The organism is Nonomuraea sp. NPDC049378 (assembly GCF_055586745.1).
Map to the genome: position 1 here is coordinate 132,881 of NZ_JBVJHP010000007.1, position 49,101 is coordinate 181,981.

The following is a 49,101-nucleotide window of genomic DNA, read 5'->3' on the forward strand; positions in this document are numbered from 1 at the left end:
ACCACTCCTCCTCGCAGTATATCCGCATGAACAACAGAGATCTCTCTCCCCCTCTGCTGGGTGGGGTGGTTGAGGCCCCTCTCTTCCCCCCCCCCCCCCCCCCCGGCGGCGCGGCTCACTTCAGCGCGTACGCCCGCTCGATGGTCTGCGTGACCGTGGCTCCCTCCTTGTTGGACGCGGTGACCCGCAGCGAGACGTACCCGCTGGTGGCGGAGAGCGGCGGGTGCACCACGAGCGCCTGGTAGCGGTCCTGGCCCCGCTTCCCGGTGAGCGCCGGCAGCCAGGTGGCGCCGTCGTCGACCGAGTACTCGGCCTCGAGCCGCTTGACCGCGTGCTTCTTCGGGACCGACCCGTGCGGGCCCGCCCCGATCTCGAACGTGAACGGCTGGCCGGCCCGCGCCCGGTTCAGCAGGTCGAGCGGGAGGTCGTAGCTGAGCAGGATCGCCGGCTGGACGGCGCACGACGGCCCGTACGAGCAGGACTGCCCGTCCGGAGTGCCGGACGGCGGCGAGGAGGCGAACGACCACTCGGTGCTCACCTTCGGCGACAGTGTCCGCTTGGTGGTGTCGACGCTCTCCAGCCGGTACGCCGCGCTCCCCCCGGGGACGGTGAACGAGCGGGGCGCGCGCCCCTGCACCGGGATCTCCCGGTCGCCCGCGAAAAGCCGTGGCGCGGACTTGACCTCGGCCGTGCTCAGGTCGGTGAGGTGGCGCGGGTCGGAGTCCGACCACCGGTCGAGCGGCACGAACCGGTCGCCGTCGCGGCACATCACGCACGGCACGCCGGCGGGGTAACCCTTGGGCTGCTCGGCGGCGCCCGGCGCCAGGGGCGCCTTGAACCAGTGCTCGCTCTGCCGGCGGTCGTGCCGGGTGAAGCGGTCGCTGGAGTGCAGGCGCAGGCTCTGGTTGGTGATCTCGCGGCTCCAGGTGACCTTGTCGTCGACCGGGCCGAAGTACTCGGTGCGGGCCAGCGGCATGGTCAGGGGCTGCCCGTACGTGATCTCGCCGGGCTCCTCGTCCGTGGTGGACGACCCGAACTCCCGGCCGGCGGTGCCCGGCTGGTCGGCGTGGTACTGGGCGTCGATGCGCACGAGGTCCCGGGTGTCCACCGTGGGGGCCTTGCGGGGGATCCGGTCGCGCTCGTCGTAGCGCAGGCGGTACACCGGTCCCTGGTCATCCGCCGCGTCGTCCGGCACCAGGCGCATGGAGACCGGCCGCGCGTCCACGGCGGCGCGCAGCGCGCGACCCTGTTCGGCGCTCAGCCCCAGCCCGAGGAACTGCCCGGTGGAGTAGGGCGCCCTGGCCCTGCCACCGTCGGCGTCGAGGTAGCCGGCGAAGCCGGCGGCGCCGCGCGCGGCGGCGAGCTTGGCCGCCTGGTCCATCGCCCCTGCCGCGCCCCGGTACGAGCCGTCCGGGACCGGCACTCCGGCCAGGACCAGCTTGCCCGCCACGTCGACGTCCTGGAAGTCCGCCTCCCTGCCCTGCCCCACGGACACGACGGGGAGGGTGCGCTCCTCGGTCAGGGCGGCGTGCATGCCGGCGACGTCGTAGACGGGGTCGAGCCGGAGCCGGCCCGCGGTCGCGGAGGTCAGCGCGGCCGGGTCGAGCCGCCACCCGTGGGAGAGCCGCATCTCGCCGACCGGGACCTCGCCGACGGGCGTGACGTGGAGGTCCTGGCCGGGAGCGGTGCCCGCGTACACGGAGACGGGGTTGTTGCGGTCGGTGAACGTGCGGACGTACCAGGCCCTTCCGTCGCCTTCCGTCTTCTCCTTGGTGACCGGCCTGATCGGCACGGTGTCGCGGGCGTCCAGGGTGACGGTCCTGTCGCCGTCGAGCGTGACGGTCGCGATGACCATGCTGGTACGGTTCGCGGTCGTCGCGTCGTGGATCACCGTGACGACCTCGTACTCGCCCGCGGGCAGCGGCACCTGCCTGTTGCCCTGGGCGTCGGTGCGCGCGGTGTAGTAACCGGCCGGGTGGAACGGGTCCTCGGGGCTGACCTTCCGTTTCGTCGGGATGTAGTAGACGAGCGGCTCGGTGCCCGCGCGTCCGCTGCCGAACTCCTTGAAGCCGTAGGAGTTGACCAGCGAGACGGTCAGCTGGTGGGTGGGCAGGCCGGTGTAGTAGCTGAACGGCGTGACCAGTTCGGCGCCGCCGCCGCTCGCGGTGATCCAGCCGCCGTACGCGCCGGCCTCCCCCTTGGCGGGATCGACGGTGACGTCGACGGTGGCGGAGCCGTTCGCGGGCACGGTGACGCTCCCGGTGCTGAGGCGCACCGCCCCTTCGGGCGCGGGCCTGCCGCTCCAGCCGCGGGTCGCGGGCGCGACGGACAGGGTGACGTCCTCGTTCCCGGTGTTGCGGTAGGTGACCTGCCGCGTGACCGGCTCGCCGGCGAGCACGCGGAAGTCGACGGCCCACGTCGCGAACACCTGCTGGGTGACCGCGCGGGCCACGTCGACGCGGCCGCTGCCCTGCTCGAACCAGCTGTGGCCGCCGTCGCGCGCGGCGGTGGAGGTCAGCGCGTCGCGCAGCTCGCCGGCGTCCCAGCCGGGGTGCTGCTGGGCCAGGATCGCCGCGGCGCCGGCCACGTGCGGGGTGGCCATGGAGGTGCCCGAGCCGGCGGTGTAGCGCTCGTTGCCCGGGTACGGTTTGCCGGACGAGGCGGAGGAGAGGGCGGCCACGATGCCGTCGCCGGGGGCGACGATGTTCGGCTTGACGGCCGCGTCGTACAACCGGGGTCCCTTGCTGGAGAAGCCGCTCAGCGACGTGCCGGTGTCCTTGTCGACCGACCCGACGGCGACGGCCTCGCCGGCGGCGGCGGGGGTGTCCACCGTGAGCGTCTGCCCGGCGTTGCCCGCGGCGGCCACGAACAGCGTGCCGTGCTTCCTGGTGAGCTCGTCCACGGCCTGGCTCATCGGGTCGGTGCCGTCGCCGCAGCAACTGCCCAGGCTCAGGTTGACCACGTCGGCGCCCTGCTCGGCTGCCCATTCCATGCCGGCGATGGCCCACGACCACTCGCCTCTGCCGTTGTCGCCGAGCACCTTGCCGATCAGCAGGGAGGCGCCGGGCGCGACGCCCTTGTACGTCCCTCCCGACGCGCTGCCGGAGCCGGCGATGGTGGAGGCGACGTGGGTGCCGTGGCCCTGCTTGTCGGTGATGCTCGGCGAGGTGGAGAAGTTCTCGCTGGCGGCGATCTTGCCCGCGAGGTCGGGGTGCTCGGCGTCGATGCCCGTGTCGAGCACGGCGACCTTGGTCCCGGTGCCGTCGAAGCCCTTCTCCCAGCCGGCGGGCGCGCCGATGAGCGGCACGCTCTTGTCGAGCGAGGCGGTGACCTGCCGGTCCAGCCAGAGCTTGGCGATGCCGCCCGCCGTTCTCTCGAGCGCGGGCCGCTCGCCGAGGAAGCCGTTCCAGAACCGGCCCGCGTCGGCCGGCTTCACGGTGAGCGCGGCCCCGTCGATGCTGGGCAGCGGGCGCACGTCCGCGGCGCCGGCCAGGGCTCTCGCGGTCGCGGGCAGCGCGGACGCGGCGGGCTCGCCCCGGTAGGTGACCAGCAACGGGATGCGGTCGGTACGCCCTTCGCGGGCCAGCGTGTCGACGTCGAACAGCGTCTCGTCCAGGGTCCCCGAGCTGACCAGGGGGGCGGCGTCGGACGGCAGGACCAGCCGGCCGCCGCTCCCGGCCGGGAGGGTCGCGAAGCTGACCGGCGTGCCGCCGGGGCGCGGGGCCTCCTGGATGGAGATCTTGGGCACGCCGTCCTTGACCGGCGTGTACGTGACGACGTCGCCGGTGATCAGCGTGATGGTCAGGGGTTCGCCGGCTTCGGCGGCGACCTGGCCGGCCGTGGCGGGGACCCCGGTGGTGGTCTGGCCGGGAGGGGCGGCGTGGCCGGGGCTGGCGCCGAGGGCGAGGACGAGGGCGGCGCCGGCTAAGAGCGCCGGGAGCCTGAGGTGCTGGTGGTGCACAGGGTTCTCTCTTCAACTACCGGTGGGAACGCTCCCACACTGGAAGATCGGTTCGCCTCCCTTGTACCAGCGCCACCACTGCCCTCAGCCTGCACGGGCCATTTTTCGGTATACCGAATCGCGCGCCGGCGCAGCCGTCCCGCGAAGGGTCAGAGCTTCCTGTGGGGGCCCAGCGTCTCGTCGAGGGCGTCGCGCATCGCGTCGGCGAGGGCCCCCTCGCCGGTCAGCGCCCAGAGGATGAGCACGCCGTTGTAGGTCACCTGCACCGCGCGGGCCAGCCGCGCGACGTCCGTCTCGCCCGCGAGCTCCCCCGCCGCCACCGCCTCGGCCAGCAGCGCGGCCATCTCCTCGCGCGTACGCCGGGCGTGCTCGGCGGCGTGCGCGCGGAACTCGGGGTCGGTCAGGTCGAGTTGCAGGAAGCCGAGGCTGTGGGCCAGCTCTTCGGGGGTGGCCACGCTCTCCGACAGGCCTGCCACGGCGGCCCGCAGCGCCTCCAGCGGCGACCCGTGCTCCTGCCTGGCCCGCAGGAACGGCCGCGCCACGCTCTCCCCGGCCTGCCCGGCCACCGCGAGGAGCAGGCCGCGCTTGGAGCCGAACCGCTGCACCAGGGTGGCCGGGGACAGCCCGGCCTCCTGGGCGACCGCGGCCAGGGTGAGGCTCTGCGGCCCGTGCCGGCCGATCGCGCGGGCGGCGGCCTGGATGATCGCCTCGTCGCTGGTCGTCCGGGGCCTGCCCATGATGCCTCCGCTGGTCAACGAACGGTCATCCATGTTAGCCGCCGGGGTCGGCAGGTGGCGGCGGGCGAGCGCGGTGCGCCGAGTAGGCTCAAAGCTCACATGATGTCAGAGGCAGGTCTTGTGCCGGAGATCACACGGGGAGGACGACGTGCGCATCGGTGAGCTCGCGTCACACACGGGAGCCAGCGTCCGGTCGCTGCGCTACTACGAGGAGCAGGGGCTGCTCGCCAGCACCCGCAGCGCGAGCGGGCAGCGGCACTACACGGACGACGTGGTCGAACGGGTCACGCTCATCCAGCGCCTGTACGCCGCGGGCCTGTCCAGCCGCACCATCGCCGAAGTGCTCCCGTGCGTCGATTCGCCCAGCGAGGAAACCTCCGACGCCGCCCTGGAACGGATGGCGCAGGAGCGCGACCGGCTCTCCGCGCACATCGCCGACCTCGTCCGCACCCGCGACGCGCTCGACGAGCTGATGGCGGTGAACCGCGCATATCGCGAGAAGCTGCGGGCGGCGCCGGTCGGCTGAGCCGGGTTCGCGCCGCCGGCACCGCCGGTCACAAGGCCTTGGGACGCTCTCACCGGCCTGACGATGCCGCGGTCCGCACCGGCCTTCAGGACGTGACGGTGACGCCCGTCACCGCGAAGCGCTCGACCGTCGCCACGTGACCGCCCGTGGAGACCACGACCGTGAGGGTCTTGCCCGGCCGGGCCGTGAAGTCGACCGTGGCCGACCAGGGTGCCTTCCGCCCGCCGGCGGGCACGCAGCACCGCTCGCCCAGCGGGGCGTCCGAGCCCGGCCGGCGCACGTGGACGGTGATGCTCTCGTCCACGCCCGAGATGCGCCCGCCCACGGTGAGCGGCGAGGTCACGGCGGTGCCGTACGCCGGCTTCGTCAGCGTGAACGAGGTGTCGTCGGTGCCGACGACCTCCCACGGGGCGTCCTCGCCCGGCCCGTACCGCATGAGGTGCACGACGGCCGCGACCGCCGGCCGGTCGCCCTCCTGGCTGCGGTAGCCGACGTGCACGCGCGCGTGCACGCCTTCCTGCTCGGTCTTGACGGCCCGGTCGATCTCGGTGAAGCCGAGGTAGTCGCGGGTGAAGGCGAGCGCGGTGCGGGCGGCGTCGAGGTGCCATGCCTGGTCGCCGTCCTCGCCCCGGGCCTCCCGCCAGCGCGCCGCCTCCTCCTGGGTGGAGAACGGCCACAGCGGCTGGTAGCGGCCGGCGACGAGCGACTCGCCCGGCGCGGGCGTGCCGGCGTCCGGGGCGGTCGAGGGCGAGCCGGACGGGCTGGGCGGGCCGGTGGGCGCGGTCGAGGGCGGCCCGATCGAGGAAGGCACGGTCGAGGGAGGCGCGGTGGCCGTCGCCTCCTGGTCCGTCCCGCCCCCGCAGCCGGCGACGGTGACCACGACGGTGACCGCGACGGCGACCGGGAGCGCCGCCAGCGGGAGCGGCACGCGGAACACCTTCATGCGGACCTCCTGCGACAGCGCTCACGGTGGCGAACCCAACGTACCCCCGATGGCCCAGGACCGCGGGAAGCCCGCGTGGTCGCCGTCCCGGCCGTCCCGTCCGGTAGCCGGGTCGCACGGTCAGGGCTGGCGGCCCCGTACGCGGGTAGCGTCCTGACATGTCCACCTTCGACCTGAGCAGACTCCGCGCGGTGGTCTTCGACACCGACGGGGTGGTCACCGACACGGCGCGGGTGCACGCGGCCGCGTGGAAGCACGTGTTCGACGCCTTCCTGCGGGGCCGGGGGGCGGCGCCGTTCGACATCCGCGCCGACTACCTTGCGTACGTGGACGGCCGGCCGCGGCTCGACGGGGTACGGACGTTCCTGGCCTCGCGCGGCGTCTCGCTGCCGGAAGGCGGCCCTCGCGACGAGCCGGGGGCGCCGACCGTTCACGGGCTCGGGCTGGCCAAGGACGCGCTGTTCCAGGAGCAGATCGACAAGCACGGTGTGGCCGCGTTCCCCTCGACCGTCGCGCTGCTGCACGAGTTGCGGCGCCGCGGGGCCCGTACGGCGGTGGTCTCGGCCAGCAGGCACTGCCGCGCGGTGGTGGCGTCCGCCGGACTGATGCACCTGTTCGACGCGGTGGTCGACGGCGACGACGCGGCCGGGCTGGGGCTGCCGGGCAAGCCGGATCCCGCGCTGTTCCTGGAGGCGTCCCACCGCCTGCAGGTGTCCGCGACCGAGGTGGCGATCGTCGAGGACGCGTTGCCCGGGGTCGAGGCCGGCCGCAGGGGCGGGTTCGGGCTGATCGTCGCGGTGGACAGGAGCGGCTCGCAGGAGGCGCCGATGCGCGCGGCCGGCGCCGACGCGGTGGTGGCCGACCTGGCCGACGCGAGCGTGACCGGGCGGGTGCCCGTGGGGCGGCGATGAACGCCTGGACGCTCGTCTACGAGGGATTCGACGCCGCCGGCGAAGGACTGCGCGAGGCGCTGTGCACGCTCGGCAACGGCCGGTTCGCGACGCGGGGGGCCACCCCCGACGGGCGGCCGCGCACCCCGGGCACGTACCTGGCGGGCTGCTACGACCGGCTCGACTCGGTGGTGGCCGGCCGTACGGTGACGAACGAGGACATCGTCAACCTGCCCGACTGGCTGCCGCTGACGTTCGCCACTCCGGAGTGCGGCTGGTTCCGGCCCGAGGAGGCCGGACTGCTGCGTTACCGGCACGAGCTGGACCTGCGGCACGGCGTGCTGACGCGGGAGCTGCGCTGGCGCGACGGCGCGGGCCGGGTCACGCGCGTACGCCAGCGCCGTCTGGTGTCCATGGCCGACCCCACGCTGGCCGCGCTGGAGACCACGTTCACCGCGGAGAACTGGTCGGGGCCGATGCGGGTGCGCTGCACGCTGGAGGGCCGGGTGACGAACTGCGGCGTCGCCCGCTACCGCGACCTGCGCGGCGACCATCTCACCGGGCACGAGACGGGCGCGGACAACGGCATGGCCTGGCTGACGGCGACCACGCGCAACGCGCGCGTCATGGTGGCGCTGGCCTCCAGGATCGACGGGGACACGCCGTCCGCGCGGCCCGCGCTGGGCGGCGACCACATCACCTCCGACCACGTGCTCGACCTGGCCGAGGGTGAGGCGGCCCGGATCACCAAGACCGTGGCGCTGACGAGTTCGCGCGACCCCGCCGGCCACGACCCGCGCTCGTCGGCCCTGCGTCACGTACGCCGCGCGCCGCGCTTCGACGAGCTGCTGGCCCGCCACGCGTCGGCGTGGGAGTGCCTGTGGCGGCGGGCCCGGCTCGACGTGGACGGCCCCGAGCTGTCGCAGCTCGTCCACCTGTACGTCTTCCACCTGCTCCAGACGCTCTCCCCGCACACCGCCGACCTCGACGCCGGGGTGCCCGCCCGGGGTCTGCACGGCGAGGCGTACCGGGGGCACGTGTTCTGGGACGAGCTGTTCGTGGAGCCGTGGCTGAACCTGCGCTTTCCCGAGATCTCGCTCGGCCTGCTGCGCTACCGCTGGCGGCGCCTGCCCGAGGCCAGGGACGCGGCCGCGGAGGCCGGGTACGAAGGCGCGATGTTCCCGTGGCAGAGCGGCAGCGACGGGCGCGAGGAGACGCAGAGGCTGCACCTCAATCCCGTCTCCGGCCGCTGGCTGCCGGACAACTCCCACCGCCAGCGCCACGTCGGCCTGGCCATCGCCTACAACGTGTGGCACCACTACCTGGCCACCGGCTCGATGCCGCCGTGGTGCGCGGAGCTGGTGCTCGACATCGCCAGGTTCTTCGCCTCGCTGGCCGAGCTGCGCGACGGCCGCTACGAGATCCGCGGCGTCATGGGCCCCGACGAGTATCACGACGCCTACCCGGGCTCCGACGAACCCGGCGTGGCGAACAACGCCTACACCAACGTCATGACCGTGTGGCTGATGACGCTCGCCCGCGAGACCGCCGTGCTGGCGCCGCAGCTGGCGCCGCCGGCCGCCGAGCTGGCCCGCTGGGACGACGTCAGCCGCCGCATGAGGGTCGACTTCCACCGCGGCGTCATCAGCCAGTTCACGGGGTACGGCGATCTGCTGGAGCTCGACTGGGAGCGTTATCGCGGCGTGCGCCGCCTGGACCGGGCGCTGGAGGCCGACGGCGACGACGTCAACCGCTACCAGGCCTCCAAGCAGGCCGACACGCTCATGCTCTGCTACCTGCTGGGCGACGAGCAGCTGACCGCGATCCTGGAACGGCTCGGCTACGCGCCCGACCCCGGCCTGATCTCCAGGACGATCTCCTACTACCTGCGGCGCACCAGCCACGGCTCCACGCTCAGCGCCGTCGTGCACGCCTGGATCCTGGCCCGCCGCAACCGGGAGCGGTCCTGGGAGTTCTTCATCGAGGCCCTCACCGGTGACGTCAGTGACGTGCAGGGCGGCACGACCGCGGAGGGCATCCACCTGGGAGCCATGGGCGGCACGCTCGACCTGCTGCAGAGCTGCTACCTGGGCCTGGAGCTCGAACGGGGCGGGCGGCTGCGGCTGGACCCGCTGGTGCCCGAGCGGCTCGGCCTGGTGCGCATGCCGCTGCGCTACCACGGGCGCCAGATCTTCGTCGACGCCGACCATCGCGAGGCGCGCATCAACGGCACCGTGCGCCGCACCTATACGCGAGGAGATGTGATCATGACTGGTACCGGCGATTTCGGACGCCGCATCATTCATCACCGCGAACGTCTGGGTTTGACCCGGGAGCAGGTCGCCGACAAAGCCGACATGTCACCCGGTTACGTGAAATATCTGGAAGAGAACGCCGACACGCCCGACACCGGCGCCCTCTACCGCCTGGCGGACGCCCTGCAGACCACGGTCGAGGAGCTGCTCGGCGGCGGCCGGGACCGTCCGCCCGGACGCGGCCCCGCCATGGCCCATCCCACCCTGGAGGTGCTGGACCGGGAGGAGTGCCTGCGGCTGATCGAGTCCGGCGGGATCGGCCGGGTGGCCTTCAACGGCTCGCACGGGCCGACGGTGCTGCCCGTCAACTACAAGCTGCACGACGGCGACATCGTCTTCCGCACCGCGGCGGGCGGCGCCATGGACGAGGACCTGCGCAGCGGGGTGAAGGGGGTCGACATCGTGATCGCCTTCGAGATCGACCGGATCGACGAGGTCAACCGCGAGGGCTGGAGCGTCCTGGTGCAGGGTCCCGCCCATCACGTGCCGGCCGAGGAGGTGGCGGACGCGGCAGGCTCCGGTGTCACCCCCTGGGCGGGCGGCGAGCGGCTCCTCTACGTCCGCATCTCCCCGCGGCAGATCACGGGCCGCCGCATCCACGGCGTGTGAGCACACCTCACGGGGCCCGCCGGACGGTGTTCATGAAGCTCAGGTCATGGTGACGGCCGAAAGGGGGCGCGTACCACGGCGACCGGGCAGTGGGCCCGCTGGAGCACGCCGTGGCTCACCGTGCCGAGCACCGTCGCGGTGAGCCTGCTCAGCCCGCGCGACCCGACCGCCGCCAGGTCGGCGGCGCTGGACGCGCGTACCAGCGCGGGAACCGGGTGCCGGTCGACGAAGGAGTCCTCGATCGGCACGTCCGGGTACATCTCCCGCCACGGCTCCATCGCCGCCTCCAGTTCCTGGCCGAACCCGGCCCCCGGCAGCGGCCCGTACCCCACGGGGTGGGGCGCCAGCACGGACACCTGGCGGCCGTACACGACCCGGACCCGCGCTCTGCGCGCGTTCGCCTGCTCCAGCGCGTACGCCAGGGCCGCGTCGGCGTCGGCGGACCCGTCGTACCCCACCACGACCTCGCCGCGTTCCGGCCCGGGCGGCTCGTGCACGATGACCGCGGGGCAGCGTACGTGCCCGGCCAGCGCGAACCCGGTGGAGCCCAGCATCAGGCCGGCGATCGCGCCCCGTCCCCTGCTGCCCAGCACCAGGCTGTCGGCGTCGGCGCCCTCGGTCCGCAGCCGCTCGACCACCGCGCCGGTGATCAGCACGGCCGTCGTCTCCACCTCGGGCGCCATGGCGCGTACCCTCTCGACGGCGTCCGACAGCAGCGCCTCGCAGCGCTCGCTCAGGGTCAGGCGCGTGCCCGCCAGCGGCCGCTCCGGCTGCCACGGCTCGCGTACGTGGACGATCCGCAGCGGCCGCCCGCGCCGCGCGGCGTCGTCCGCGGCCCACGTCAGCGCGGTCCAGGCCCGGTCCGTCCCGTCGATCCCGACCACGATCGGTCCGCTCATCGCCGCCCTCCCGTCCGGCCTGTCCCTGTCCCGCACAGCTACCCCGGAGCAGGGAGTCATCCACCTCGGCAACCTCCCGCGGCGGGCCCGCCACCGGCCTTGGCGCACGGCCGCGGGCCCCGGACGGCTCGAGCCGCCCTCCCCGCGCAGAGGGCGGCCCACCCGTGCGGACCCGGGCGGCCGGCGGGACGCGCCGGCACCGCGTGGGGTCAGCGGCAGCCTGTCGCGCCGAACACCAGGAAGTTGGTCGACTCGCGCTCGTCGAAGTTGTCGTCGGAGCCGATCACGAGCGTGCACTCGCCGCCGGCCAGGCGTGGCCCCCAGGCCAGGCTCTCCCAGTTCTGCACCGGGGGCCGGAAGGTGCCGAGGTCGAAGACCAGGCGCTTGGTCACCGCGCGGTACGGGCTCCCGCTCGCCAGTGCGGCCCTCTCCAGCACGTTGGTGGCGTCGCGCAGGTTGATCTCGTAGAGCTTCGCGCGGTAGCCGGTGCCCTCGACCCAGGAACGCTCCAGCGCCAGGTAGCGGGACTCGTCGATGGCCAGCAACTCGGACACGCCGGTGTCCGAGTGCCCCGTGGACGGGACGGGCGCGGCGGGCAGCGGGTCGAGCGGGTAGACGTACTGGCCTTCCAGGGTGCCCTGGCGGTTCCACACGGTCAGCCGCGCGGGCGCGCCGCGTTCGGCCGTCGGCGGCTGCCCGTCCTCGTAGCGCGGGCCCTCGGTCACGGCGGTGATCGTACGCCTGGACACGGCCAGGCCTTCGAACCCGAAATTGCGCCGCGGCCCGGTCTCGGCGGTCGTGAGCCGCAGGTTCTCCGGCAGGGGCAGAGCGCTCGTGTGGCGGCCGCGGTGGTCCATCGAGCGCACCGCCGGGGACGACACCGGAATATCCGGATTTCGGGTGTCCGGTCGATCTCCTTCGTCGCCCCAGAACAGCCGCCGGCTCCACCGGTCGTACCTGATGGACTCCGGATCGGCCGACCCCTGCTTGCCGTAGGCCGGGTACGGTGTCCCGTCGGCCCTGAGCATCGTCGTGACTCCCGTCAGGCGTATTCCGGAGAACGCCCCCGACCGGCGGTCGATGTCGAGCCGCCCGGTGTAGAAGCGGGCGGGGTTGTAGCGCCAGCGGTCGTCGGAGACGAAATACCACGTGTCGGTGCGGGGGTCGCGGTCGATTCCGGACAGACCGCCCACGGTGGTCCCCGCGAACTGCACCAGGTGCGGCACCCGCTGCTCGCCCAGGAAGCGCGTGATCCGGACGGACGCCGGCGGCGCGCTCCCTGCCGCCGCCGGCGGTGCGGCGCTCACCACCATCGCGAACGCGATGGTTATTTCCATTATTTTCCGCGAACGACCCATATGATCCCCCGTAATTTCACCGGCCGTCGAGCGAAATCGACGGAGGACATGAAATCGCGGATCACCAGGGAAGTCCACGGACGCCAAACTCGCACGTCACCACAGAAATCAGGGAAATTCCCCTTATCCCGGCGCCCGTGCCGCATATCTTCCTTGGATCAAGAAATGTCAGGAAGCGTGAGGAGGTGCAGGGTGCCGTCGCCGAGCACCCCGGCCGAGACGTGCAGGACGTCGGCGTCGCCGTCGGCCTTCACCGCCGCGCCGGCCCAGGCCCCGGCCGCGCTGCGCGACCGGTTCCACACCCCGGACCCGGGCACCACGGTCTGCACCTCCAGCCCGCCGTCCGGCAGAGCGGCGCTCGACAGGGCGGTCACCGACCCGTTGGCGTCGATCTTCACCGAACTGGCCCACGCCCCGGCCGTACTGCGCGAGCGGTTCCACACTCCCGCGCCCGGCACCGCGGTCTGCACCTGAAGCGTGCCGTCGGGCAGCCCGGCGGCCGAGAGCGCGTGCACGGCGCCGTTCTCGTCGATCTTGACGGAGCCCGCCCAGCGGCCGCCGGCGCTCCGCGTGCGGTCCCAGACCCCCGCCCCCGGCACCAGCGTCTGCACATGCAGGCTGCCGTCCGGCAGGGCCGCCGCCGACACGTCGGAAACGGAACCGTTGCCGTCGATCTTGACCGAGCTACCCCACTCCCCGCGGGCGCTCCGCGTGCGGTCCCAGACCCCCGCCCCCGGCACCAGCGTCTGCACATGCAGGGTCCCGTCCGGCAGAGCCGCCGCCGAGATGCGGGAGATCGAGCCGTTGTCGTCGATCCTGACGGCCCGCTCGTCCCACGTCCCGGACGGGCTGCGCCCGCGGTCCCAGACCCCGCTGCCCGGCACGAGGGTGAGCACGTGCAGGCTGCCGTCCGGCAACGCCGCCACGGCCACGTCGGAGATACCGCCGTTCGCGTCGATCTCGGTCGCGTCGGAAGCCCAGGAGCCCGAGGGGCTGCGGGTGCGCCCCCACACCGTGCCGCGCAGGCTCTGGTCGGCGACGCCGTAGTACGGGCTCCACACGCGCGCCTTGTAGAAGGCCGCGCCCGTGCGCCTGCGCGTCATGGCGGGCGCGAAGAAGTCGACGGTGTCGGTGCACCAGGTGCTGTCGGTGCACGCGCCCGGCGGCGTCTTGGTGGAGTCGGGCCTGGTCTGCACGATCTGCCCGGACGGCTGGTTGCCGATGGACTTCACCGCGGCCCGGTTGGCGCCGCCCGGCAGGTCTCCGTCGAAGGTCCTGGTGGCCTTGTCGTACAGGTAGGCGGCCGAGCCCGTGGTGAGCCAGAGCTTGCCGGGGTCGGTGGCGTGGCCGTACACGTCGTGCCCGCCGCCGGTCGGCAGGACCGCCCTGCGGTGGATGTCCTCGCGCAGCGTCGGCCGGGCGGGGGTGCCCTCCACGGCGAGCGCCGCCAGGATGTGCTGCCCGGACCCGGGGTCCTGGCCGATGACCCACAACCGCCTGATCGCCGGGTCCCACAGGGCGGCGTGCGCGTCGGTCAGCCTGAACTCGGCGTACGTGGCCGCGTTCGGCCCCTGCGAGGACGCGTACACCCTGACGTAGCCTCCGGTGGAGGCGGCGACCGCGATGTTGCCGTCGGGCAACAGCTCGGCGGCGTGCAGGTTGCCCGGCAGGATCCGTGCCCACTGGCGGACCCCCTCCGGATAGGACACGACGGCCGCGATGCCCCGGCCGCCGCCGGCCGCGACGACGACGCTCTGCGCGCCGGACGGCCTCGTACGCAGCTTGAAGTCGGCGATGAGCCCGAACGCCGACACCTCGTCGCCGGAGAAGCGGCCGGGCGTGACGCTCGGCTCCCACGACCACTTCACGGCCGCCGAGCTGTTCCAGTCGGTGACGGCGGGATCGAAGGCCAGCAGTCTCCTGCCCGTCTGGTCCCCTCCGGCGACCCAGTAGTCGCCGGGCGTCGCGGCGGCGCCCCCGGCGGGGACGGCCAGGCCGGCCAGCATCACGGCGACCATCGATAACTTCCGCACGCGCGTCCTCCTTCGACGATGACCCACCGATTATCCGTGGACCGGCCCCGGCGCCCAATGCCGTCGACGCCGCTTCACGCGCCTCCCGCACGTCGCCGGTCAGGTGTGCGGGGTCAGGGGCGGGTGCCGATGACGGCGGTGGCGTCCAGTTTCTCCGAACGCTCGACACGGGCGCGCAGCCCGGCGCCCGCCACGGCCGCGGCGGTGGCCTCCGCCTGGCGTTCGCTCGTCTCAATCAGCAGGTGGCCGCCCGGCGCCAGCCACCGCGGCGCCCCGGCGATCACCCGCCGGGCGACGTCGAGGCCGTCGCCTCCTCCGTCGAGCGCCGTCAGCGGCTCGTGCAGCCGGGCCTCGGACGGCAGCAGGCCGATCGACCCCGACGGCACGTACGGCGGGCTGGCGATGAGGAGGCCGACCCGGCCGCGCAACGACGAGGGCAGCGGCTCGAACAGGTCGCCCTCGTGGACGTGCGCGCCCGGGAGGTTGCGCCGCGCACAGCGCACGGCGGCCGGGTCGAGGTCGGCGGCGTGCACCTCGGCCCCGCCTCCCCCGGCGCCGGCGAGCTCGGCGATCACCGCTGCCCCCATCGCGCCCGTGCCGCAGCACAGGTCGAGGATCACGGGCGGGCCGGCGGCCGCGCGGGCCAGCGCGACGGCCCGGCGGACGAGGAACTCCGTGCGCGGCCGGGGCACGAACACCCCCGGCTCGACGACGACGCGCAGGCCGCAGAACTCCGCCCAGCCCAGCACGTGTTCGAGCGGCTCGCCGGCGACCCGCCTGGCGACCATGTCGGCCAGGACCTCGGGGGTCGACGCGGTGGAGAGGAGCAATGCCGCCTCGTCCTCGGCGAACACGCATCCTGCGGCGCGCAGCCTCGTGACGGTCTCAGCGGTCTGGACGGGTGACGAGAAAGCAGACATGGAAGCCTTCCGGGATGCCGATGGGCGCTCCCGCGGTCACCTGGTCCCGGTGGTCCGCCTGGCCGGGAAGGGGAGCACCCAGCCTGTCACAGCGGTAATGGGTCTCACCTCCCTGGCCGGTCCGTTCGGGGATGGTCACGCTAGCAGATCCCTGTCGCAAAGGTCCTGTCCGTCCCCTGATCACCGGCCTACAGTCGAGGTGGAGAGCGGAACGGGGGCACGGCATGGGTCCTGTGGTGATCACTGGCGGTTTCGGGCGGGTGGGCAGCCTGGTGCGGCCCGCGCTGCTGGCGGAGCACCGGCTGCGCGTCGTCGACCGGGTGGCCGGGGCGACCCTGCCCGGCGAGGAGTCCATGGTGGCCGACCTGGCCGAGCCGGGGGTGGCCGAGCGGGCGCTGGCCGGGGCGTCCGGGCTGGTCCACCTCGCGGGCGACCCCAGGCCGCACGCGACGTGGGAGGAGGTCTACCGCGCCAACGTGGCGCTCACCCGCCGCGTGCTCGACGCCGCCGCCGGACAGGGCGTGCCGCGGGTGGTGCTGGCCAGCACGGTGCACGCCATGGGCGAGTACAACCGGCCGGAGCACCGTCCGGTGGACCCGGCGTGGGAACCCCGGCCCTGCTGCGCGTACGGGCTCAGCAAGGTCGTCACGGAGAACCTCGGCCGGCTGCACGCGGAGCTGACCGGCGCTTCCGTGGTCTGCCTGCGGCTCGGCTCGACCGGCTACGCGCTGGACGAGGCGAGGTACCTGGGCATGTGGCTGTCCGGCCGGGACGCGGGCGCGCTGCTGCTGGCGGCGCTGACGGCCGGCCCGGGGTGGAGCGTGCACTTCGGCATGTCGGCCAACACCCGGCGGCACTGGGATCTCGCCTCGGTCAGGAAACTTGGCTACGAGCCGCGCGACGACAGCGAGCCGTACGCGGAGACCGCCGGGCCGCCGACGGTGATGATCTGCCGCATCTTCGACGGCGCGGACAACCCGCCCGCGCAGGCCTGAACAGGGGTCAGGCACCGCCTGGTGGCCGCCCGGCGCGGGGCTCAGGCGGACTTCTCGCGCGGTTCGCCGTCGTGGTGGCTGCGCGGCACGAGGGTCGGGTTGACGTTGGCGAGGACCGTGTCGCGGGTGACCACGACGCGGGCCACGTCGTCCCGGCCCGGCACCTCGTACATCACGTTGAGCAGCACCTCCTCGAGGATCGCCCGGGCGGCCCTGGCACCGGTGCGGCGCAGCAGCGCCTGCTCGGCGACGGCGGCCACGGCATCCTCCTCGAACTCGAGCTCGACCCCGTCGAGTTCGAACAGCCTGCGGTACTGCCTGATCAGCGCATTGCGCGGCTCGGTGAGCATCCGCGTCAGCGCCGCGCGGTCGAGCGGCCGCAGCGTCGTCACCACGGGGAGCCGGCCGACGAGCTCGGGGATCAGCCCGTACGCCACCAGGTCCTGCGGCATGAGCCGGGACAGGACGTCCTCGTCCGTGCCGGGTGGCGTGGCGCCGAACCCCGAACGCCGGCGGGCGACGCGCCGCTCGACGATCTCCTCCAGGCCGGGGAACGCGCCGCCGGCGATGAAGAGCACGCCGGCCGTGTCGAGCTGGAGGACGTCCTGGTGCGGGTGCTTCCTGCCGCCCTGCGGCGGGACGGACGCGACCGCGCCCTCGATGATCTTCAGCAGGGCCTGCTGGACGCCCTCGCCGGAGACGTCGCGCGTGATCGACGGGTTCTCGCCCTTGCGGGCGATCTTGTCGATCTCGTCGATGTAGACGATGCCGGTCTCGGCGCGGACGAGGTCGTCGCCGGCCGCCCGGATGAGCGAGAGCAGCACGTTCTCGACGTCTTCTCCGACGTATCCGGCCTCGGTGAGCGCGGTGGCGTCGACGATCGCGAAGGGCACGTCGAGCATTCGCGCGAGCGTGCGCACCAGGTGCGTCTTTCCGCTGCCGGTGGGGCCGGCCAGCAGCACGTTGGACTTGCCGAGTTCGACGGGCTCCGCCCCGGCGGGTGCGCTCAGGCGCTTGTAGTGGTTGTGCACCGCGACCGCGAGCGTCTTCTTGGCCGGTTCCTGGCCGATCACGTACTGATCCAGGAACGCGTGGATCTCCCGGGGCTTGGGGAAGTCCGTGGCGGTCTCGCCGCCGTCCGCGCGTTCCTCGGCGATCAGCTCGGTGCAGACGGCCACGCACGCCTCGCAGATGTACACGGACGGCGGGCCCGCGATGAGCTTGCGCACCTCGTCCTGCCGCTTGCCGCAGAACGAGCAGCCCAGCTGGTTCTCGCGCCTGCCTGTGCGGGTCATCGGGCTCCTCAGCCGTTCGGGCGCAGCGTCACGGGCAGGGAGGCCAGGCGCAGCGTGCCCGGGTCGGGGGTGTACGCGACGTCGCCGGCGAGCGCCAGGTCGGGGAAGCGGCGCAGCAGCGCGCCGAGCGCGGCGCCCGTCTGCACCCGGGCCAGCGAGGCGCCGGCGCAGAAGTGGGGGCCGTGCGCGAACCCGAGGTGACCGGACGCCTCCCGCCGGATGTCGAACGTGCCGGGATCGTCGAACGCGCGGGGGTCCCGGTTGGCGGCGGCGATCGCGGCGGTGACGGGCTCTCCTCTCGGGATGAGCACGCCGCCGATCTCGACGTCCTCGGCGGGGAAGCGCGGGATCGTCAGCAGTTGGGGGCCGCACCAGCGCGTCAGCTCCTCGACGGCGCGCGGCATGAGCTCCGGGCCGGCGCGCAGGGCGGCGAGTTGCTCGGGGTGGCCGAGCAGGGTGAGCACGGCGTTGGCGATGAGGTTGGCAGGCGTCTGGCCGGCCAGGACCAGCTGCCAGACCATGGTGACCAGCTCGACCTCGCTGAGCCGGTCGCCGCCCTCCTCCATGACGCGGGCAAGGTCGGAGACCAGGTCGTCGCCGGGCTCGGCGATGCCGCGGGCGACGGCCGCCGTGGCGCCCTCCATGATGGCCGGGACGGCCCCCCGCAGGCCCTGGCTGTGCCCGGCGGCGACGGCGGCGCCGTACTCGCGCCAGCGGGGGCGGTCGGCGGCGGGGATGCCGACCAGCTCGCAGATCACCTCGATCGGCAGGGGCCGCGCGAAGTGGGCCAGCAGGTCGACGGTGCCGTCCGCGGCGGCGTGCCCGGGCAGCTCGTCGAGGAGGCGGCCGGCGATCCGCTCCATGCGCGGCCCGGACGCGGCGGCCTTGCGCGGCGTGAACGCGGGAGCGACGAGCCGGCGCAGCCGGGAGTGCTCGGAGCCGTTCAGCACGGACATGGTGCGCATGTACCGCCGGCAGTGCTCGGGCACGTCGAACTGCGGGTAGCTGTCCACGCTGGTCTTCAGGCGCGGGTCGCTGAGCATGGCCCTGGCCTCCGCGTGCCGCGTCACGGCCCAGAACGGGCCGAACCCGGGCGCGGCCAGCCGCACCACGGGCGACAGCTCACGCACCTGGGAGAACGCGGTGAGCGGGTTTCCCAGCACCGCGGGGTCGCTCAGGTCCATCCGGGGCACCTCGGTCATCGCCGCTCCTCGACCATTCACATGATGACGACATCGGGATGGTGAGAGTATCTCGATACTGGGCGTGCGGCAACGTGAGGACCATTCGGATGCGAACCCGGAAAGTCGTTCGCCGAGGGAACCGGAAGGCACGGACGCGCGGTCCAAGCCATGGGCGACGTTCACGCCGGCGCCCCATCGCGCACCGCCCGCTCAGGTGGCGACGGTGGCCGCGACGGGAAGCCGGCCGAGGCCGCGGGCGGCCCTTCCCGTCCGCCGGCGAGAGCTGGACGCCGCCCCCGCCAACGTCACGACACGCTGCCGTCCAGCACCTTGGCGAGGAAGGCGTCCAGGTTGGCGACGGCGCCAGGCGCAGGGTGACGCCGACCAGGTCGCCGCCGCGCTCGGCGACCAGGTAGGCGCGACCCGGGTGATCGGTTTCATGCTTCTTCCCTTGCGTACGGAATGGCGCTAGGAGGACACGCGCCAGTGGGTGAGCGCGTTGTCGAGCGCGTCTAGGATCTTCTCCCACGAGGCCTGCAGGTCGCGCGGATGGCCGAACCCGCTGCTCGCCTCGATGGCGAAGAACCCCTGGTACGTGCTGCGCAACAGGCGGATGGCATCGGTCAGGTCGGGCTCCGGCAGCCCGTACGCGCCCAGGTGGGCGTACGTGATGGCCATGATCCGCTGGTGGCCGGAGGACCCGGCGACGGCCTCGGGGGCCAGGGCCATCTGGGTGGCCTGGTAGCGGCCGGGACAGTCGCGCGCGAAGTCGCGCCACGCGTTGGCGAACCCCGCCAGCGACTCCTTGCCCGCCCGGCCCGCCGTCGCCGTGGCGAGGCGGTCGGCGAGCTCGCCCGCGGCGCGCACCGCCACGCGGGTGCGCAGGTCGCGCATGTTCTTGACGTGGGAGTAGAGGCTCGCGTCGGCGACGCCGAAGCCGCGCGCCAGCGCGGACAGCGTGATGTTGTCGAACCCGACCACGTCGGCCAGGTCGGCCGCCGCCTCCGTCACCCGGTCGGCGGTCAGTCCGGCACGCGCCATGGGCCACCTCCACTCCGTCAACCTATGCCTCCTAGGTTTTAGCCTAGAGAGGGACGGTTACGCAAGCCGGAGGATCAGAGGGCGGCGGGCAGGACCGGGCGGCCGCGCACGCCCGGGTCGGCGGCGAAGAGCGCGCCCGCGGCGGGCTGCTCGCCCCTGTCGACGTCGAGCGCGGAGGTCGTGATGAACAGCCGGTCGAGGCCGTCGCCGCCGAACGCCACCGCCGTGACCTTGCGTACGGGCAGGGTGACGACCGCGTCGAGCCGGCCTCCCGCGTCGTACCTGTGCACGGCCCCGCCCTGCCAGAGCGCCACCCACACCCCGCCCTCGGCGTCCACGGTCAGCCCGTCGGGCGCCCCCTGGTCCGGGTCGACGACCGCGAAGGGCCGGCGCCCGCTCAGCCCGCCGTCAGGGGTGTAGTCGAGCACGTCCACGCGGCCGGTCTCGGTGTCGGCGTAGTAGGCCAGGCTCCCGTCGGGGCTGAAGTCGAACCCGTTGGAGATCGTCACTCCTGGCAGCACCACGCGCAGCTCCCCGTCCGGCCCGGCCACGTAGAACGAGCCGCGCCCCGGGGTGGCGTCGTAGGCCATGCTGCCGATGTAGAAGCGGCCGTCGGGGTCGCAGCCGCCCTCGTTCATCCGGATGGAGGGGTCGGTCCACGCCTCGCCCAGGGAACGCAGCGGGGCGTCGAGGTCGTCGGAGTCGGCCAGGAGCAGCTCGCGCTCGGCCGCGACCACGTAGCCGCCGGAGACGCGGGGCCGTACGACGGCGGCGAGCGCCCCCGCGTGCCGGCGGCGTACCCCTCCGCCGGCGTCCAGCGCGAGCACGTCACCGGCGAGCATGTCGACCCAGCGCAGCCCGCCCCAGCGGCTGGACCACACGGGCCCCTCGCCGTGCTCGGCGACGGGATCGGTCACGGTGTACGCGGCGACGGTCATGCGGCTCTCCTCAGCGGGATCACGGGGGCGTGGTTCACGACTCTAACGGCGGCCCGCCGCCGGGCCGCGGCGTCAGTACGCCACCGTGAACCTGCGCCGGCGATGCCGGGGGCGCTCGGCCTCGTCGAGGAGCGCCACGGCGAGGTCCTCCATGGAGATCACCGAGCGGCCGTCCGCGCCGACCAGCAACTCGTCGGCGCCGAGCCGGTAACGGCCGGTGCGCTCGCCCGGCTCCAGCAGCGCCGGCGGGCTCAGGTAGGTCCAGTCGGCGCGCGGCGCCGTGCGGCAGGCGGCGAGCTGGGCTTCGCAGGCCAGCGCGATGGGCCGCCAGGAGGGCGGGAAGTCCGGGGCGTCGACGACGGTGAGCCCGCCCGTGCCGGGCACGGTCAGCCCGGCCGCGCCGCCGACGAGCAGCAGCCGCACGCCGGTCACCGAGACCCCGGCCAGCAGGGACTCGGCGGCGGTCACCAGCTCGTGCTCGCGGCCGGGCCCGGGTCGGGTGGCGCTGATGACCAGATCCTGCCCGGCGCTGAGCGCGGCGACGTCGCCGATGTCCGACGCGTCGCCGCGGCGGATCTTCGCGCCGGAGTGCGGCAGCGGACGGCGGGCGGGGTCGCGGACGACGGCGGTGACGTCGTGGCCGCGCGACAGCGCCTCGGCCAGCGTCCTGGTGCCGACGGCTCCGGCTGCGCCGAAGAGGGTGATGCGCATGGCGGTCAGGATTCCTTACCTGCGAGCACGGCCTGCGCCGGCCGCGGCCGCGCGGGGCGGAGCTGGGCGGCGACGAGCGCGGCCAGGACGACGACCGCGCCGAACGCCTGGGCGGCGGTGAGAGCCTGGCCGAGCACCAGCCAGCCGAGCGCGGTGGCGACCACGGGGCTGAGCAGGCCGAGGAACGTCACCTGGGTCGCCGACAGCCGTCCCAGTCCCCAGAACCACAGGGCGTAGGCGAAGGCGGAGCCGATGACGGCGAGATAGGCGTACCCGGCGAGGTTGGCGGTCGTGAGGACGGCGGGCGGCGGCCCTTCGACGAGCAGGGCCACGGGAAGCAGCAGCAGGCCGCCGGCGACGAGCTGCCAGCCGGTGGTGGCCAGCAGCGGCGCGGGCGAGCGCCACCGCTTGCTCAGCACGACACCGGTGGCCATGACGGCGGCGCCGCCGAGGGCAGCGGCGACGCCGAGCGCGTCGAGGCGCGCGTCGGCGCGGAGCACGAGCAGGCCGACTCCCGCCACGCCCGCCACGGCCGCCAGCGCGGTGCGCAGGGACAGGCGCTCGGCGAGCAGCCCGGCCGACAGCAGCGCGACGAGCAGGGGCTGGACGGCCCCGACGGTCGCGGCCACACCGCCGGGCAGGCGGTAGGCGCCCACGAACAGCAGCGCGAAGAACACCCCGATGTTCAGCGCCCCCAGCACCAGCGAGCGCCACCACCAGATCCCCTTCGGCAGGCGCCGGGTGATCGCCAGGAGCAGCAGCCCGGCGGGCAGGGCCCGGATCAGCGCCGCGAGCAGGGGCCGGCCGGGCGGCAGCAACTCGGTGGTGACCAGGTAGGTCGTCCCCCAGATGGAGGGGGTCAACGCGGTCAGCAACACGATTCCCGTTTGATTTCTTAGCACTAAGACAAAGTAACTCATCGCTAAGATACTTGCCTAGGTGATGTACCTCACCGCTAAGACATCGCTAAGCTGGAAGAGTGGCAGATCACGTCGACCTCGTGCTCCAACAGTGGGCCGCCCAGCGCCCTGACCTGGACGTCTCCCCGATGGCGGTCATCGGCCGGCTGTCGCGGCTGTCGCGGCTGATCACCGCCGAGCTGCGCCGCACCTTCGACGCCCACGGGCTCGACCCGGCCTCGTTCGACGTGCTGGCCACGCTGCGCCGCAGCGATCCCCCGCACCGGCTGACGCCCGCCGTGCTGATGCGCGCGTCCATGGTCACCTCGGGGGCCGTCACGCAGCGGCTCGACCGCCTGGAGGCGCGCGGCCTGGTGACGCGCGCCCCGAGCGACCTGGACGGGCGCGGCGTCCACGTGACCCTCACGGACGAGGGGCGCACGTTGATCGACGAAGTGCTGCCGCACCACATCGCGACGGAGCAGCGTGTGCTCGCCGCGCTGCCGGAGGAGCGGCGCGACGACCTCGCCGACGCGCTGCGCGCCCTGCTGGAATCCCTGGGCGACACGACCGGCCCCGCCTGAACGCGGGCACCCCCGGCCCGGCGCGGGCGCCCGCCGCGCGGGCTCCCGTCCTCCCCGGCAGCACCCCGGCCGGGCGAGGTGCCGGGCGGCGGTCAGCGGTGGTGATCAGCGGCGACGGCCGGCGCCGCGCGCTCTTCCCCCGCCCCTTGCGCGCGGCCGGGACGGCCGGTCCTGCGGGGCGGACCAGTGCGCCGGTCGGGTGAGCGCGGCGGGCAGGCGGGTCGCCCGGTCGCCCCTGGCGGAGTCGAGCTGGGGCTGGGTGAGGAAGAGAGCGCCGTCGAGGTCGGCCCCCGACAGGTCGGCGCCGCGCAGATCGGCCCCGATGAGGTCGGCCTCGCGCAGGTCGGCTCCCCTCAGGTCGGCCCCGATCAGGTACGCCCCGCGCAAGCTGGCCGCGCGCAGGTCGGCGCCGCGCAGGCGGGCCCCGATCAGGTCGGCTCCTCGGTGATCCTTGCCGGCACGGCCCGCCCTGACCAGCTCACTGACCCGCAGCAGCAGCGTGTTGACGCGCACCCGCTCCGCCTCCACGTCGACCTTCTCCAGCTCGCCGGCGCTGCGCAGGGTGAGGCGCTCGGTCGCGGCGAGGGCCTCGGCCAGCTCCGCGTGCACGGGCCGGGCGGCGTCGAGCGCCAGCGCCTCCGCCAGATACCACAGCAGCTCGTGCAGCTGCCGCATGATCGGGAACACGGAGTACATCAGCCGGGCCGTGCCCGGCGCCTCCCGCCAGCTCGTGCCCTCGAACGTGACCTGCGAGACCTTCTGCCCCGCCCCGAAGCAGTCGAAGACCGTGCAGCCGGCGAAGCCGCTCTGCCTGAGCCGGTCATGGATGGAGCAGCGGAAGTCGTCGCGCAGATTGCGGCAGGGCTGCCCGGCGTCCTTGTCGGCGGCGAAGTCGGCCGAGGCCGAGAACGGCAGCGCCACGCAGCACAGCCCGAAGCAGCTCTCGCAGTCGGCCAGCAGGCCGAGCTCGCGCGGGTTCGTTCCGGGCACGTGCAGGTCTCCTCGCGGGTGACGGGGTGTGGCCCACCCACCCTAGTCAAGGATGCGTGTACGGCGTCGTGGTGGTGAGCGCGGCGAATCCCAGCCGCTCGAGTATGGGACGGCTCTGGCTGGACGCGTCCACCTGCAGGTAGGGGTGGCCGAGCGCGACCGCCTCGCGGGCACGCCACGCGACCAGCGCGCGGTAGACGCCCCGCCCGCGCCATCCGGGCACGGTCCCGCCGCCCCACAGCCCGGCGAAGCCGGTGCCTGGATACGGGTCCAGCCGGGCCGCGCTGACCGGCTCGTCGCCGGCCAGGGCGAGCACGGCGTTGAGCGTGCCGGCCGCGAGCCGGTCGAGGAGCTGCCTCCTGAGGTGGTCGCCGTGGCGCTCCCCGACGAGGCCGAACGCCCGGTCGTGCACGCCGGCCATCAGCTCCACCCCGTCGGCGCCGGTCACCGGGACCAGGCGGACGCCCTCCGGCTCGGCGGGCGGGCCCGCTGCGATCGCGGCGGACTCGGCCACCATGACCGTCTCCTCGGGCTCGGCGGTGAACCCGGCCGCCAGCAACCGGTCGCCGAGGTCGGCGGGGCGGTCGTGGGCGTACAGCTTCCACTCGAACGCCAGCCCCAGCGACCCGAAGTGCCGCACCTGCCCGGCGATCTCCGCGTCCGCGTCCTGCTCGTCGAGGCCGGACCACAACACGCCGTTCCAGCCGTGCGCGAGGCCGGTCTGGCGCACCACGCCGCCCGCCCGCTCGACCCGCATCCCCGGCCCGTCGGGGCGGGCCTCCCGCCGCAGTTGCCGGTCGAACAGGGCCAGCACGTCGTCATTGTTCACCCGGACACCTCAGCATCGCCGCGCGTGCCGGGCAACCGGTTTTTCACCCGCCGTAGCGGCGTTGCCGCGCCGCGAAACTCCGCAGCGCGCGCAGGAAGTCGATCTCGCGGAAGGCGGGCCAGTACGCCTCGCAGAAGTACAGCTCGGAGTAGGCCGACTGCCAGAGCAGGAAGTTCGACATGCGCTGCTCCCCGCTGGTACGGATCACCAGGTCGGGGTCGGGCTGCCCGGCGGTGTACAGGTGCGGGGCGATGTCGTCGACGGTCAGCGTGGCGGCCAGGTCCACCATGGACTGTCCCGACTCGGCCCGCTCGTACAGCAGCTCGCGCAGGGCGTCGACGACCTCCTGGCGGCCGCCGTACCCGATGGCGAGGGTGAGGTGGAAGCCGGTGGCGCACGTGCGGGTCGCCTCGACGGCGCTCTTGAGGGCGCGGGCCGTGGTGTCGGGCAACATGTCGAGCATGCCGGCGACGTGGACCTGCCAGCGGGCGTCCGGCCGGTCGAGCTGCTCGGCGACCATGCGCTCGATCACGCCCAGCAGGGAGGCCACCTCCTCGTCGCCGCGGCGCTGGAGGTTCTCCGTCGAGCAGAGGAACACGGTCAGATGCTTGATGCCCAGCCCCTCGCACCACGCCATGACGTCGGCGATGTGCTCGGCACCGGCTTTGTGGCCGAGGCCCGGATGCGCCAGGCCCTTCTGCTTGGCCCAGCGCCGGTTGCCGTCGATGATCAGGCCGACGTGGCCGGGGAGCGGGCCCGCCATGACCTGCCGGCGCAGGCGCCGGGCGTAAAAGGCGTGAAGGAGGTCAGTCGTCTGCACCCTCACAGGATGGCGTGCCCGGACGGTCGGTATCGGATCTTTCCGGATTTCCGTCGGTGATCCGTACCAGCTTGTCGGGGTTGGTGACGGCGTAGATGCCGGCCACCTGCTCGCCGTCGGGGGTCAGGTCCAGCACCATCATGCCGAACGGCGCGTCGCCGTCGAACAGCACGGCCGACGGGTCACCGTTGATCTCCCGGTGACGCACCTCGAGCCCTTGCGGTGCGCGCCCGGCGCCCGCGGCCAGGAGCCTGGCCACCTTGTCACGGCCGCGGACGGGACGCAGGCGGGCAGGCGCGGGAGCCTTGCCTCCGCCGTCCGACCACAACGTCACGTCGGGGGCCAGCAGCCGCAGCAGCGCCGCCAGATCGCCGCCGAACACCGCCGCCAGGAACTTCTCCGTGGCCTTGCGCCGCACCCCTGGATCGACGTCGTAGCGGGGACGGCGGGCGTGGACGTGCTCGCGGGCGCGGTGGGCGAGCTGGCGCACGGCCGGCGGCGTACGGTCGAGGATCCCGGCAATCTCGGTGTGGGCGTAGCCGAACACCTCGTGCAGCAGGAACACGACGCGTTCGAGCGGAGTGAGCGACTGGAGCACCACGAACAGGGCCATCGACACCGACTCGGCCCGCACCGCGGGGTCGGCCGCGTCCTCGCGCTCGGTGACGAACGGCTCGGGCAGCCACGGGCCGACGTACTCCTCGCGCCGCCTGCTGACGCTGGCCTGGCGGGCCAGCGCCGCGTTGACCGCGATCCGCACCAGGTAGGCGCGCGGGCTGGCGACCGGCTCACCGGCCGACGGCACGCTCCGCCTGGCCCAGGACAACCACGTCTCCTGCAGCACGTCCTCCGTGTCGGCGACGCTGCCGAGCATGTTGTAGACGATGGAGAACAGCAGCTCACGGTGGTCGATGAAGACCTGCGTGGCCTGCTCGTCGGACATCGCGGCGTTCCTCCCTGCGCGGCTTGCGGCTGTCACGGACCCAGAGCCCGTACGCCCCGTGAGTGTGACATCGGCGCCGCGAATGTGACCGGCGTCTCTTCCTGCGCACGGGCGGCGACAGGGTGGCGGCGGTTCCCGTACCCCGCCGCTACCCCGCCTCCTAGCTCACGTCACCTCCGTCACCGGCACGCGGCCAGGCGTCTCCCCAGCCGGTGTCCCTGGCCAGCCGGTAGAGCCCGCCCTGGCGTCTGGACACGGTCACGTCGCGGACCGCCTCCTCGTCCGTGCACACCCGCAGCGACACCATGCCCTTGCGACTGCGCGGATGACGTACGACCCTGCCGCCGGCCCGGGGCCACCGCGACGTCGTGGCGGCCACGTAGGAGAACCTCTCGTCCTCGAAGCCGAGGGTGCCCGCCTTGACCCTGCGGTGCAGCGCGCTCCTCGGCAGCCGTACGGAGAAGTGGCACCAGTCCTCGCCCTGCCGGATCGGGCAGGGGCCGTCGTGGGGGCAGGGGGCGACGACGGTCATGCCGCGTCCGGCCAGAATGTCCCGGGCGGCGGCGATGGTGGCGTACCCGGACGGGGTGCCGGGCTCGACGACGACCACCATGGCGGCGTCCGCGGCCAGCCAGCGCACCGCCCCCGGGCGGTCCTCCGGGGGGAGCTCGCCCAGGGCGTACGCCATGGTGACCAGGTCGGCCGCGGGCCGGTCGAGGCCCGGCCGGACGGACGCCCGCCGCCACGTGGCACCGCTCAGCGCCGGCGAGGCGCGGGCCAGGCGGCGGCCCAGGCCGATGGCGTGCGGGTCGCGTTCGACGACGGTGACCTCCTCGATGGACGGCCAGGTCGTGGCCGCCGCCCAGACGGCCGCCCCGGTGCCGCCGCCGGCGTCGAGGTGGCTGCGGGGCAGGAATCCCGGCACCGCCGCCCGGCGCAGGGCGGCGGCGGTGGCGGCGTACGTGGCGGGCATGCGGACCGCGGCGTAGGCGGCGACGTCGGCCTCGCCGCGCAGGTGCACGCCGCCGGTGGCGGCGCCCGCGCGGTAACGCTCGGTGAGCCGCGCCGCCGCGTCAGCCAGGTCGTGCGCCGGGTGGCGGGCGAGCTCCCGGTCGAGCGCGGCTCTGAGCTCGCCGGGAAGCGCGTACGCGTTCACAGCGCCCTCGCCCCGGCGAGCGGCCGCCACGCGGCTGCGGCGATGGCGGCCGTGACGGCGGCGGCCAGCCAGTAGGGCGCCGTGATCGTCGTGGTCCGGGCCAGCAGCCCGCCCAGGAGCGATCCGAGCGCCGCGCCCCCGACGTCGATCAGCGCGCCGGCCCCGCTCACCCGGCCCATCAAGTGGGCGGGCACGACCTGCTGGCGCAACGTCGTCGCGACCACGCCCCACACCATGGTGTGGATCCCGAACACGACCAGCACCGCCGCCGCGACCAGCGGGGCAGTCGTGGCGGCCAGCGCGGCGTGGGTGCCGGCCTCGATGATCAGCCCCGCCCGCAACAGGGCCGTCGCCCCGAACCTGGCCCGCAGCCGCACCGCCAGCGCCGTGCCGGTCAGCCCGCCGACGCCGAACGTGGTGAGCAGCAGCCCGTAACCCACCTCGTCCAGCCGCAGCCGGTCGCGCGCGTACAGCACGAAGACCGCGAACGCCGCGCAGAACACGATGTTGGCCAGTCCCATGCTGAGCGCGAGCGTGCGCATCAGGCGGTGGCGCCACAACCACCGCAGCCCGGCCGCGATCTCGGCGCGCAGCCCGCCGGTGCCGTCCCGCGGCTGCGCGGGCACCGGCCGTACGGTGGCCACCAGCGCGGCCGCGACCGCGAACGACACCGCGTCCACCCCGAACGGCAGGGCCGCCGCGGCGGCGAACAACCCCGCGCCGATCGGCTTGGCCAGGAACTGGTTGGCGAGGGTGAAGGTGGCCATCAGCCGCGCGTTGGCGGCGGCGAGCCGCTCGGGCGCCACGACGGCGGGCACCATCGCCGCGGTGGCCGTGTCGGCGAGCGTCTCACCCGTGCCGAGCAGGAAGAACGCCAGGTAGATGACGGGGATGCCGGTCGTGCCCGTGGCCACGGAGACGGTCAGCGCGCCGAGCACCAGGGCGCGCAGCAGGTTGACGGCGACGATGAGCCTGCGCCGGTCGAGCCGGTCCGCGTACGCGCCGCTGATCAGCGCGAAGAGCAGCCACGGCAGTTGCTGGGCGAAGGCGGCGCCGGCGACGAGCGCCGGGTCGTTCGTGAGGGAGGCGACGAGCAGCGGCCCGGCGGCCATGGTGATGCCGTCGCCGAGGTTGGAGACCGCGGAGGCGGCCCAGAGTCTGGTGAAGTCCGCGCCGAGCCGCGCGGAGGTGAGGGCACGCAAAAGAGCTCCTCGGAAGGAAGGGAAACGGTCGTGTGCGCGTGCGACCGCTCCAGGCGAGGAGCCTCATGCGCCGGAATGGGTCCGGCGGCACCGTGCCCGCGGGGGATCTGCCGCATCGCACCGCCGTCGCGGCGGTCCGACGAGCAGGTCCCCGTCAGTGAGGCGTCTCGGGCCCTCGCCTCGAAGCGGCGGCGTTGGCCATGCAGGTGCGCATACGGACCCCTCTCCGTCGGTGTCACCGGTCCTGGACGTCTCCGATCTTCTGATATCGGGCCGGGGCGCGGCCACCGCTTTTCGCCCGGTGCTCCCCGAGCGGCCGCCGGGCGTGGTGCCCGCGGCGTACGTCACGCGTGGCCAGGAACAGCAGCACCGCCCACACGGCGCAGTAGGCGCCGAAGAGCGCGCCCCCGCGATCGGTCACCAGCGCGCCCCCCGTCATCCCCACCGCGCCCACCGCGGCGACCGCCGTGCAGACCCAGTGCGCCCAGAGCACCACCAGGTACGGCAGGCGCCCCGTGAACCGGATCCGTCCCGCCAGCAGGATCGCCATGATCACCACCCCGGACGCCACGTTGCCCCACTGCGCCAGCGCCACCTGGCCGGGCCCGTAGGCGAGGTAGCTGTCCGGCGACACCTGTGGCCCGCCGGTGACGCCCAGCTTGCCCTCCAGGGCGTAGACGACCTTCGACGCCACGTACAGACCCGTCCATGCGACACCCGCCATCACGATTCTCATGGCACCGACTCTGCCGACGGGGCCGCCGCCGGGGCTCCCCCGCGAGGGGGATGGGTTTCCCCCCGAAGAGCCGTTCCCGCGGCTGTGCCCACAGCTGTGCCCACGGCGAACGGCCGCGCTCGCGCAACCGTCCCGCGGTAGCGTCCCCGGCATGGTGACGATCGGCGGCGTCGAGATCGCCTGCGAAGAAGCGGGCCCCGGGGAGCCGGCGGGCACCGTGGTCCTGGCGCACGCGGGGGTGGCCGACATGCGCATGTGGGACCACCAGTTCGCGGCGCTGTCGCGGCGCCACCGCGTGATCCGCTACGACTGGCGCGGCCACGGCCGGTCCGGCGACGCCCAGGGCGAGGTCTGCCACCACGAGGACCTGCTCGCCGTCATGGACGCCATGAAGATCGAGCGGGCGGCCCTGATCGGCTGCTCGATGGGCGGCGCGTACGCCGTGGAGGCCGCGCTCGCCGCCCCCGGCCGGGTCGCCGCGCTCGCCCTGATCAGCTCGGGCCTGGCCGGTCACCGGTGGCCGCGGGCGATGCTCGATCAGGCCCGCGACCGCGTGCACACCTCGGTGCCGCCCGACCGGCTGGCCCGCTACCGCGCCGGCGCCGCAGGCCACGTCGACCCCGCCGACGTGCGCGCGATGGCCGAGGCTCACACGTTGTGGCAGGTCGCCGGCCCTGACCGCGGTCGTGATGCCCTCTCCGAGGAGGTGTGGGCGGCGGCGGTGGAGATGTGCGGGCTGGTTTTCCGACGGTCGTGGTCCGGCCCCAGGTCAGCCGAACGCCACCTCGACCCGCCCGCGGCCACCCGCCTGCCCGAGGTCGCCGTGCCTGCCCTGGTGATCAACGGCCTGTCCGACGTGCCCGGCATCCAGGAGGTCTCCCGCCTGCTCGCGGAAGGCATCCCCGGGGCCCGCCGCCTCGACCTGCCGGACACGGGTCATCTGGCTCCGCTGGAACGGCCCGCGGAGGTGACCGCGGCCCTGACGGCGTTCCTCTCCGAGGTCTTCACCTGACGCGCCCGTTCACCCGCCGGAGCCGAGGGCGGCCCGTTCGCCTGACGGAGCCGCCTTCCTGAGGGCCGCGTTCACCCGCCGGAGCCGCCACCCTGGGAGCCGCGCGCGGACAGCATGCCGGCGATGGCCGAGACCAGCAGTTCCTTGTCCTGCTCCGGCAGGTCCGCCGCCAGTGCCTCCAGGCGCCGGGCGACCTCGTCGTGCGCCAGCACCGCGACCCGGCGGCCGTCGCCGCTCAGCCCGATGCGGCAGGCGCGCCGGTCGCGGGCGTCGCGCGCACGCACGACCAGGCCGCGCCCGGCCGCACGGTCCACGAGCCCGGTCAGGCTCGACTTCTCCAGGTGGAGGCTGCGGGCCAGGTCCGTCATCCCCACCGGCCCGTCCACCAGCAGGCACAGCAGCTGGGCCTGCTGCGGCGTCAGGTCGTGCTCCTTGCCGACCTCGACGAACACCTGCTGAACCAGGTGCGCCAGGCGCACGAGCGCGTCGGTGAACCCCAGCACGGGCTGTCTCGTCATGACCACGGCACGAGTCTAATTGACAGTGGTTTGCCATCCGAACTAATTTACTTTCAACTGTTCGTAATGCCAACCATTTGCCCGGGGGACCGCCTCATGCCCGACTACGGTCACGACCTGCTCTTCAGCGCCAACATCGTGCCGCACGCCCAGCACGCGGACACCGTCGTGGCCACCGCCCAGCTGGCCGAACGCGCCGGGCTCGACCTGGTCACCTTCCAGGACCACCCCTACCAGCCCGCCCTCCTCGACACCTGGACACTGCTCTCCTACGTGGCCGCCGCCACCGGCACCATCCGCCTGGCCGGCAACGTGCACCCGCTGCCGCTGCGCCCGCCGGCCATGCTCGCCCAGGCAGCCGCCAGCCTCGACCTGCTCAGTCACGGGCGCTTCGAGCTCGCCCTCGGCACCGGCGGCTACTGGGACGCCATCGCCTCCATGGGCACGCCCCGCCTGGCCCCCGGCCAGGCCGTCGACGCGCTGGAGGAGGGCATCCGGATCGTCCGCGCGGCCTGGGACACCGACGCCCCGGGCCGCATCCGCTTCGACGGCCGGTATCACCAGGTCGAGGGGCTGCGGCGGGGGCCGCGCCCGGCCCACGACATCGGCATCTGGCTCGGCGCGTACAAGCCCCGCATGCTCCGCCTCACCGGCCGGCTGGCCGACGGCTGGCTCCCCTCGCTCCCCCACCTCCAGACCACCGGCAAGCTCGGCGAGGGCAACGCCGTCATCGACGAGGCCGCCGAGGAGGCCGGCCGCTCGCCCCGCGACATCCGCCGCCTGCTCAACCTCGGCGAGGAGCTCCCGCCCGCCCAGCTCGCCGAGCTCGCCCTCACCCACGGCATCAGCGTCTTCACCCTCCTCGCCGGCGACCCCCGCCGGATTGAGCGCTTCGCCGCCGAGACCGCCCCCGCCGTCCGCGAGCTCGTCGCCACGGAACGAGCCGCCGGCGCCCACCTCTCCGCCGGACCGGAGGGCGCCCGGGCATCCCTCGAAACGGACGGCACCCATGTGTCCGCCGGCCCGGACGACGCTCCCGACGACGGCGTACGGCTGACCGACGGCCGCGTGTGGGACGAGAGCACCCGCCCCACCGCGCCCCGCCCCGACCGCTCCAGGAGCCGCACCCCGCACCGGCAGTCGGACGGGCGGCACCTCGTCGACGTCCACGACCACCTGCGCGCCGAGCTGGCCCAGCTGCGCGATCTGGTCGACCAGGTCGCCGCGGGAACGCTCGACGCCGCCTCCGCCCGCTCGAAGATCAACACGCTCACCATGCGGCAGAACAACTGGACCCTGGGCGCGTACTGCGAGTCCTACTGCCGGCTCCTCACCCTGCACCACTCGGCCGAGGACACCGCGCTCTTCCCGCGCCTGCGCAGCGCGGAGCCCGGCCTCGCCCCCGTGCTCGACCGGCTGGAGGAGGAGCACCACGCCATCCACGAGATCATCGAGCGGGTCGACCGCGCCCTCGTGGCCTTCGTCGCCGAACCGGGCGGCCTCGGCAACCTGCGCGCCGCCGTCGACCTGCTCACCGACAACCTGCTGTCCCACCTGTCGTACGAGGAGCGCGAACTGGTCGAGCCCCTGGCCAGGCACGGTCTCTAGCGGCCCGGCGGCCGGGGAAGGCGTGCCGGCGCGCCGCGAGCACGATCGCCAGGGCGACCGCCACCAGCGGCAGGGCCGTCCACGGCAGCGCGCCCGCGCCGGCGCCCTCCAGCACCAGCCCGCCGGCCAGCGACCCGCCCGCGATGCCGGCGTTGTACACCGTGGTCTGCATGGAGGTGGCCACGTCGGCGTTCTCCGGCCCCGACGCGTTCACCAGCGCCGTCTGCAGCAACGTCGGCACGCCTCCGAAGGCCGCGCCCCACAGCGCCACCGCCGCCAGGGAGGCCGGTCCCCCGAGCGCGCCCAGCACGACCATCGCCCCCGCCACCACGGCCAGCACCGCCACGAGCGTCGCGCGCAGGGCCCGGTCGATGACCGCGCCCACCACCCAGATCCCCGCGACCGTCCCCACGCCGAACACCAGCAGCACCGCGCTCGTCCGCCCGGCCCCGGTCAGCGCGGCGAGCGGCGCCAGGTACGTGTACACCGCCTGGTGCCCAACCAGCACCAGCACCGTCACCCCCAGCACCGTCGCGACCCCGGGAACGGCGGCGACCCGCCGCAACGGCACGCGCCCGGCCGCGGCCTCACCGGGGAAGCCGGGGACCGTGGCCAGCACCCACCCCACCAGGACGACCGCCGCGACGGCCAGCGCGCCGAACGCGGCCCGCCATCCGAACATCCCGGCCAGCGCCGCACCCGCCGGGATGCCCGCGCACAACGCCACCGTGATCCCGGCGGAGACGATCGCGATCGCCCGCCCCCGCCGCTCGGGCGGCACCATCCGCGCCGCGTAACCGACCAGCATCGCCCACAGGATCCCGCCCATCGCACCGGCCAGCACCCGGACCCCGAACGTCACCGCGTACGACGAGGACAGCGCGGTCGCCGCGTTGCACGCGGCGAACCCCACCAGCGTCCCCACCAGCACCGGCCGCCGGGGGAAGCGCCGCAGCAGCGCCGTCAGCGGGATCGCCGCCAGGAACGACGCCACCGCGTACGCCGTCACCAGGAACCCGGCCCGCCCTTCCGGCACCTCCAGCGCCGCTCCGATCTGCGGCAGCAGCCCGGCGGGCAGCAACTCCGTCATCACCGCCGTGAACGCCGCCGCGAACAACGCCAGCAGTCCCGGCCACGGCATTCTCCCGCCACGCACCCCATCAGCCATGGGACTAGGCTGAAACCTTCACATCAGTGTGAAGGCAAATCCCAGCGGACCGAGGCCTGCCATGAGAATCGGGGAACTCTCCCGGAGCACCGGCGTCCACACGCGCATGCTGCGCTACTACGAGGAGCAGGACCTCCTCCACCCGGAACGCGCGGACAACGGCTACCGCGTCTACCCGCCCTCGGCCGTGCACCGGGTCCAGCAGATCCGCGGCCTGCTCGACTCGGGGCTCACGACGGAGATCATCCGCCGCATCCTCCCGTTCCTCGACGGGCCCGGCGGGATCCACCTGCACCCGGAATGCCTCACGCCCGAGCTCGCCGGCCTCCTGGAGGCCGAGGCGGAGCGCATCCAGCAGCGTATCGACTGCCTCGCCCGCAACCGCGACGCCATCCGGGCCTACCTGGCCGCCGTACGCGATCTGCGGAGCTGATCCCACCGCCCTCCTTTACTATGTAGATCATGGATTCGCTGACCGAACTCCTCGCGGAGGTGCAGCGCGGCCGGCCGCCCGCGGCGGACGGCGGCGTGACGATCGTGCCCCAGCCGTCACCCCGCGACGCCGGCGTGATCGCCTTCACCGCGCACACGGTGGTCTTCACCGATCTCGACCCGGGCTGGGTCCGTGACCGGCTCCCGGCCGACGACCTGTCCGCGCCGCTCTGCCCGCCGTTCCTGCAGGCCATGGCGGACAGGACCGGCCGGCGGATCGGCAACGTCGACCTGCTGGGCCTGGCCACGCCCCTCGACGGCCCTCCGCCCGTCCCCCTGGGGGAGGTCACGGACAGCGGACATCCTCGGGTGGCGCGGGCCCGCAGGTTCCGCGACGCCGTACGCGTGTGGACCGGCCAGGGCGGCCTGCTCGCCGTGGGGCGCGGAGTGGCCGGACGGTGGGAGATCGCCGTGGAGGTCGAGCCGGGACACCGCGGCCGAGGAGCGGGCCGGACGCTGGCCACGTGCGCCAGGCACCTCGTCCCCGAGCCGGTGTGGACGCAGGTCGCCCCGGGGAACGCGGCCGCCGTACGGGCGTTCCTCGCGGCGGGATACCGGCCCGTCGGGGCGGAGGTCCTGCTTGCCTGACCGCCCCCGGGGCAGGCTGATGAGGTGCCGACCGAACAGGAGGTGACCGGCATGGGCCGCGGAAAGCTCCTGCGCCACCACCACGAGCATTCCGGCACCATCGACCATCCGCGCGCCTACGAGCTGTTCTCCCGGCTGGGCTACGCGGGGCGCAGGCGGCTGGTGTTCACGCAGCTGGCCGCACTGGCCGGCGCCGGACCCGGCGACCGGGTGCTGGACGTGGGCTGCGGCACCGGCTACCTCACCCGCCACCTGGCGCCGCTGGTGGCGCCGGGCGGCCAGGTCGTCGGCGTGGATCCGTCGCCGCGGATGATCGCCTACGCCCGCCACCGCGCCCCGGCGAGCTGCGTCTACCTGGTGGGCGAGGGGCAGTCGCTGGACCTGCCCGGCGGGCCGTTCGACGTGGTGGTCTCCAGCCTTGCCGTGCACCACATCCCGGCCGGGGCGCGGGAGACCGCCGTCCGGGAGATGTTCCGCGTGCTGCGTCCGGGCGGCAGGCTGCTGATCGCGGAGTTCCGGCCGCCGCGCCGGCCGCTCGCGCGCCGGTTGACCGGCCTGGTGAGCGGGCACGCCTGGCCCGACCCCGGGGAGACGCCGGCCGCACTGGCGCGGGCCGCCGGGTTCCGCGTGCGGGCCGAAGGCGACCTGTGGCCGCTGCTGTGCTACCTGCGGGCGGTCAGGCCGTAGTCCCGCACCAGAGGTCAGCGCGGAGTCCGGCGCGGCCGCCCTGTTGATCAAAAGAGGGCGTGGCGCTCCCTAGCCCCACAAGATCGCTACGTATAGTGATGACCGATGTCACTTCGTGATTACAGGGGGAGATCATGAGAAGTACCCTCATCGCCACCGGCGGTGCACTGGCCGCGGCGGCCGTGGTGTTCGGGGCCGGCGCGGCCGCCGCCGAATCCGGCCGGCACCCGCACCACTGTGACCTCGCGGTGAACGAAGACTCGACCTACCACCACGTGACGCATCACGGAAGGTTCGCCGGCACCCGCGACATCGACGCCTGCGCCCCGGGCCACGACCACGGGCGCGGCAACCCGCACCGGGGCGGCCGCAGCTGGGTGTTCGACTGGCTCAGCCGCTGACATCCCGCGACCTGCCCGGTCCCGGCCCCCGGCGCAGGGGTGCCGGGACCACGGCCTCTCCGCCGCGTCTCCCGGCCGTGCGCATTCGGTAGCCTGTCCCGGTGCGACTCGGCGTGAACGTTCCCAACTTCGGCCCCGGCACCGACCCCGGCATCCTGCGGCGGTGGGCGCAGACCGCCGAAGGGCTGGGGTTCGACCTGCTGATGGTGTCCGACCACGTGGTGATCACCCCCGACGTGGCGCAGAAATATCCGGCGCCCTTCTACGAGCCCTTCACCACCCTCGCCTGGCTCGCCGGGTGCACCAGCCGCATCGCCCTCGGCACGACCGTGCTGATCGTCCCCTACCGGCACCCGCTGCTCGTGGCCCGCATGGCGGCCAACCTCAACGACCTCAGCGGCGGGCGGCTGGTGCTGGGCGTCGGCGTCGGGTGGGCGCGGCAGGAGTTCGAGGCGCTCGGCGTGGCGCACGAGCGGCGCGGCCGGCTGACCGACGAGCATCTCGCGGCGATCCGCGCCGCCTGGGCCGCCGAGCACGACTACCGCTCCGGCTCCATACCGATCTGGGTGGGCGGCAACAGCGACGCGGCCCTGCGCAGGGCGGCACGGTTCGGCGAGGCCTGGCACCCGCTCAAGAACACCATGCCCTACCTGCGGGAGACCTGGCCGCGGCTGAAAGACCTCGCCGCCGAGCAGGGACGGCCGGCGCCCGGCCTGGCGCCCAGGATTCTGCTGCGGGTCACCGCGTCCCCCGTCACGGGCCCCGAGCGGCTCGCGGGCGAGGGCACGATCGAGCAGATCGCCGACGACCTCGAGCAACTGCGCCTGCTCGGGGCGGAGACCGTCGTCCTCGACCCCTTCTCCGGCGACCCCGACGAGACTCTCCACCCGGAGGCGGCCTGGGAGATGATCGCCGCGGTGGCCGCCCGCAGAGGCGCCCGCTGATAGCCTTTATGGCGTAAAGAGTTTGTTCCGCGTGGGGAGTTCCGCGTTGGTCGTCTTCGCCGGGCAGGGTGACGCGCGCCGTTCCATGGCACTGCTGTGGCGCACGGGAGAGCCGGGAGAGGTGCGGCCCGGCCCCAAACCTGGGCTGAGCGTCGACGCGATCGTCGACGCCGCCATCGCCGTGGCCGACAGCGAGGGCATGGCGGCGCTGTCCATGCGCAGGGTCGGCGAGCGGCTCGGCCGCACCGGGATGGCGCTCTACACCTACGTGCCGAGCAAGGGCGAGCTGGTCGACCTGATGTACGACCGGGCCCTCGCGGAGTTGCCCACCGGGCACGACCTGAGCGGCGGGTGGCGGGCGGCCGTCACGTCGTGGGCCGAGGACGTGCTGGCGTTCTACCTGCGGCATCCGTGGGTGCTGCAGGTGTCGCAGGCGCGGCCGGTGCTGGGGCCCAACGAGTTCGCGATGCTGGATGGCCTGGTCCGGATCCTGCGCGAGACCGGCCTGCGGCCGCGCCGGATGCGGGGGGTCGTGGCTCTGCTGTCCGACTTCGTCCGAGGCGCGGCGCGGACCGTCTCCGAGTCGCGGCAGGCGCCGTCGGCGACCGGGGTGTCCGACGAGGAGTGGTGGCGGGCCCGCTCGTCGCTGCTGGAGGAGGTGGCGCCCGGGTTCGCCGCCCGGTTCCCCATGGTGACGTGGGTGGAGTCGGAGGACGACGGGCCCGCGACGGACGAGCCCTACCTCGAACACCGGGTCGGCGAGACGTTCGCCGGGGGCCTGGCCGTGCTCCTCGACGGCATCGAGGTGGCCGTGAAGTCCGGCTGAGCCTCCGGGCCGGTCCGCTCGCCTCAGCGCCGACCGGCGGGGCCGTCCCGGCCCGACCGCCGTTCCGCCAGCTCGTCGAGGTCGCGTACGAACCAGATGTGCTCGCCCCGGTTCGACTCGGTCACCCACGCCTCCAGCGCGGAGCCGGGAGGGGCGAGACGGGAGACGTCGCCGACCACCGCCAGGCCGATCCGGTAGTTGACGAACTTCTGCGCGAACTCGCCTGCGACACCGCTGCGCAGGACGAAGAAGTCGTCGTGCAGGCGCTCCATGGGGACGGCCACCCAGGTGGCCTGCCGCCCCCAGGCCTCGCCGATCAGGTCGAGCGCGTCGCGGGTCTCGCGCAGGGGCTCGCCGTGCGGGTCGCAGACGTACAGGTCGGGCATGGTGGTCTCCAGTCAGTGATCCGGCCAGTGATCCAGTCGGTGATCCAGTCAGCGATCGGGTTCGGCGGCGAGGTCATGGGCGCACGAGGGCGTCGACCATCCGCAACACCTGGGCGGTCTCCTCGAGCCCGCCCAGAACGATGATCTTCAGGTGGGAGCGCTCCTCGTCGTGGACGAACTCCACGCGCAGCCCGCGCGGCTCGCCGGCCAGGGCACCCAGGACCATCGTGCTGACGCGGTCCATGTCGGCCCTGGCGATGCCGTCGATCTGCACGATGCTCGACACCTCGGCGCGGCGCGCGGGCGCGGCGACCGGCAGGCCGGTGAACGCCGCCAGGTCCTCCTTGGCGATGCGGTACCGCTTGCCGATCCGGACGGCGGGCAGCCGTCCGTCACGCACGTAGTTACGCACGGTCTTGACGTGCAGCCCCAGCTGGGCCGCCACCTGCTCCACGGTGTAATGCTCCATAACGCTCCCTATTATGGGGCATGTAAGGGAGCGATAGGGACTTGCAGAACCTATACAAAGCCTGTCACACCTTCTCCTACGCGCCGTCTCACGGATCGGTTCTCCCGCGGCACCCCCGACTAAAGTCAACGTCCCTACGTACCGAACGGCAGATGTGGCGGTCTCCCCCCGCGCGCCAGGCTTCCTGGCATGCCACTGATCACCATCGCTCCCACGCCGGTTCACCCCAATGCCTGGTTTCCCGGGCGCTTCCTCGGAGGCGGCGCCCTGGTGCTCGGGCCGCTCCTGTGGTTCGCCGGGTTGACGCTGCGCCACCTGGCGCAGAGCACGGCGGAGTTCACGCCGCAGCAGCGGGCGTACTTCGCCACGCAGCCGTTCGCCGCGCCCGAGCAACTGGCCGCCTACACCGTGAACCCGGGGCTGGCCACGGCCGGCTACGCCTGTTACACGGCGGGAGCCATCGTGTTGTGCCTGGCCATCGTCGTCCTGGCCCGGGTGGCTGCCGCCCGCTCACCCTGGCCGGCCCGCGTGGGCGGCGCGATGGTGGTCATGGGGCTGTTCTCGCGCCTGTACTGGGCGGGTGTGGACGAGACGGCCCTGCAGCTCATCGGGACGCTCGGGCTCGAGCGGACGACCGAGATCGTGATGGACCTGTACGCGGACATCTCCTACGGGCCCTGGCGCGTGCCGGTTTCCGCGGCCTTCGGCCTTTACATCGGGACGCTGCTCCTCGGTCTGGCCGCCTTCCGCTCGGGCACGTTCGGCACCGGGCGGCTCGTGTTGTTCCTGTTCTCGGGCTGGCTGTGGACCGGCGTGCTGAAGAGGAGCGAGCTGATCGACGGGGTTCTGTCAGGCGCTGCCCTGTGCCTGGTGCTCGTGCCGCTCGGGATCAAGGTGCTGCGCGATGCCGTGCCGGAGCTGCGCACGCGAGCCGAGCCTGCCGGGGACAGGGCCCCGTTGCGGGTGCTCAGCTGGTGACAGGCCCCTCCTGGCATGCGATGTCCTGGTGAATGAGTCGTCGCGCGCCGGAGACCCGCGCGGATCAGGGCCGGGAGAAGACCGCGTCCAGCTCCGGGATGCGGGCCCGGTAGCCGTCGAGCAGTTCGCGGGCCACCCCTGCCGAGTCGACCAGCGGATGCAGCGCGAACGCCGCAGCCGCCAGCCGCGGCGACCCCGACAGCGCCGCCTCGATGACCGTCTGCTCCACCGCCTTCACCTGCTGGACCAGGCCGAGGAAGCGACCGGGGAGCGGCCCGGCGGCCAGCGGCCGCGCTCCTCCGCCGCCCACCGCGCACGGGATCTCCACGACCGCGTCGGCGGGCAGCCCGGGCACCGCGCCGCCGTTGCGCACGTTGAGGATCATGGTGGACGGCTCCCCGCGCGCGATGGCGGCCATGAGCGCGAGCGCGATGCCTTCGTAGCCGCCCGCCTCCAGGTCGGCGTCGTCGCGCTCGCCGGCCGCGGTCACGTCGCGGGCCTCGGCCATGTACGACTCGTCACGCTCCCTGCGTGCCCTCTCCCATGCGGTCAGGGCGTCGCCCGGCCGGGCCCGCACGGCCGCGTAGAAGTCGTCCTGCTGCCGCAGCAGGGTCTCGCCACGGGTGCGGCCGGAGATCGCGGCGACCGACTCGCGGGTGAAGTAGTAGTAGTACAGGTATTCGTTGGGGATCGCGCCCAGCGTGCGCACCCAGTCGGCGCCGAAGACGCGGGCCTCCTCCACCTGCCGCAGTGCCGCGTCGTCGGCGAGCAGGCGGGGCAGGACGTCCTCGCCCTGGTGGGTCAGGCCGCACAACCAGCCGAGGTGGTTGAGCCCCACGTACGCGGGCGACACGCGTGCCGGGTCGAGCCCGAGCGCGGCGGCGGCCCGGCGCACCAGCCCGATCGGCGAGTCGCAGATGCCGATCACGCGGTCGCCGAGCACCTGGCGCATGGCCTCGGTGATCATGCCGGCGGGGTTGGTGAAGTTGATGACCCAGGCCTGGGGGGCGAGGGCGGCCACCCGCTCGGCCACCCGCACCGCGACAGGGACGGTGCGCAGGCCGTAGGCGATGCCGCCGGGGCCGGTCGTCTCCTGGCCGAGCAGGCCCAGTTCCAGAGCGACCCGTTCGTCGGCGACGCGGCCCGCCAGCCCGCCGACGCGGATGGCGGAGAAGACGAAGTCCGCGTCGCGCAGCGCGGTGTCCAGGTCGGTGGTGACGCGCACCTTGGGCGGGTCGTCGTGCCCGGCGGCCTGGGAGCGCAGCACGTGCCGGACGGCCTCGAGCCGCTCGGCGGACACGTCGTGGAGCACCACCTCGTCCACGCGTGGCTTGGCGGCGTCGCGCAGGAGCGCGCCGTAGACGAGCGGGACCCTGAAGCCTCCGCCTCCGAGGACGGCCAGTCTCATCCGCACCCCTTCATGTGAGAAGCACCTGTCATGCGAGAAGCACCTGGGCGCCCGCGGCGACGCAGGCGCCCAGCGTCGTCTCGTCGGCGCCGTCATTGGTGACGATCACGTCGATGTCCTCGGGCCCGCACACCCGCAGGGCGCCGGTGCCGGGGAACTTGTGCCGGTCGACGAGCAGCACCACCTGCTCGGCCGCCGCGATCATGGCGCGCTTCAGCGGGACCTCGGCCAGCGTGGTGTCGACGGGCTGCCCGTCGGGCCGCACGCCGCTGGCTCCCAGGAACACCCGGTCGGCGACGACCTGGCTCAGCGCCGCCTCGGTGAGCACCCCGACCAGCGAGTGGTACGTCCTGCGCACCATGCCGCCGAGCAGCAGCAGCTCGACCGCGGAATCGGCGCGGAGCGCGTCGAGCACGGCCAGGCTGGAGGTGACCACCGTGACCCGCCGGCCGCGCAGCCGCCGGGCCAGCCGCATCGTCGTGGTGCCGATGTCGAGCAGCAGCACCTCGCCGTCGGCGACGAGCTGCGCGGCCCGTGCGGCCACGGCCTCCTTGTCCTGCTGGTCGACCCCGGCCACCTCGGCGAAGGGCCGGTCGTCGTCGGCGTCGGCCAGGGCTCCCCCGCGGACGCGCCTGAGCGTGCCGTCGCGGTCGAGCACCTCGAGGTCCCTGCGGATGGTGGACGGGCTCACGCCGAGCTGGCTGGCGAGATCGCGGACGCTGGTCGCGCCGGAGAGCCGGACCCTTCGCATGATCTCGGCATGCCGGAGGCGCTGAAGCACGGCGCGAGTCTATCAGTCAAATTCGCGCAAGAGTGAGCATCACTGAGCAAAAACACCGGCAAAGCACTTGAAGTACGCGAGCAAACATGCAAGATTGCGCACAATCGGAGTGTCGAGGAGGCCCCATCCCCGTGTCTGCCCAGGCGTACGACCCTCTCGCCGAAGAGCGCACCCCCGAGGGTCCGCAGTTCGACGTGTTCCTGGCGGGCACCGTCTTCCTCGACATCATCTTCACCGGCCTGCCCGCCATGCCCGCCGCGGGCACCGAGATCTGGGCCGAGGGGATGGGCTCGTGCCCCGGCGGCATCGCCAACCTGGCCATCGCGACCAGCCGGCTGGGCCTGCGCACCGCGCTGGCCGCCGCGTTCGGCGACGACGACTACGGCGACTTCTGCTGGCGCACGCTCGAGGAGCAGGAGGCGGTCGACCTGTCCAGGTCGCGGCGCTTCGAGCACTGGCACTCGCCGGTGACGGTCTCCATGGCGGTCGACCGCGACCGCAGCATGGTGACGCACGGCCACCCCGCCCCCATGGCGAGCGCCGAGATGATCGGCTCCCCGCCCCGCTCCCGGGCGGTCATCGTGACGATCTCCCCCGACGAGCCGCTCGGCTCGCCCGGCGGCTCGAGCAACTGGGCCGAGCCGGCCCACCGGAACGGCGCCCTCATCTTCGCGGACGTCGGCTGGGACCCGTCGGGCTCCTGGCCCGCGTCGATGCTCGATCAGCTCTCCTTCTGCCACGCGTTCATGCCCAACGCGATCGAGGCGATGGCCTACACCGGCGCCGACACCCCGCGCGACGCGCTCTACGCGATCGCCGACAAGGTCCCCCTCGCGGTGGTGACCGACGGGGCCAACGGCGCCATGGCCATCGACTCCACGACAGGCGAGGAGGCGTTCGTCCCCGCGCCACGGGTGACGGCGCTCGACCCCACAGGCGCGGGCGACGTCTTCGGCGCCGGACTCGTGCTCGGCACGCTGTGCCGCTGGCCGCTCGCCGACCGGCTGGCCTTCGCGCAGGTCTGCGCGGGGCTCGCGGTGCAGCAGTTCGGCGGCTCGCTGGCCGCGCCCGGCTGGGGCGACATCGCCGACTGGTGGCACGAGGTGCGCGCGGCGGCCGACCACAGCGGCGCCTACGGCAGCTCGCTGGCCCGCCGCTACGCCTTCCTCGACCGGCTGGTGCCCACCGTCCCGGTGGGCGCGGTCCGCCGCGCCGCGGCCACCATCGCCCGCTACGCCGACGTGGGCATGCCGCCCGGAGCCACGGGCACGCAGCCGCACCAGACCCCCCACGAGGCGTCCGACGACCCCGGCGACGAGGGCCCGGCCACGTCTCGCGTGCCTGCGCAGAAGGAGTAACACCATGATCGCCCCGACGCGAGAAGGCCGGAGCACGAGATCGCCGGGTTCCAGGACGCTCGCCGCGCTCGCCGCGGCGGCCCTGGCCCTCACGGCGTGCGCGCCCGGCTCCTCGGCCCCGCCGGCGGCCACCCCCTCGCAGCCGAGCGCGTCGGCGGTCCGCACCGACGCCGCCACCCTCGGCGACGTCACCCTCACGGTCTGGGACCAGGAGGTACGCGGCGGGCAGGCGGCCCAGATGAAACAGCTCAACGCCGCGTTCGAGGCGAAATACCCCAACATCAAGCTCAACCGGGTGTCCCGCTCCTTCGACGACCTCAACACCACCCTGCGCCTGGCGCTCAGCGGCAACGAGCCGCCCGACGTGGTGGAGGCCAACAACGGCCGTTCCTCGATGGGCGCGTTCGTCAAGGCCGGCCAGCTGCTGCCGCTGGACGCCTACGCCGAGGCGTACGGGTGGAAGGAGCGCTATCCGGAGTCGGTGCTGCGCTACTCGCGCTACAGCGCCGACGGCAAGCTGTTCGGCGAGGGCAACCTGTACGGCCTGCCGCAGGTCGGCGAGGTCGTCGGCATCTTCTACAACGCCGCCAAACTCACCGAGCTGGGCCTGGAGCCGCCGAAGACCTGGGCGGAGTTCCAGGCGGCGCTGGCCGAGGCCAAGGCCGCCGGCGAGGTGCCGATGCAGCTGGGCAACCTCGACAAGTGGCCGGCCGTGCACGTGTTCGGCACCGTGCAGAGCCGCGAGGTGCCCGCCGACCAGATCCGCACGCTGGCCTTCGGCCGCAAGGGCGCCTCGTGGAACACGCCCGAGAACACCAGGGCCGCCCAGCAGCTCGTCGACTGGGTCGGCAAGGGCTACTTCAACAAGGGCTTCAACGGGCAGGGTTACGACCCGGCGTGGCAGGCGTTCGGCAAGGGCGAGGGGGTCTTCATGATCGCGGGCACGTGGCTCCTCGCCGACCTGCAGAAGAACCTGGGCGACGACCTCGGCTTCATCCTGCCGCCGGGCGCCACGGCCGGCGGCGCGCCCGTCGCGACCGGCGGCACCGGCCTGCCGTTCGCGATCACGGCGAAGAGCCCGCACCCCGAGGCGGCGGCGGCGTACATCGACTTCATCACCAGCGCCGACGCGATGAAGACGCTCACCGACACCGGCAACCTGCCCGTCGCCGACACGGCCGCGCAGAAGGTGTCCGAGGGACCGCAGCAGGACGTCTTCACCGCGTTCGGCACGGTGACCGCGGAGAACGGGCTGGTCCCCTACCTCGACTACGCCACCCCGACGTTCGCCGACACGCTGGGCGCGGCGCTGCAGGACCTGCTGGCGGAGAAGGCGAGCCCGCAGGAGTTCCTGGCCACGCTGGAGAAGGACTACAAGACGTTCGCTGAGAGCAACGGGTGACCCAGCGGACGGGCGCGGCCCGGCCCCCGGGGGAGCCGCGCCGCGTCGCCTACCTCTACCTGCTCCCGGCGTTCGTGATCTACGCGGCGTTCCTGCTCTACCCGATCGGCCGCGCGGTCCACCTGTCGTTCTTCGACTGGGACGGGTTGTCGCTCGGCCGCTGGGCCGGCCTGGACAACTACGTGGCGATCGTCGCCGACGAGGGGCTGCGGGCCGCCTTCGGGCACGCCCTGGTGCTCATCGTGTTCTACGCGGTCGTGCCGCTGGCCATCGGGCTGGCGCTGGCGGCGATCCTCCACCACGCCAAGGTCCGCGGGCTCGGGTTCTTCCGCACGGTGGTGTTCCTGCCGCAGGTGATCGCCATGGTCGTGGTGGCCGTCGCCTGGCGGCGCATCTACGCCCCCGACGGCACGCTCAACAGCCTGCTCGGCGCGCTCGGGCTCGACTCGCTGACGCGGGGCTGGCTGGGCGACCACACGTTCGCGCTGCCCGCGGTCGGGGTGGTCGGCACGTGGTTCGAGACGGGGCTGGTGACCGTGCTGCTGCTGGCCGGGATGAGCCGCATCCCCGGCGAGCTGTACGAGGCGGCGCGGCTCGACGGGGCCGGGGCCGTCAAGGAGTTCTTCGCCGTCACGCTGCCGTCGGTGCGCGGGGAGATCGCGGTGGCGCTGACGCTGACCGTGATCGCCGCGCTGCGCACGTTCGACCTGGTGTACGTCACCACGCGCGGCGGGCCGGGCGACTCCACGTCGGTGCCGTCGTACGAGGTCTACCACCGGGCCTTCGGGCTCAGCCAGGTCGGCTCGGCGGCGGCGATCGGCGTGACGCTCACCGTCGTGATCTTCGCCATCTCGTTCGGCATCAACCGGTTCGCGGACAGGAGCACCACGTGATCTCGCGCGCTGAGCGGGTGGCCAACTACGTCATCCTGTCGGCGTTCGCCGCGTTCGCGCTCTTCCCCATCGTGACGATCCTGGCGGCCGCGCTCGGCCCCGCCGACAGCGGGGACACGGCCGGGCTCGGCAACTTCGCCGCCGCCTGGGAGATCGGGCACTTCGGCACCTACCTGCGCAGCAGCCTGCTGGTGTCGGCGTTCGTCGTGGTCGTGAGCGTGGTTCTGTCAATCATGAGCGGGTACGCGTTCGGCACCATGCGCTTTCGCGGCCAGTCGGCGCTGTTCTACCTGTTCCTCGTCGGGATCATGATGCCGAGCGAGGCCATCGCGGTCCCGCTCTACTTCGACCTGCGCGCGCTCGGTCTGATCGACACGTTCTGGTCGATGACGTTGCCGCAGGTCGCGCTGTCGGTGGCGTTCGGCACGTTCTGGATGCGGGCGTACTTCCGTGCGTCCAACCGGGCGATCGTCGAGGCGGCGCGCATCGACGGCGCGTCGAGCTGGCGCATCCTGTGGCGGGTGCTGCTGCCGCCGGCCCGGCCCGCCGTCGTCACCCTGACCCTCCTGGTCTTCATGTGGACCTGGAACGAGTTCCTCATCCCGCTGATCATGGTGACCAGCGAGTCGTTGCGGACGGCCCCGCTGGGTCTGGCCTTCTTCCAGGGCCAGTACACCTCCGGCTTCACCCTCCTCGCGGCCGGCTCGGTGATCGTGGCGACGCCGGTCGTGATCTTCTACCTGTTCCTCCAGCGCCATTTCGTCCGCGGGCTGCTCCAAGGGGCGGTCCGCGAGTAGTCATCCGGAGGTTCCATGCGTCCAACAGCCGTGGGCCGGCTGGCCGTGGCGGCGGCCGTCCTGCTCGCCGTCCTGCCGGCCGCACCGGCCGTCGCCGCCCCGCCCGACTCCCCCGCGTCCCCCGCCTCCGCTGTCGACCTCGACGCGCTGTTCGTCGGCGCCCACCCCGACGACGAGGCCTTCAGCCTGTCGACGCTCGGGCAGTGGAACGAGGAGCACGGCGTACGCACCGGCGTCGTCACCGTGACCAGGGGCGAGGGCGGCGGCAACGCGGTCGGGCCCGAGGATGGCCCGGCGCTCGGCCTGCTGCGCGAGGCCGAGGAGCGCACGGCCGTGGGCAAGGCGGGCGTGCGCGAGGTGTTCAACCTCGACGACGTCGACTTCTACTACACGGTGAGCGCCCCGCTGACGGACCAGGTGTGGGGCGGCGACACGCTGGAGAAGGTCGTCAGGATCGTCCGCACGACCAGACCCGAGATCCTGCTGACCATGGACCCGGCCCCCACTCCCGGCAACCACGGCAACCACCAGCTGGCCGCGCGGCTGGCCGTCGAGGCGTTCTACGCGGCGGCCGACCCCGAGGCGTTCCCCGAGCAGATCAGCCGCGAAGGGCTGCGTCCGTTCGCTCCCGCCCGGCTGCTGACCGGCGGCGGGCGTGGCACCTCCAGGAACGGCCCCGAGTGCGCCTCGACGTTCCGGCCGGACAATCCTGCGCAGAACGTGTACGGCGTGTGGAGCGGCCGCGCCTCCGCGGCGCAGGGCGCGACGTGGGCCGCCGTCGAGCGCGACGCCCAGCGTACGTACGCCTCCCAGGGCTGGGCCGGCTTCCCCGATGTCCCGGCCGACCCCGCCCAGCTCGGGTGCGACTTCTTCACCCAGGTGGACGCGCGGGTGCCGTTCCCCGAGCCGGGCACGGACGCGGCGGCGGCGCCCACGGCCATCCTCGACGGCGCGCTGACCAGGGCGAAGGGCGCCGTGCCGCTCGGCACGCTGTTCGCCCTGCGGACCGGCACGTTCGACGTGCGCCCCGGGACCGCGTTCACGGTCGAGGTCACCGCGACCGCTCCCCCGCGCACGCCGCTGGGCCGCTCGTCGGTGGCGCTGCGCGTGCCGGACGGCTGGCGGGTCAGCGGGTCCGGCGACCTCGGCAGGCTCGGTCCCGGCCGCAGTGGCGAGGCGACGTTCACGGTGACGCCTCCCGAGGGCGGCGCGGGAGAGCGGGCCCGCCTCGCGGCCGCGCTGACCACCGAGCGGGGCCGCGGCTACACCGACCGCCAGGTCGAGCTCAGCCCCGCCGTCCGCGGCGAGCAGCAGCCCCTCCCCCAGGTCGCCCAGTTCCGCACGTGGGTGGCCGAGGTGGGCGTGCCGCAGCTGCGCGGCCTCGTCACCCCGGTGCTCACACTGCCGTCGGGCGGCTCCCGGCAGGTCGGCGTCGTGGTCACGAACCTGAGCCAGGCCACCCGGTCGGGCACCGTACGCCTGGACCTCCCCGACGGCTTCACCGCCGATCGGGCCGAGGCCGCCTTCGACGACCTGGCGGCGGGCAGGTCGGCGACCGTGCCGTTCACCGTCACCAACGCCGACCCGTCGCTGAAGACCTCCAACGAGGGCGGCGACTACTCCTACACCATCACCACCAGCACCGGCGAGGACGGCTCAAGCACGAGCAGGCCGGCGCTCGAACTCGTGCCCGCGGCCACCGTCCCGCAGGCCGGTTCCGCGCCCGCCGTCGACGGCGCCGAGGGCGACGGCGAGTACTCCGGCGCCGCCCTCGACGTCTCCCGCCGCTGGGAGGGCGACGCCTGCTCGTCGGCCGCCGACTGCTCGGGCACGGCCAAGGTCGCCTGGCGCGACGACACGCTGTACCTGCTGGTCCACGTGAAGGACGACGTGCTCGGCACGCGGCTGCCCGCGTCCGACTGCAAGCGGCACTGGCGCACCGACTCCGTGGAGGTCACGCTGGATCCGCGCGGCGCGTCCGAGAACACCTCCACGACGTTCAAGGCCGCGGTGCTGCCGGTGACCACTGAGGGCCCGCCGTGTTTCCTGCGGGACGCCGACCACCACCAGGGGCCGGGCGAGGAGGCCGCTCCGGGCATGCGGGTGGCCTCGGCCGTGTCCGAAGGGGAGTACACGGTGGAGATGTCCATCCCGATGGAGGTGCTGCCCGCCGCCGTCGATCCGGAGCACCTCGGGCTCAACGTCCTCGTGTACGACTCCGACACCCAGGACAAGACCGGCCAGACCCGGATCGGCTGGTCGACGTGGGGCGGGGTGCAGGGCGACCCGTACCGGTGGGGCATCGCGACGCTGCCCGGGTACGAGCCGCCGGCGGACCGGCCGACCACCCCGGCCGACCCGGTGATCCCCGACACGGCCCTGTCCAGCCTGGACTCGCCGCAGTCGCTGGAGCAGGCGGTCCGCGTGCACGTGCCGCCGGCCGGCGGCCCCGCGGCCAGGCCGTCGCAGAGCGGCGCGGCCGTCTCCGCGAAGCGCGGTGAGGGTGCGGTGAAGGTGCGGCTGCGGGCCGGCGCGGGGGGCGAGGCGCACCTGTTCGTCCGCGACGGCCAGGGCACGGCGGGCAGCCGCGTCGTCACCGTGCCCCGCAAGGGGACGTCGACGGTGACGGTCACGCTGGACCGGGCGCTGGGCGCCGGTCCGAAGGTCGTGGCCGGGTGGGAGGCCACCGGCGGCGGGACGGCCGTCTCGCAGGTCGCCGTGCGCTGACGTAAGCGAAAGACGGGCGCGGGGGGGGGGGGGGGGGGGGGGGGGGGGGGGGGGGGGGGGGGGGGGGGGGGGGGGGGGGGGGGGGGGGGGGAGGGGGGGGGAGGGGGGGGGGAAGAAAACGAGCACGCCCCCCCACCCCCGGCA

At 73.7% G+C, this 49,101-nt stretch carries 45 protein-coding genes; 19 read left to right on the top strand and 26 right to left on the bottom strand.

The window, feature by feature from the left end:
- Positions 1-115: 115 nt before the first annotated feature.
- Positions 116-3,961: a S8 family serine peptidase gene (locus ACZ6SA_RS16945; RefSeq protein ID WP_465828781.1), complete on the bottom strand. Its 3,846-nt coding sequence runs from the start codon at positions 3,959-3,961 to the stop codon at positions 116-118.
- 149 nt (positions 3,962-4,110) lie between these two features.
- Complete coding sequence (locus tag ACZ6SA_RS16950; RefSeq protein WP_347644389.1) at positions 4,111-4,698, bottom strand: TetR/AcrR family transcriptional regulator; 588 nt, start codon at positions 4,696-4,698, stop codon at positions 4,111-4,113.
- Positions 4,699-4,846: 148 nt separating this feature from the next.
- Here ACZ6SA_RS16950 and ACZ6SA_RS16955 point away from each other — a divergent pair, with 148 nt between their 5' ends.
- On the top strand, positions 4,847-5,224 hold the full coding sequence (locus tag ACZ6SA_RS16955; protein WP_347644390.1) for a MerR family transcriptional regulator: 378 nt from the start codon (positions 4,847-4,849) through the stop codon (positions 5,222-5,224).
- Between the two features lie 85 nt (positions 5,225-5,309).
- Here the strand turns inward: ACZ6SA_RS16955 and ACZ6SA_RS16960 are convergent, their stop codons facing one another.
- Positions 5,310-6,167 (bottom strand): hypothetical protein, encoded by an 858-nt coding sequence (locus ACZ6SA_RS16960; RefSeq protein ID WP_465828782.1) that lies wholly within the window; start codon positions 6,165-6,167, stop codon positions 5,310-5,312.
- A gap of 158 nt (positions 6,168-6,325) precedes the next feature.
- Here ACZ6SA_RS16960 and ACZ6SA_RS16965 point away from each other — a divergent pair, with 158 nt between their 5' ends.
- On the top strand, positions 6,326-7,078 hold the full coding sequence (locus ACZ6SA_RS16965; RefSeq protein WP_443156918.1) for an HAD family hydrolase: 753 nt from the start codon (positions 6,326-6,328) through the stop codon (positions 7,076-7,078).
- Positions 7,075-9,981, top strand: coding sequence for a pyridoxamine 5'-phosphate oxidase family protein (locus ACZ6SA_RS16970; protein WP_465828784.1), 2,907 nt, complete (start codon positions 7,075-7,077; stop codon positions 9,979-9,981). The genes ACZ6SA_RS16965 and ACZ6SA_RS16970 overlap by 4 nt, the downstream gene beginning before the upstream one ends.
- Before the next feature lie 44 nt (positions 9,982-10,025).
- Here the strand turns inward: ACZ6SA_RS16970 and ACZ6SA_RS16975 are convergent, their stop codons facing one another.
- The 4 genes from ACZ6SA_RS16975 to ACZ6SA_RS16990 form a co-directional block, all read right to left on the bottom strand.
- Positions 10,026-10,880 (bottom strand): universal stress protein, encoded by an 855-nt coding sequence (locus ACZ6SA_RS16975; RefSeq protein WP_465828786.1) that lies wholly within the window; start codon positions 10,878-10,880, stop codon positions 10,026-10,028.
- A 209-nt stretch (positions 10,881-11,089) separates the two neighbouring features.
- Positions 11,090-12,217, bottom strand: a complete 1,128-nt coding sequence (locus ACZ6SA_RS16980; RefSeq protein ID WP_347644395.1) for an esterase-like activity of phytase family protein — start codon at positions 12,215-12,217, stop codon at positions 11,090-11,092.
- A gap of 179 nt (positions 12,218-12,396) precedes the next feature.
- Positions 12,397-14,271 (bottom strand): DUF6528 family protein, encoded by a 1,875-nt coding sequence (locus ACZ6SA_RS16985; protein ID WP_465828788.1) that lies wholly within the window; start codon positions 14,269-14,271, stop codon positions 12,397-12,399.
- Between the two features lie 113 nt (positions 14,272-14,384).
- Complete coding sequence (locus ACZ6SA_RS16990; RefSeq protein WP_465828789.1) at positions 14,385-15,191, bottom strand: putative protein N(5)-glutamine methyltransferase; 807 nt, start codon at positions 15,189-15,191, stop codon at positions 14,385-14,387.
- Between the two features lie 224 nt (positions 15,192-15,415).
- Here ACZ6SA_RS16990 and ACZ6SA_RS16995 point away from each other — a divergent pair, with 224 nt between their 5' ends.
- Complete coding sequence (locus tag ACZ6SA_RS16995; RefSeq protein WP_465828790.1) at positions 15,416-16,186, top strand: NAD-dependent epimerase/dehydratase family protein; 771 nt, start codon at positions 15,416-15,418, stop codon at positions 16,184-16,186.
- Positions 16,187-16,227: 41 nt separating this feature from the next.
- Here the strand turns inward: ACZ6SA_RS16995 and clpX are convergent, their stop codons facing one another.
- From clpX to ACZ6SA_RS17025, 6 genes are all read right to left on the bottom strand, one after another.
- Complete coding sequence (gene clpX, locus ACZ6SA_RS17000; RefSeq protein WP_465828792.1) at positions 16,228-17,481, bottom strand: ATP-dependent Clp protease ATP-binding subunit ClpX; 1,254 nt, start codon at positions 17,479-17,481, stop codon at positions 16,228-16,230.
- 8 nt (positions 17,482-17,489) lie between these two features.
- Positions 17,490-18,683 (bottom strand): cytochrome P450 family protein, encoded by a 1,194-nt coding sequence (locus ACZ6SA_RS17005; protein ID WP_465828793.1) that lies wholly within the window; start codon positions 18,681-18,683, stop codon positions 17,490-17,492.
- Positions 18,684-19,133: 450 nt separating this feature from the next.
- The gene (locus tag ACZ6SA_RS17010; RefSeq protein WP_465828794.1) at positions 19,134-19,706 is read right to left on the bottom strand and encodes a TetR/AcrR family transcriptional regulator; all 573 of its coding nucleotides are present in this window, start codon (positions 19,704-19,706) and stop codon (positions 19,134-19,136) included.
- A 74-nt stretch (positions 19,707-19,780) separates the two neighbouring features.
- A complete protein-coding gene (locus ACZ6SA_RS17015) occupies positions 19,781-20,644 on the bottom strand; it encodes an SMP-30/gluconolactonase/LRE family protein (RefSeq protein ID WP_465828796.1) in 864 nt (287 codons plus the stop codon).
- Between the two features lie 72 nt (positions 20,645-20,716).
- Positions 20,717-21,355 carry an NAD(P)-dependent oxidoreductase gene (locus tag ACZ6SA_RS17020; RefSeq protein WP_347644403.1) on the bottom strand — a complete coding sequence of 213 codons (639 nt, stop codon included), beginning with the start codon at positions 21,353-21,355 and terminating at the stop codon, positions 20,717-20,719.
- 5 nt (positions 21,356-21,360) lie between these two features.
- Positions 21,361-22,257: an EamA family transporter gene (locus tag ACZ6SA_RS17025; RefSeq protein WP_465828797.1), complete on the bottom strand. Its 897-nt coding sequence runs from the start codon at positions 22,255-22,257 to the stop codon at positions 21,361-21,363.
- Between the two features lie 77 nt (positions 22,258-22,334).
- Between ACZ6SA_RS17025 and ACZ6SA_RS17030 the strand changes: the two genes are divergently transcribed.
- Positions 22,335-22,838 carry a MarR family winged helix-turn-helix transcriptional regulator gene (locus ACZ6SA_RS17030; RefSeq protein WP_465828798.1) on the top strand — a complete coding sequence of 168 codons (504 nt, stop codon included), beginning with the start codon at positions 22,335-22,337 and terminating at the stop codon, positions 22,836-22,838.
- Positions 22,839-22,943: 105 nt separating this feature from the next.
- Here ACZ6SA_RS17030 and ACZ6SA_RS17035 read toward each other — a convergent pair whose 3' ends face one another.
- From ACZ6SA_RS17035 to ACZ6SA_RS17065, 7 genes are all read right to left on the bottom strand, one after another.
- On the bottom strand, positions 22,944-23,828 hold the full coding sequence (locus ACZ6SA_RS17035; RefSeq protein ID WP_347644405.1) for a pentapeptide repeat-containing protein: 885 nt from the start codon (positions 23,826-23,828) through the stop codon (positions 22,944-22,946).
- Between the two features lie 46 nt (positions 23,829-23,874).
- Positions 23,875-24,657, bottom strand: a complete 783-nt coding sequence (locus ACZ6SA_RS17040) for a GNAT family N-acetyltransferase (protein WP_347644406.1) — start codon at positions 24,655-24,657, stop codon at positions 23,875-23,877.
- A 43-nt stretch (positions 24,658-24,700) separates the two neighbouring features.
- Positions 24,701-25,477, bottom strand: a complete 777-nt coding sequence (gene uppS / locus ACZ6SA_RS17045) for a polyprenyl diphosphate synthase (protein WP_347644407.1) — start codon at positions 25,475-25,477, stop codon at positions 24,701-24,703.
- Positions 25,464-26,420, bottom strand: coding sequence for an RNA polymerase sigma factor SigJ (gene sigJ / locus ACZ6SA_RS17050; RefSeq protein WP_347644408.1), 957 nt, complete (start codon positions 26,418-26,420; stop codon positions 25,464-25,466). Before sigJ ends, uppS begins: the two co-directional genes overlap by 14 nt.
- A 160-nt stretch (positions 26,421-26,580) precedes the next feature.
- The gene (locus tag ACZ6SA_RS17055; RefSeq protein WP_465828800.1) at positions 26,581-27,576 is read right to left on the bottom strand and encodes a small ribosomal subunit Rsm22 family protein; all 996 of its coding nucleotides are present in this window, start codon (positions 27,574-27,576) and stop codon (positions 26,581-26,583) included.
- Positions 27,573-28,778, bottom strand: a complete 1,206-nt coding sequence (locus ACZ6SA_RS17060) for an MFS transporter (RefSeq protein ID WP_347644410.1) — start codon at positions 28,776-28,778, stop codon at positions 27,573-27,575. Before ACZ6SA_RS17060 ends, ACZ6SA_RS17055 begins: the two co-directional genes overlap by 4 nt.
- Before the next feature lie 235 nt (positions 28,779-29,013).
- A complete protein-coding gene (locus ACZ6SA_RS17065) occupies positions 29,014-29,514 on the bottom strand; it encodes a hypothetical protein (protein ID WP_465828801.1) in 501 nt (166 codons plus the stop codon).
- A gap of 151 nt (positions 29,515-29,665) precedes the next feature.
- Here ACZ6SA_RS17065 and ACZ6SA_RS17070 point away from each other — a divergent pair, with 151 nt between their 5' ends.
- The gene (locus ACZ6SA_RS17070; RefSeq protein ID WP_465828803.1) at positions 29,666-30,526 is read left to right on the top strand and encodes an alpha/beta fold hydrolase; all 861 of its coding nucleotides are present in this window, start codon (positions 29,666-29,668) and stop codon (positions 30,524-30,526) included.
- A gap of 71 nt (positions 30,527-30,597) precedes the next feature.
- On the opposite strand, the gene ACZ6SA_RS17075 is transcribed toward ACZ6SA_RS17070, so the two are convergent.
- The gene (locus tag ACZ6SA_RS17075) at positions 30,598-31,044 is read right to left on the bottom strand and encodes a MarR family winged helix-turn-helix transcriptional regulator (RefSeq protein WP_465828804.1); all 447 of its coding nucleotides are present in this window, start codon (positions 31,042-31,044) and stop codon (positions 30,598-30,600) included.
- A gap of 96 nt (positions 31,045-31,140) precedes the next feature.
- Here ACZ6SA_RS17075 and ACZ6SA_RS17080 point away from each other — a divergent pair, with 96 nt between their 5' ends.
- Positions 31,141-32,652, top strand: a complete 1,512-nt coding sequence (locus ACZ6SA_RS17080; RefSeq protein WP_465828806.1) for an LLM class flavin-dependent oxidoreductase — start codon at positions 31,141-31,143, stop codon at positions 32,650-32,652.
- On the opposite strand, the gene ACZ6SA_RS17085 is transcribed toward ACZ6SA_RS17080, so the two are convergent.
- Positions 32,576-33,820, bottom strand: coding sequence for an MFS transporter (locus ACZ6SA_RS17085; RefSeq protein WP_465828807.1), 1,245 nt, complete (start codon positions 33,818-33,820; stop codon positions 32,576-32,578). The genes ACZ6SA_RS17080 and ACZ6SA_RS17085 overlap by 77 nt on opposite strands.
- 61 nt (positions 33,821-33,881) lie before the next feature.
- On the opposite strand from ACZ6SA_RS17085, the gene ACZ6SA_RS17090 reads away from it, so the two are divergent.
- From ACZ6SA_RS17090 to ACZ6SA_RS17115, 6 genes are all read left to right on the top strand, one after another.
- A complete protein-coding gene (locus ACZ6SA_RS17090; RefSeq protein WP_465828808.1) occupies positions 33,882-34,253 on the top strand; it encodes a MerR family transcriptional regulator in 372 nt (123 codons plus the stop codon).
- 29 nt (positions 34,254-34,282) lie between these two features.
- Positions 34,283-34,900 carry a GNAT family N-acetyltransferase gene (locus ACZ6SA_RS17095; RefSeq protein WP_465828810.1) on the top strand — a complete coding sequence of 206 codons (618 nt, stop codon included), beginning with the start codon at positions 34,283-34,285 and terminating at the stop codon, positions 34,898-34,900.
- Between the two features lie 24 nt (positions 34,901-34,924).
- A complete protein-coding gene (locus ACZ6SA_RS17100) occupies positions 34,925-35,587 on the top strand; it encodes a class I SAM-dependent methyltransferase (RefSeq protein ID WP_465828812.1) in 663 nt (220 codons plus the stop codon).
- A gap of 134 nt (positions 35,588-35,721) precedes the next feature.
- Complete coding sequence (locus ACZ6SA_RS17105) at positions 35,722-35,988, top strand: hypothetical protein (protein WP_465828814.1); 267 nt, start codon at positions 35,722-35,724, stop codon at positions 35,986-35,988.
- A gap of 101 nt (positions 35,989-36,089) precedes the next feature.
- Positions 36,090-36,932: an LLM class flavin-dependent oxidoreductase gene (locus tag ACZ6SA_RS17110; protein WP_465828816.1), complete on the top strand. Its 843-nt coding sequence runs from the start codon at positions 36,090-36,092 to the stop codon at positions 36,930-36,932.
- A 46-nt stretch (positions 36,933-36,978) separates the two neighbouring features.
- Entirely contained in the window at positions 36,979-37,758 is a 780-nt protein-coding gene (locus ACZ6SA_RS17115) for a TetR/AcrR family transcriptional regulator C-terminal domain-containing protein (protein WP_347644780.1), read from the top strand.
- A 23-nt stretch (positions 37,759-37,781) separates the two neighbouring features.
- On the opposite strand, the gene ACZ6SA_RS17120 is transcribed toward ACZ6SA_RS17115, so the two are convergent.
- Positions 37,782-38,144: a DUF4180 domain-containing protein gene (locus tag ACZ6SA_RS17120; protein ID WP_443153415.1), complete on the bottom strand. Its 363-nt coding sequence runs from the start codon at positions 38,142-38,144 to the stop codon at positions 37,782-37,784.
- Between the two features lie 73 nt (positions 38,145-38,217).
- On the bottom strand, positions 38,218-38,613 hold the full coding sequence (locus ACZ6SA_RS17125; protein WP_465828819.1) for a helix-turn-helix domain-containing protein: 396 nt from the start codon (positions 38,611-38,613) through the stop codon (positions 38,218-38,220).
- A gap of 189 nt (positions 38,614-38,802) precedes the next feature.
- Between ACZ6SA_RS17125 and ACZ6SA_RS17130 the strand changes: the two genes are divergently transcribed.
- Positions 38,803-39,591 carry a hypothetical protein gene (locus ACZ6SA_RS17130; protein WP_465828821.1) on the top strand — a complete coding sequence of 263 codons (789 nt, stop codon included), beginning with the start codon at positions 38,803-38,805 and terminating at the stop codon, positions 39,589-39,591.
- 64 nt (positions 39,592-39,655) lie between these two features.
- Here the strand turns inward: ACZ6SA_RS17130 and ACZ6SA_RS17135 are convergent, their stop codons facing one another.
- Both ACZ6SA_RS17135 and ACZ6SA_RS17140 read right to left on the bottom strand, forming a co-directional pair.
- Complete coding sequence (locus ACZ6SA_RS17135; RefSeq protein WP_465828823.1) at positions 39,656-40,999, bottom strand: 6-phospho-beta-glucosidase; 1,344 nt, start codon at positions 40,997-40,999, stop codon at positions 39,656-39,658.
- Positions 41,000-41,027: 28 nt separating this feature from the next.
- Entirely contained in the window at positions 41,028-41,780 is a 753-nt protein-coding gene (locus ACZ6SA_RS17140; RefSeq protein ID WP_465828825.1) for a DeoR/GlpR family DNA-binding transcription regulator, read from the bottom strand.
- 131 nt (positions 41,781-41,911) lie between these two features.
- Here ACZ6SA_RS17140 and ACZ6SA_RS17145 point away from each other — a divergent pair, with 131 nt between their 5' ends.
- From ACZ6SA_RS17145 to ACZ6SA_RS17165, 5 genes are read left to right on the top strand one after another with little or no spacing between them, the layout of a single operon-like run.
- Positions 41,912-43,138: a PfkB family carbohydrate kinase gene (locus ACZ6SA_RS17145; RefSeq protein ID WP_347644425.1), complete on the top strand. Its 1,227-nt coding sequence runs from the start codon at positions 41,912-41,914 to the stop codon at positions 43,136-43,138.
- A gap of 4 nt (positions 43,139-43,142) precedes the next feature.
- Positions 43,143-44,540 carry an extracellular solute-binding protein gene (locus ACZ6SA_RS17150; protein ID WP_347644426.1) on the top strand — a complete coding sequence of 466 codons (1,398 nt, stop codon included), beginning with the start codon at positions 43,143-43,145 and terminating at the stop codon, positions 44,538-44,540.
- Positions 44,537-45,433 carry a carbohydrate ABC transporter permease gene (locus ACZ6SA_RS17155; protein ID WP_443153409.1) on the top strand — a complete coding sequence of 299 codons (897 nt, stop codon included), beginning with the start codon at positions 44,537-44,539 and terminating at the stop codon, positions 45,431-45,433. Before ACZ6SA_RS17150 ends, ACZ6SA_RS17155 begins: the two co-directional genes overlap by 4 nt.
- Complete coding sequence (locus tag ACZ6SA_RS17160; protein ID WP_347644428.1) at positions 45,430-46,230, top strand: carbohydrate ABC transporter permease; 801 nt, start codon at positions 45,430-45,432, stop codon at positions 46,228-46,230. Before ACZ6SA_RS17155 ends, ACZ6SA_RS17160 begins: the two co-directional genes overlap by 4 nt.
- A 15-nt stretch (positions 46,231-46,245) precedes the next feature.
- Positions 46,246-48,957 (top strand): sugar-binding protein, encoded by a 2,712-nt coding sequence (locus ACZ6SA_RS17165; protein WP_465828829.1) that lies wholly within the window; start codon positions 46,246-46,248, stop codon positions 48,955-48,957.
- Positions 48,958-49,101 lie beyond the last annotated feature (144 nt).

What these genes read in the sequence shown, in the direction of transcription:
- ACZ6SA_RS16950 (WP_347644389.1), bottom strand. Translation starts at nt 4,698, where the DNA reads ATGGGCAGGCCCCGGACGACCAGCGACGAGGCGATCATCCAGGCCGCC.
- ACZ6SA_RS16960 (WP_465828782.1), bottom strand. Translation starts at nt 6,167, where the DNA reads ATGAAGGTGTTCCGCGTGCCGCTCCCGCTGGCGGCGCTCCCGGTCGCC.
- ACZ6SA_RS16965 (WP_443156918.1), top strand. Translation starts at nt 6,326, where the DNA reads ATGTCCACCTTCGACCTGAGCAGACTCCGCGCGGTGGTCTTCGACACC.
- ACZ6SA_RS16970 (WP_465828784.1), top strand. Translation starts at nt 7,075, where the DNA reads ATGAACGCCTGGACGCTCGTCTACGAGGGATTCGACGCCGCCGGCGAA.
- ACZ6SA_RS16975 (WP_465828786.1), bottom strand. Translation starts at nt 10,880, where the DNA reads ATGAGCGGACCGATCGTGGTCGGGATCGACGGGACGGACCGGGCCTGG.
- ACZ6SA_RS16980 (WP_347644395.1), bottom strand. Translation starts at nt 12,217, where the DNA reads ATGGAAATAACCATCGCGTTCGCGATGGTGGTGAGCGCCGCACCGCCG.
- ACZ6SA_RS16990 (WP_465828789.1), bottom strand. Translation starts at nt 15,191, where the DNA reads ATGTCTGCTTTCTCGTCACCCGTCCAGACCGCTGAGACCGTCACGAGG.
- ACZ6SA_RS16995 (WP_465828790.1), top strand. Translation starts at nt 15,416, where the DNA reads ATGGGTCCTGTGGTGATCACTGGCGGTTTCGGGCGGGTGGGCAGCCTG.
- clpX (WP_465828792.1), bottom strand. Translation starts at nt 17,481, where the DNA reads ATGACCCGCACAGGCAGGCGCGAGAACCAGCTGGGCTGCTCGTTCTGC.
- ACZ6SA_RS17005 (WP_465828793.1), bottom strand. Translation starts at nt 18,683, where the DNA reads ATGACCGAGGTGCCCCGGATGGACCTGAGCGACCCCGCGGTGCTGGGA.
- ACZ6SA_RS17010 (WP_465828794.1), bottom strand. Translation starts at nt 19,706, where the DNA reads ATGGCGCGTGCCGGACTGACCGCCGACCGGGTGACGGAGGCGGCGGCC.
- ACZ6SA_RS17015 (WP_465828796.1), bottom strand. Translation starts at nt 20,644, where the DNA reads ATGACCGTCGCCGCGTACACCGTGACCGATCCCGTCGCCGAGCACGGC.
- ACZ6SA_RS17020 (WP_347644403.1), bottom strand. Translation starts at nt 21,355, where the DNA reads ATGCGCATCACCCTCTTCGGCGCAGCCGGAGCCGTCGGCACCAGGACG.
- sigJ (WP_347644408.1), bottom strand. Translation starts at nt 26,420, where the DNA reads ATGTCCGACGAGCAGGCCACGCAGGTCTTCATCGACCACCGTGAGCTG.
- ACZ6SA_RS17065 (WP_465828801.1), bottom strand. Translation starts at nt 29,514, where the DNA reads ATGAGAATCGTGATGGCGGGTGTCGCATGGACGGGTCTGTACGTGGCG.
- ACZ6SA_RS17070 (WP_465828803.1), top strand. Translation starts at nt 29,666, where the DNA reads ATGGTGACGATCGGCGGCGTCGAGATCGCCTGCGAAGAAGCGGGCCCC.
- ACZ6SA_RS17075 (WP_465828804.1), bottom strand. Translation starts at nt 31,044, where the DNA reads ATGACGAGACAGCCCGTGCTGGGGTTCACCGACGCGCTCGTGCGCCTG.
- ACZ6SA_RS17080 (WP_465828806.1), top strand. Translation starts at nt 31,141, where the DNA reads ATGCCCGACTACGGTCACGACCTGCTCTTCAGCGCCAACATCGTGCCG.
- ACZ6SA_RS17085 (WP_465828807.1), bottom strand. Translation starts at nt 33,820, where the DNA reads ATGGCTGATGGGGTGCGTGGCGGGAGAATGCCGTGGCCGGGACTGCTG.
- ACZ6SA_RS17090 (WP_465828808.1), top strand. Translation starts at nt 33,882, where the DNA reads ATGAGAATCGGGGAACTCTCCCGGAGCACCGGCGTCCACACGCGCATG.
- ACZ6SA_RS17095 (WP_465828810.1), top strand. Translation starts at nt 34,283, where the DNA reads ATGGATTCGCTGACCGAACTCCTCGCGGAGGTGCAGCGCGGCCGGCCG.
- ACZ6SA_RS17105 (WP_465828814.1), top strand. Translation starts at nt 35,722, where the DNA reads ATGAGAAGTACCCTCATCGCCACCGGCGGTGCACTGGCCGCGGCGGCC.
- ACZ6SA_RS17120 (WP_443153415.1), bottom strand. Translation starts at nt 38,144, where the DNA reads ATGCCCGACCTGTACGTCTGCGACCCGCACGGCGAGCCCCTGCGCGAG.
- ACZ6SA_RS17125 (WP_465828819.1), bottom strand. Translation starts at nt 38,613, where the DNA reads ATGGAGCATTACACCGTGGAGCAGGTGGCGGCCCAGCTGGGGCTGCAC.
- ACZ6SA_RS17130 (WP_465828821.1), top strand. Translation starts at nt 38,803, where the DNA reads ATGCCACTGATCACCATCGCTCCCACGCCGGTTCACCCCAATGCCTGG.
- ACZ6SA_RS17135 (WP_465828823.1), bottom strand. Translation starts at nt 40,999, where the DNA reads ATGAGACTGGCCGTCCTCGGAGGCGGAGGCTTCAGGGTCCCGCTCGTC.
- ACZ6SA_RS17150 (WP_347644426.1), top strand. Translation starts at nt 43,143, where the DNA reads ATGATCGCCCCGACGCGAGAAGGCCGGAGCACGAGATCGCCGGGTTCC.
- ACZ6SA_RS17165 (WP_465828829.1), top strand. Translation starts at nt 46,246, where the DNA reads ATGCGTCCAACAGCCGTGGGCCGGCTGGCCGTGGCGGCGGCCGTCCTG.